The 54936-nt window shown below is 66.5% G+C and carries 57 protein-coding genes (1 of these 57 only partly in view); 18 read left to right on the top strand and 39 right to left on the bottom strand.

Features of this window, described 5'->3' with window-relative positions; all coding sequences use genetic code 11:
• From ACMX2H_RS13535 to pdhA, 4 genes are all read right to left on the bottom strand, one after another.
• Positions 1-33: the 5' end (the start) of a hypothetical protein gene (locus ACMX2H_RS13535; RefSeq protein WP_414961019.1), read on the bottom strand. It extends 183 nt beyond the left edge of the window; the window shows 33 of its 216 coding nt (coding positions 1-33); it begins with the start codon at positions 31-33; the stop codon falls past the left edge of the window.
• A 123-nt stretch (positions 34-156) separates the two neighbouring features.
• Complete coding sequence (locus ACMX2H_RS13530; RefSeq protein ID WP_414961017.1) at positions 157-1818, bottom strand: dihydrolipoamide acetyltransferase family protein; 1662 nt, start codon at positions 1816-1818, stop codon at positions 157-159.
• A gap of 2 nt (positions 1819-1820) precedes the next feature.
• Positions 1821-2870 (bottom strand): alpha-ketoacid dehydrogenase subunit beta, encoded by a 1050-nt coding sequence (locus tag ACMX2H_RS13525; protein ID WP_136785863.1) that lies wholly within the window; start codon positions 2868-2870, stop codon positions 1821-1823.
• A 24-nt stretch (positions 2871-2894) separates the two neighbouring features.
• Positions 2895-4055, bottom strand: coding sequence for a pyruvate dehydrogenase (acetyl-transferring) E1 component subunit alpha (gene pdhA / locus ACMX2H_RS13520; RefSeq protein WP_414961014.1), 1161 nt, complete (start codon positions 4053-4055; stop codon positions 2895-2897).
• 230 nt (positions 4056-4285) lie between these two features.
• On the opposite strand from pdhA, the gene ACMX2H_RS13515 reads away from it, so the two are divergent.
• Positions 4286-4747: an Lrp/AsnC family transcriptional regulator gene (locus ACMX2H_RS13515; protein ID WP_414961012.1), complete on the top strand. Its 462-nt coding sequence runs from the start codon at positions 4286-4288 to the stop codon at positions 4745-4747.
• 38 nt (positions 4748-4785) lie between these two features.
• Here ACMX2H_RS13515 and ACMX2H_RS13510 read toward each other — a convergent pair whose 3' ends face one another.
• The 8 genes from ACMX2H_RS13510 to paaA all read right to left on the bottom strand — a co-directional run bounded on the left by ACMX2H_RS13510 (position 4786) and on the right by paaA (position 11532).
• Positions 4786-5421, bottom strand: coding sequence for a dihydrofolate reductase family protein (locus ACMX2H_RS13510; RefSeq protein WP_414961010.1), 636 nt, complete (start codon positions 5419-5421; stop codon positions 4786-4788).
• 103 nt (positions 5422-5524) lie between these two features.
• Positions 5525-6505 (bottom strand): 2-hydroxyacid dehydrogenase, encoded by a 981-nt coding sequence (locus ACMX2H_RS13505; RefSeq protein ID WP_414961008.1) that lies wholly within the window; start codon positions 6503-6505, stop codon positions 5525-5527.
• A gap of 46 nt (positions 6506-6551) precedes the next feature.
• Positions 6552-7319, bottom strand: a complete 768-nt coding sequence (locus ACMX2H_RS13500; protein ID WP_414961042.1) for an enoyl-CoA hydratase/isomerase family protein — start codon at positions 7317-7319, stop codon at positions 6552-6554.
• Positions 7320-7615: 296 nt separating this feature from the next.
• Entirely contained in the window at positions 7616-8770 is a 1155-nt protein-coding gene (gene paaE / locus ACMX2H_RS13495) for a 1,2-phenylacetyl-CoA epoxidase subunit PaaE (protein WP_414961006.1), read from the bottom strand.
• Positions 8771-9307, bottom strand: a complete 537-nt coding sequence (paaD, locus tag ACMX2H_RS13490; RefSeq protein WP_414961004.1) for a 1,2-phenylacetyl-CoA epoxidase subunit PaaD — start codon at positions 9305-9307, stop codon at positions 8771-8773.
• A gap of 51 nt (positions 9308-9358) precedes the next feature.
• The gene (gene paaC / locus ACMX2H_RS13485; RefSeq protein ID WP_414961002.1) at positions 9359-10186 is read right to left on the bottom strand and encodes a 1,2-phenylacetyl-CoA epoxidase subunit PaaC; all 828 of its coding nucleotides are present in this window, start codon (positions 10184-10186) and stop codon (positions 9359-9361) included.
• Positions 10183-10515 carry a 1,2-phenylacetyl-CoA epoxidase subunit PaaB gene (gene paaB, locus ACMX2H_RS13480; RefSeq protein ID WP_136785856.1) on the bottom strand — a complete coding sequence of 111 codons (333 nt, stop codon included), beginning with the start codon at positions 10513-10515 and terminating at the stop codon, positions 10183-10185. Before paaB ends, paaC begins: the two co-directional genes overlap by 4 nt.
• Before the next feature lie 24 nt (positions 10516-10539).
• Positions 10540-11532, bottom strand: a complete 993-nt coding sequence (paaA, locus tag ACMX2H_RS13475; RefSeq protein WP_414961001.1) for a 1,2-phenylacetyl-CoA epoxidase subunit PaaA — start codon at positions 11530-11532, stop codon at positions 10540-10542.
• A 574-nt stretch (positions 11533-12106) separates the two neighbouring features.
• Between paaA and ACMX2H_RS13470 the strand changes: the two genes are divergently transcribed.
• The 8 genes from ACMX2H_RS13470 (at position 12107) to ACMX2H_RS13435 (ending at position 19778) form a co-directional block, all read left to right on the top strand.
• Entirely contained in the window at positions 12107-12451 is a 345-nt protein-coding gene (locus ACMX2H_RS13470) for a PadR family transcriptional regulator (RefSeq protein WP_414960999.1), read from the top strand.
• Positions 12448-13170 carry a hypothetical protein gene (locus ACMX2H_RS13465; RefSeq protein WP_414960998.1) on the top strand — a complete coding sequence of 241 codons (723 nt, stop codon included), beginning with the start codon at positions 12448-12450 and terminating at the stop codon, positions 13168-13170. The genes ACMX2H_RS13470 and ACMX2H_RS13465 overlap by 4 nt, the downstream gene beginning before the upstream one ends.
• A gap of 74 nt (positions 13171-13244) precedes the next feature.
• Entirely contained in the window at positions 13245-15437 is a 2193-nt protein-coding gene (locus ACMX2H_RS13460; protein WP_414960996.1) for a S9 family peptidase, read from the top strand.
• Positions 15438-15584: 147 nt separating this feature from the next.
• Entirely contained in the window at positions 15585-16088 is a 504-nt protein-coding gene (locus ACMX2H_RS13455; RefSeq protein ID WP_414960995.1) for a hotdog fold thioesterase, read from the top strand.
• A 61-nt stretch (positions 16089-16149) separates the two neighbouring features.
• Entirely contained in the window at positions 16150-17487 is a 1338-nt protein-coding gene (gene paaK / locus ACMX2H_RS13450) for a phenylacetate--CoA ligase PaaK (protein WP_414960993.1), read from the top strand.
• Positions 17488-17591: 104 nt separating this feature from the next.
• Positions 17592-18221 carry a TetR/AcrR family transcriptional regulator gene (locus tag ACMX2H_RS13445; protein WP_136785852.1) on the top strand — a complete coding sequence of 210 codons (630 nt, stop codon included), beginning with the start codon at positions 17592-17594 and terminating at the stop codon, positions 18219-18221.
• 136 nt (positions 18222-18357) lie between these two features.
• A complete protein-coding gene (locus ACMX2H_RS13440) occupies positions 18358-19023 on the top strand; it encodes a hypothetical protein (RefSeq protein ID WP_414960991.1) in 666 nt (221 codons plus the stop codon).
• A 23-nt stretch (positions 19024-19046) separates the two neighbouring features.
• On the top strand, positions 19047-19778 hold the full coding sequence (locus tag ACMX2H_RS13435) for a nicotinamide mononucleotide transporter (RefSeq protein WP_414960989.1): 732 nt from the start codon (positions 19047-19049) through the stop codon (positions 19776-19778).
• On the opposite strand, the gene paaZ is transcribed toward ACMX2H_RS13435, so the two are convergent.
• The 9 genes from paaZ to ACMX2H_RS13390 form a co-directional block, all read right to left on the bottom strand.
• On the bottom strand, positions 19759-21828 hold the full coding sequence (gene paaZ / locus ACMX2H_RS13430; protein ID WP_414960987.1) for a phenylacetic acid degradation bifunctional protein PaaZ: 2070 nt from the start codon (positions 21826-21828) through the stop codon (positions 19759-19761). The two genes, ACMX2H_RS13435 and paaZ, sit on opposite strands and share 20 nt — an antisense overlap.
• Positions 21829-22105: 277 nt before the next feature.
• Positions 22106-23221 (bottom strand): M14 family zinc carboxypeptidase, encoded by a 1116-nt coding sequence (locus tag ACMX2H_RS13425; protein WP_414960985.1) that lies wholly within the window; start codon positions 23219-23221, stop codon positions 22106-22108.
• A gap of 232 nt (positions 23222-23453) precedes the next feature.
• Positions 23454-24296, bottom strand: a complete 843-nt coding sequence (locus ACMX2H_RS13420; protein WP_414960984.1) for a tyrosine-protein phosphatase — start codon at positions 24294-24296, stop codon at positions 23454-23456.
• Entirely contained in the window at positions 24293-24892 is a 600-nt protein-coding gene (locus ACMX2H_RS13415; protein WP_414960982.1) for a GNAT family N-acetyltransferase, read from the bottom strand. The genes ACMX2H_RS13420 and ACMX2H_RS13415 overlap by 4 nt, the downstream gene beginning before the upstream one ends.
• A 152-nt stretch (positions 24893-25044) precedes the next feature.
• The gene (locus tag ACMX2H_RS13410) at positions 25045-25908 is read right to left on the bottom strand and encodes a 3-hydroxyacyl-CoA dehydrogenase family protein (RefSeq protein ID WP_414960980.1); all 864 of its coding nucleotides are present in this window, start codon (positions 25906-25908) and stop codon (positions 25045-25047) included.
• Positions 25909-25913: 5 nt separating this feature from the next.
• A complete protein-coding gene (locus ACMX2H_RS13405; RefSeq protein ID WP_414960978.1) occupies positions 25914-26723 on the bottom strand; it encodes an enoyl-CoA hydratase/isomerase family protein in 810 nt (269 codons plus the stop codon).
• Positions 26723-27934, bottom strand: a complete 1212-nt coding sequence (locus ACMX2H_RS13400; RefSeq protein ID WP_414960976.1) for a thiolase family protein — start codon at positions 27932-27934, stop codon at positions 26723-26725. Before ACMX2H_RS13400 ends, ACMX2H_RS13405 begins: the two co-directional genes overlap by 1 nt.
• Positions 27935-28140: 206 nt before the next feature.
• Positions 28141-28665 carry an SRPBCC domain-containing protein gene (locus ACMX2H_RS13395; protein ID WP_414961040.1) on the bottom strand — a complete coding sequence of 175 codons (525 nt, stop codon included), beginning with the start codon at positions 28663-28665 and terminating at the stop codon, positions 28141-28143.
• Complete coding sequence (locus ACMX2H_RS13390; RefSeq protein WP_414960974.1) at positions 28655-29128, bottom strand: SRPBCC family protein; 474 nt, start codon at positions 29126-29128, stop codon at positions 28655-28657. The genes ACMX2H_RS13395 and ACMX2H_RS13390 overlap by 11 nt, the downstream gene beginning before the upstream one ends.
• Before the next feature lie 161 nt (positions 29129-29289).
• On the opposite strand from ACMX2H_RS13390, the gene ACMX2H_RS13385 reads away from it, so the two are divergent.
• Positions 29290-29727 (top strand): VOC family protein, encoded by a 438-nt coding sequence (locus ACMX2H_RS13385; protein ID WP_414960973.1) that lies wholly within the window; start codon positions 29290-29292, stop codon positions 29725-29727.
• A 66-nt stretch (positions 29728-29793) separates the two neighbouring features.
• Here the strand turns inward: ACMX2H_RS13385 and ACMX2H_RS13380 are convergent, their stop codons facing one another.
• Positions 29794-30717: a DUF2382 domain-containing protein gene (locus ACMX2H_RS13380; RefSeq protein ID WP_414960971.1), complete on the bottom strand. Its 924-nt coding sequence runs from the start codon at positions 30715-30717 to the stop codon at positions 29794-29796.
• 632 nt (positions 30718-31349) lie between these two features.
• Between ACMX2H_RS13380 and ACMX2H_RS13375 the strand changes: the two genes are divergently transcribed.
• From ACMX2H_RS13375 to ACMX2H_RS13365, 3 genes are all read left to right on the top strand, one after another.
• Positions 31350-32243 (top strand): 1,4-dihydroxy-2-naphthoyl-CoA synthase, encoded by an 894-nt coding sequence (locus tag ACMX2H_RS13375; RefSeq protein ID WP_414961038.1) that lies wholly within the window; start codon positions 31350-31352, stop codon positions 32241-32243.
• A 10-nt stretch (positions 32244-32253) separates the two neighbouring features.
• Complete coding sequence (locus tag ACMX2H_RS13370; protein WP_414960969.1) at positions 32254-33411, top strand: AMP-binding protein; 1158 nt, start codon at positions 32254-32256, stop codon at positions 33409-33411.
• Positions 33412-33534: 123 nt separating this feature from the next.
• Positions 33535-34416, top strand: coding sequence for a 1,4-dihydroxy-2-naphthoate polyprenyltransferase (locus ACMX2H_RS13365; RefSeq protein ID WP_414960967.1), 882 nt, complete (start codon positions 33535-33537; stop codon positions 34414-34416).
• A 68-nt stretch (positions 34417-34484) separates the two neighbouring features.
• Here the strand turns inward: ACMX2H_RS13365 and ACMX2H_RS13360 are convergent, their stop codons facing one another.
• Entirely contained in the window at positions 34485-34859 is a 375-nt protein-coding gene (locus ACMX2H_RS13360; RefSeq protein ID WP_414960965.1) for a DUF4229 domain-containing protein, read from the bottom strand.
• A gap of 86 nt (positions 34860-34945) precedes the next feature.
• On the opposite strand from ACMX2H_RS13360, the gene ACMX2H_RS13355 reads away from it, so the two are divergent.
• Positions 34946-35383 (top strand): PLD nuclease N-terminal domain-containing protein, encoded by a 438-nt coding sequence (locus tag ACMX2H_RS13355; protein ID WP_414960963.1) that lies wholly within the window; start codon positions 34946-34948, stop codon positions 35381-35383.
• 263 nt (positions 35384-35646) lie between these two features.
• On the opposite strand, the gene ccsB is transcribed toward ACMX2H_RS13355, so the two are convergent.
• The 5 genes from ccsB to ACMX2H_RS13330 are packed head-to-tail and all read right to left on the bottom strand — an operon-like array spanning position 35647 to position 40569.
• Positions 35647-36699: a c-type cytochrome biogenesis protein CcsB gene (ccsB, locus tag ACMX2H_RS13350; protein WP_414960962.1), complete on the bottom strand. Its 1053-nt coding sequence runs from the start codon at positions 36697-36699 to the stop codon at positions 35647-35649.
• A gap of 14 nt (positions 36700-36713) precedes the next feature.
• On the bottom strand, positions 36714-38447 hold the full coding sequence (gene resB, locus ACMX2H_RS13345) for a cytochrome c biogenesis protein ResB (RefSeq protein WP_414960961.1): 1734 nt from the start codon (positions 38445-38447) through the stop codon (positions 36714-36716).
• Positions 38447-39208, bottom strand: a complete 762-nt coding sequence (locus ACMX2H_RS13340; RefSeq protein WP_414961037.1) for a cytochrome c biogenesis CcdA family protein — start codon at positions 39206-39208, stop codon at positions 38447-38449. The genes resB and ACMX2H_RS13340 overlap by 1 nt, the downstream gene beginning before the upstream one ends.
• A gap of 29 nt (positions 39209-39237) precedes the next feature.
• Positions 39238-39852, bottom strand: coding sequence for a TlpA family protein disulfide reductase (locus ACMX2H_RS13335; protein ID WP_414960960.1), 615 nt, complete (start codon positions 39850-39852; stop codon positions 39238-39240).
• A gap of 54 nt (positions 39853-39906) precedes the next feature.
• Positions 39907-40569: a histidine phosphatase family protein gene (locus tag ACMX2H_RS13330; protein ID WP_414960959.1), complete on the bottom strand. Its 663-nt coding sequence runs from the start codon at positions 40567-40569 to the stop codon at positions 39907-39909.
• Positions 40570-40778: 209 nt separating this feature from the next.
• Here ACMX2H_RS13330 and ACMX2H_RS13325 point away from each other — a divergent pair, with 209 nt between their 5' ends.
• Positions 40779-41603 carry a hypothetical protein gene (locus ACMX2H_RS13325; RefSeq protein ID WP_414960958.1) on the top strand — a complete coding sequence of 275 codons (825 nt, stop codon included), beginning with the start codon at positions 40779-40781 and terminating at the stop codon, positions 41601-41603.
• Between the two features lie 28 nt (positions 41604-41631).
• Here ACMX2H_RS13325 and ACMX2H_RS13320 read toward each other — a convergent pair whose 3' ends face one another.
• Positions 41632-42330, bottom strand: a complete 699-nt coding sequence (locus ACMX2H_RS13320) for a redox-sensing transcriptional repressor Rex (RefSeq protein WP_414960957.1) — start codon at positions 42328-42330, stop codon at positions 41632-41634.
• Between the two features lie 158 nt (positions 42331-42488).
• Positions 42489-42746: a glutaredoxin family protein gene (locus ACMX2H_RS13315; protein ID WP_414960956.1), complete on the bottom strand. Its 258-nt coding sequence runs from the start codon at positions 42744-42746 to the stop codon at positions 42489-42491.
• Positions 42747-42811: 65 nt separating this feature from the next.
• Between ACMX2H_RS13315 and ACMX2H_RS13310 the strand changes: the two genes are divergently transcribed.
• The gene (locus tag ACMX2H_RS13310) at positions 42812-43630 is read left to right on the top strand and encodes an HAD family hydrolase (protein WP_414960955.1); all 819 of its coding nucleotides are present in this window, start codon (positions 42812-42814) and stop codon (positions 43628-43630) included.
• 73 nt (positions 43631-43703) lie between these two features.
• Here the strand turns inward: ACMX2H_RS13310 and ACMX2H_RS13305 are convergent, their stop codons facing one another.
• The 7 genes from ACMX2H_RS13305 to ACMX2H_RS13275 all read right to left on the bottom strand — a co-directional run bounded on the left by ACMX2H_RS13305 (position 43704) and on the right by ACMX2H_RS13275 (position 50338).
• Positions 43704-43802 carry a 30S ribosomal protein bS22 gene (locus tag ACMX2H_RS13305; RefSeq protein WP_003792170.1) on the bottom strand — a complete coding sequence of 33 codons (99 nt, stop codon included), beginning with the start codon at positions 43800-43802 and terminating at the stop codon, positions 43704-43706.
• Between the two features lie 160 nt (positions 43803-43962).
• On the bottom strand, positions 43963-44175 hold the full coding sequence (locus ACMX2H_RS13300; protein WP_127512893.1) for a helix-turn-helix domain-containing protein: 213 nt from the start codon (positions 44173-44175) through the stop codon (positions 43963-43965).
• Positions 44176-44302: 127 nt separating this feature from the next.
• On the bottom strand, positions 44303-45496 hold the full coding sequence (locus ACMX2H_RS13295; protein WP_414960954.1) for a 3-deoxy-7-phosphoheptulonate synthase: 1194 nt from the start codon (positions 45494-45496) through the stop codon (positions 44303-44305).
• 292 nt (positions 45497-45788) lie between these two features.
• Positions 45789-46694 carry an N-acetylglucosamine kinase gene (locus tag ACMX2H_RS13290; RefSeq protein WP_414960953.1) on the bottom strand — a complete coding sequence of 302 codons (906 nt, stop codon included), beginning with the start codon at positions 46692-46694 and terminating at the stop codon, positions 45789-45791.
• Between the two features lie 98 nt (positions 46695-46792).
• On the bottom strand, positions 46793-48133 hold the full coding sequence (gene gdhA / locus ACMX2H_RS13285) for an NADP-specific glutamate dehydrogenase (protein ID WP_414960952.1): 1341 nt from the start codon (positions 48131-48133) through the stop codon (positions 46793-46795).
• A 407-nt stretch (positions 48134-48540) separates the two neighbouring features.
• Positions 48541-49014 (bottom strand): ArsR/SmtB family transcription factor, encoded by a 474-nt coding sequence (locus tag ACMX2H_RS13280; protein WP_136785824.1) that lies wholly within the window; start codon positions 49012-49014, stop codon positions 48541-48543.
• A 121-nt stretch (positions 49015-49135) separates the two neighbouring features.
• Positions 49136-50338: an acetoin utilization protein AcuC gene (locus tag ACMX2H_RS13275; RefSeq protein WP_414960951.1), complete on the bottom strand. Its 1203-nt coding sequence runs from the start codon at positions 50336-50338 to the stop codon at positions 49136-49138.
• 122 nt (positions 50339-50460) lie between these two features.
• Between ACMX2H_RS13275 and ACMX2H_RS13270 the strand changes: the two genes are divergently transcribed.
• Positions 50461-51873: a TrkH family potassium uptake protein gene (locus ACMX2H_RS13270; protein WP_414960950.1), complete on the top strand. Its 1413-nt coding sequence runs from the start codon at positions 50461-50463 to the stop codon at positions 51871-51873.
• A 40-nt stretch (positions 51874-51913) separates the two neighbouring features.
• A complete protein-coding gene (locus ACMX2H_RS13265; RefSeq protein WP_127512900.1) occupies positions 51914-52552 on the top strand; it encodes a potassium channel family protein in 639 nt (212 codons plus the stop codon).
• Between the two features lie 114 nt (positions 52553-52666).
• Here the strand turns inward: ACMX2H_RS13265 and proC are convergent, their stop codons facing one another.
• Positions 52667-53527 (bottom strand): pyrroline-5-carboxylate reductase, encoded by an 861-nt coding sequence (proC, locus tag ACMX2H_RS13260; RefSeq protein WP_414960949.1) that lies wholly within the window; start codon positions 53525-53527, stop codon positions 52667-52669.
• Positions 53528-53940: 413 nt separating this feature from the next.
• Positions 53941-54936: Ppx/GppA phosphatase family protein (locus tag ACMX2H_RS13255; RefSeq protein WP_414960948.1), on the bottom strand; the 996-nt coding region annotated here is incomplete at its 5' end.

The raw sequence follows: 54936 nt of genomic DNA, 5'->3' as shown, positions 1-54936 counted from the left end.
GTACTTTTGATACGCCTCTGGCAGAGTGATCATGCCTAAGCGTAGCGTCCTGCGGAATGGCCAGCTAGGGGCATTTCTGCGGCTCTCCCGCAGGCCGGTTCAGGCTCCGGCCTGCGGGGACAGCGGTTGCATGTGTCCGGCCTGCGGGGACAGCGGCTACAGGTCCGCCAGCACGCTGCCCGGGTTTTCGATGGCGTCCGCGACGTAGCGCAGGAAGCCGCCGGCCGTGCCGCCGTCGCACACTCGGTGGTCGAAGGCCAGCACCAGTTCGGTGACCTTCCGGACGGCCAGCTCGCCGTTGACCACCCAGGGCTTGTCGATGATCCGGCCGACGCCGAGGATCGCCACCTCGGGGTAGTTGATGATGGCGGCGCTGCCGTCCACGCCGAAGACCCCGTAGTTGTTCAGCGTGAAGGTACCGCTGGTCAGCTCGGCGGGCGTGGCCTTGCCGTCACGCGCGACGGCGGTGAGCCGCCTGATCTCGGTGTCCAGCTGGCGGGCGCTGAGCTTGTGGGCGTTGCGGACGCTCGGCACCATCAACCCGCGGTCGGTCTGGGCGGCGAAGCCAAGGTTGACGCCGTCGAAGCCGACAATCTCCTCGCCTTCCACCCGGGTGTTCAGCTCCGGGTACTTAGCCAGTCCGGCCAGCACGAACCGGGCGATGAAGGCCAGCAGCCCCGGGGTGTTCTCCGGGTCGCGCCGCTTGAGGTCGGCCCGCATCTGCAGCAGCGCGGTGGCATCCACGTCCACCCAGACGGTGGCTTCGGGGATTTCGGTGCGGCTGCGCGACATCGCCTGCGCCACGGTCTTGCGGACGCCCTTCATCGGCGTGCGGGCGGAGATGCCGAGACCGGTGCGGGCGTCGGCGCCGAAGGCCCCTTCGGTGGTCCGGGTCTCCACGCGGGTCTCCACGCGCTCGCTGGCGCTCGCTTGGTCGACCACCGGGGTACGGGCGCCGGCGAGCGCGGCTTCCACGTCCTTGCGCAGGATCATCCCGTCGTCGCCGGTACCGGAGATGTCGGCCAGACGGAGGCCGCCGTCCCGGGCCAGTTTGCGGACCAACGGCGAGATGACCAGTGGCGCCGAGCCGCGGGTCTCCACGCGGGTCTCCACGCGGGTCTCCACGCGCTCGCTGGCGCTCGCTTGGTCGACCACCGGGGCGCTCGCTTGGTCGACCACCGGGGCACTCGACAACGGGGCGCTGTCGGTGGTCGACGGAGGCGCGCCAGCGCCGAGCAGAGACCGGTCGACCACCGGGGCGCCGGTGGTCGACGGAGGCGCGCCAGCGCCGAGCAGAGACCCGGCGACACGGCCGGCCTTGGGCCTGCGGGTGCGCTTGGAGCCGGCCGATCCGCCGGGGGTTCCGTAGCCGATGAGCACGTTGCCGGAACCGGACTCTGCCGATTCGTGATGGGCCGGTTCTTGATGTGCGGGTTCCTTGATGCCGGCACGTTCCTCGTTCCGGTAGGCCTCGCCGTCGGGATGCCCGGCGGCAGGCGGCGCGGAGCTGCCAGAGGCCTCCCCCGCCTGCGGTGCGGATCCCGCGGAACCCGACGCACCGTCGTCGTGCACATAACCCGGCGCATCCACCGAGATCAGCGGTTTGCCCACATCCAGGGTGTCCCCGGCGGCACCGTGCAGCACGGCGACGGTCCCGGCGTAGGGGCTGGGCACCTCCACCATGGACTTGGCGGTCTCCACTTCGGCCACCGGTTGGTCCACGCGGATCTCGTCGCCCACCTTGACCAGCCAGTTGACCAGTTCGGCCTCGGTCAGGCCTTCACCCAGATCCGGCAGCTTGAATACTTGTCGCGTCATGGCTAAGCGTCCTCCCACTGCAGTTCGTCCACGGCGTCCAGGATGCGGTCCACGCTGGGCAGGTAGAAGTGCTCCAGCTTCGGTGCCGGGTACGGAATATCGAAACCGGTCACGCGCAGCACCGGGGCGGCGAGCGAGTGGAAGCAGCGTTCCTGCACGCGTGCCACGATCTCGGAGGCGACCGAGGCAAAACCGGGGGCTTCGGCGACCACGACGGCGCGGCCGGTCTTGCGCACGGAGGCCATTACGGTCTCGTCGTCGAAGGGAACGATGGAGCGGATGTCGATGACCTCCAGCGAGCGGCCTTCCTCGGCGGCGGCTGCCGCGGCCTTCATCACGGTGGGCACGGACGGACCGTAGGTGATCAGCGTGGCGTCGGTTCCGGCGCGGGCGACGACGGCGCGGCCGAATCCTCCTTCCGCAGGCGCTGCAGTGGGCTCAGGTCCGTCGGTCCGGTCCAGCGCCGGGGTACCCCAGCGCGACTGCAGGGCCTCAAGGTCCAGCTGCTCCTTGGAGAAATACAGCTTCTTGGGCTCCAGGAACACCACGGGGTCCGGGAAGCGGATGGCTTCGCGGAGCATGGTGTAGGCGTCTTCCACCGTGGCCGGCGCCACCACGGTCAGCCCGGGAGTGTGCGCGTAGTAGGACTCCGAGGAGTCGCAGTGGTGCTCCACGCCGCCGATGCCGCCGGCATACGGAATCCGGATGACCATCGGCAGCTTGACCTTGCCGCGGGTACGGTTCGGCATCTTGGCCACGTGCGAGACCACCTGCTCGAACGCCGGGTAGGCGAAGGCATCGAACTGCATCTCCACCACCGGGCGCAGGCCGTTCATCGCCATGCCGATGGCCATGCCCATGATGCCGGACTCGGCCAGCGGGGTGTCGAAGCAGCGTTCCTCGCCGAATCGTTTCGTCAGCCCGTCGGTGATGCGGAAAACCCCGCCCAGCGGGCCCACGTCTTCCCCGAAGACGACGACGGAGCCGTCGGCTTCCATTTCATCGGCCAGTGCCGTGTTCAGCGCCTTGGCGAACGTCATTGTTGTGCTCATGGTGTGTCCTTCGGTGGGCGGCGGTCAGGCCGACTCGCGCGAGAGTTCTTCGCGCAGCATGGCGGCCTGCTCGCGCAGCTGGCTGGTCTTTTCGGTGAAGACGAACCGGAACAGGTCCTCCGGGTCCACTTCGGTCTCGGCGTTGAGGCCGTCGCGCATCTGGGCGGCAACCGTCTCGGCCCGGCCGGCGATCTCCTCTTCCAGCTCTTCGGTCAGGACGTTCAGCTCCTTGAGGTAGGCCCGCAGGCGGACCAGCGGGTCCTTGGGCGTCCACTCGGCCACTTCGTCGTCGGTACGGTAGCGGGTGGCGTCGTCGGCGTTGGTGTGCGACTGCATCCGGTACGTGTGTGCCTCCACCAGGGCCGGGCCGCCGCCGTCCCGCGCGCGGTCCACTGCCTTGCCCAGCACGGCCAGCAGGGCGGCGGTATCGTTGCCGTCCACCCGCTCGCCCGGCATGCCGTAGCCGATGGCCTTGTGTGCCAGCGACGGCGCCACGGTCTGCTTGTTCAGCGGAACGGAGATGGCGTACTGGTTGTTCTGCACAAAGAAGACCACGGGCAGGTGGAACACCGCGGCGAAGTTCAGCGCCTCGTGGAAGTCGCCTTCGCTGGTGGCCCCGTCACCGCAGAGCGCGACGACGACGGTGTCCTCGCCTTTGAGTTTGGCCGCGTGGGCCACGCCCACCGCGTGCAGCAACTGGGTGGCCAGCGGCGTGGCCTGGATCGAGACCTTGTGCTCGTACGGGTCGTAGCCGCCGTGCCAGTCGCCCTGCAGCAGGGTGAGGGTCTGCACCGGGTCGACGCCTTTGGCAATCACGGCCACGGTGTCGCGGTAGGTCGGAAACATCCAGTCGTTCCCGCCGATGCAGAGCGCGGAGGCTACCTGGCAGGCTTCCTGCCCGTGCGAGGACGGGTAAACGGCCAGCCGGCCTTGGCGGACCAGAGCGTTGGCCTGGTCGTTGACGCGGCGGCCCACCACCAGCTCGCGGTAGGCCTTCAGCAGGGCGTCGCCGTCGGGCAGCGGGTACTTGTCGTTGTGCACGTGCCGGCCGTCCGGATCCACCAGCTGCACGGGCTCGCCGGAGGGCAGCATGTAGGCCTCGGCGGTGACCGGATCGTCCATGCCGGCGCGGCGGGACGGATCGGCCATCGATCCCTCGATCGGGTTACCGGTTGAGATAGTCATGGTGTCTCCCTCGAAATCCTTGGTCGGCCGCAGCGGTGTTGCCGCTTCAGCCAGGTCGTCCGGCCGTACCGCGGCCGCCTCTGCCTGAAGAAACTGTGTAGCTTTAGTATGAGATTGGGATACTTTTCGTATCCACTTCTCCGGGAAAGCGTGGAAAATTTGCGCAATCAGCCGTACGCTTGGAGACAAATTGTTACTGTGAGCTGGATAACCCCACGAGGTGTAGACGTATGGCAGAGAGCGCCGCGGTGAAAGTCCAGCAGCTGGACGAGATTGACCGTAGGATCCTGGCGGAGCTGACCAAGGACGGCCGGCTTTCGGTCACCGCGGTGGCGGAAAACGTTCACATCTCCCGGGCCCACGCCTATTCGCGGATCTCGCGACTGACCGAAGCCGGTGTCCTGACCAAGTTCACTGCCCTGGTGGACCCGATCAAGGCGGGCCTCAAGGCCTCGGCCTATGTGACGCTGAAGCTGCGGCAGCATTCTTGGCGCGAGTTGCGCGAGGCGCTTCGGGCCATCCCGGAGGTACATCACATCGCCTTGGTCGGCGGGAACTTCGACGTCATCCTGCTGGTCCGCGCGGTGGACAACGTGGATCTGCGCCGGGTCATCTTCGACCAGATCCAGTCGATGCCCGGCATTCTGGACACCCAGACATTCCTGGTCTTCGAAGACCTGGATACCCGCTGAGCCGTGCTCACGGCCTCGTCAGCGGTCGGTCGTTCGTGTTAGCCGCCGTCGTCGCTCCGGCCCGCCACAACCTCGTCCATGTTGCCCGTTTCGACTTCGCCCGCGCGCTCGTAGACCAGCGCCACCGCGCCCTTCTCGAAGGTGCGGGCCGGTCCCACCAGACGGAACGCCGCCGGAATCGTGCCGGAGCCGAAGAGACGTTTGCCGCTGCCCACGGTGAGCGGATAGAGCCACAGGTTCAGGCGATCCACCACGTCCTCGGTGAAGAGCGACTGCAACAGGTCGCCGCTGCCGAAGAGGTGCACCTCGTCATGCCGTTCGCGCAGGTGCGCGGCAGCCATCGCATGGGGCAAGACCGTGGTTCCCGCCCATGACGGCTCGGTGAGTTTGGTGGAGACGACGTACTTCGGCGCCGCGTTGAACTTCGCGGCGATCGGAGAGTCGTCGCCGACATTCGGCCAATACCCGGCGAAGATGTCGTACGTCTTCCGTCCGAGCAGCAGCGCGTCGATGCGGTCGATGACGGCGCCCATCGCCTCTCCGGATTCATCGTCGAAGAACGGCGTTTGCCAGCCGCCATAGCCGAAGCCGTTCTCCGGGTCCTCATCGGTCCCGCCCTTCGCCTGGTAGACACCGTCCAGGGTGAGGAACATGTTGGCCACGATGATGCCCATCGGTCACCCCTCCTCCGGCGCTGGGCGGCTGCCCCGACGCGCCGCCTCCATCGTGCTCGCGCCCCGCCGTGGTTGTCCAGCCCCCGGCCCACCACCGTGGAAGCTAGCTGGAACTATTGCGGAAACACCCCGGCTGCACCAGGTTCTGCGGTGTCTGGCCGGCTGCGACGGCTGCCAATTGATCCTGCAGGAGGCGGACGATCCGCGGTTCGAACGCTGTGGTGTCGCCGCCCAGGTGCGGAGTGATCAGCGCGTTGCCGGCCCGCCACAGCGGGTGGTCCGGTGGCAGGGGCTCGGGGTCGGTGACATCCAGCGCACAGCTCAGCCGGCCGGAGACAACTTCGGCGGTCAAGGCGTCCGTGTCCACCACCGGCCCGCGGGCAACATTGACCACCAGCGCGCCGTCCGGAAGAGCGGCCAGTATTGCGGCGTCGATCAGTCCGTGAGTGGCGTCGGTCAGCGGCGTAATGGCGACCAGGACATCGTGGGACGCGGCAAGCTGCTCCAACTCCCCGGTGCCGTGGATGTGGCCATCGCTGTCGTCCCGGGCATGGGTCCCTACCCGGGTCAACTGCACCTCGAAGGGCTCCAGACGGCGCGCGATTTCCATACCGATGCCGCCCACGCCTACCAGCAGGACCTTCCTATCGGCCAAGGAGAGCCGACGCTCATGGCGCCAGCGGCCCTCTGGCTGGTCTCGAGCGGCTACGTCGATTCCCCGCAGCGAGGCGAGCATCAGGCCGACGGCGAGTTCCGCGGTGGAGGCTGCATGCACGCCGGCGGCGCTGGCGATCGCGACATCCGGACCCACGACGTCGGCGATTCCGTCTACGCCGGTGGTCTGGGCCTGCACCAGCTTCAGGTTTTTCAGCTTGGCCAGGTGCGGGAGGGCGCCTGCCGCATCAGGATACGGCAGCACCACGACGTCGATCTGATCCACCTGCGCCCCGTCCGGTTCGCCGTCGAAATCCCACGGGACGGCCGTGATTCCGGCGGGAAGTGGCCCCAGCGCAGACAACAGTTCGCGGTCCGGGATGGCAACGGTCCAGTCAGCCGACGTTGCGGCGGTCGGTGTGGCGCTCATGGAGCCATCCTGCCAGAGCGGGCGAGCTCTGGCAGGAGCGGGAACCTCAGCCCTTGAAGACCGGCTTGCGCTTCTCCTGGAACGCCTTGAAGCCCTCGGCGTAGTCGTCGCTCTTGCAGAGCCGGCCCTGGGCCGCGTTCTCCTCTTCGGTGGCCAGCCACAGGCCCAGCCGCTGGTCGCGGATGTTGGCCACCAGTTCCTTGGAAGCACGGAATGCACCGGTGGCGCCCTGGGCGACCTTGCCGACGATTCCCCGCGTGGTTTCCAGCAGTTCGTCCGCGGGCATGGCGCGGCTGAACAGCCCTGCCCGGACCGCTTCTTCGCCGCTCATCAGTTCGGCGGTGTAGATCAGGTCCAGGGTGCGGTGCGCGCCGAGTCGCTCGGTGAACAGCCAGTGCCCGCCCGAGTCCAGCGTTGCGCCCAGGTTGGCGAACGGGGAACCGATCTTCGCCGAATCGGCAACGTACACCACGTCCGTGGCGATCAGCAGGCCAAGCCCGACGCCGAGCGCGGCCCCCTGCGCGGCGGCGAACGTGGGTGCGGGGAATTCCGCCATTTTCCGCAGCACCGGGGTGACCACACCGGAGAGGTAGCCGTAGGCATCGTCAGTGGCAGGATCCACCTGCGAGATGTCGCGGCCAGCGCAGAATCCGCGGCCCTCGCCGCGGAGCAACAGGGCACGGACGCCGGCGGCAGCGGCGTCGTCGTACGCCTTGCCCAGATCCACGACTGCCTGCTCGTCCAGGGCGTTCATCTTTCCCGGCGCATTCAGCACCACTTCGGCGACGTTGTCCTCGATGGACAGTTCGATCATGCTCATCCGTAGTTCCTCTCAGGGTGGCGCGGTTACCGGATCTCCGCGCGTTCGCTGGCGCTCACTTGGTCGATCACCGGGGTAGCTCGCAAGCTTGGTCGATCACCGGGGTAGCTCGCAAGCTTGGTCGATCACCGGAAGCCTACGCGCTCATGGTCTCCGCGCGCTCGCTGGCGCTCACTTGGTCGACCACCGATATCGTCAGCTGGCGCCGGTGGTCGACGGAGGCGCGCCAGCGCCGAGTAGAGACCGGTCGACCGCCGGTATCGTCAGCTCGCTTGGTCGATCACCGGTCGTTAGGCGTCGTAGTCGACGGTGATTTCTTTGCTGGTCGGGTGGGTCTGGCACGTGAGCACGTAGCCGCGCTCGATCTCGTCCGGTTCCAGCGCGTAGTTCTCCTCCATGGTGAACGTCCCGGAAACCACCTTGGCACGGCAGGTGCCGCAGACGCCTCCGGCGCACGCGAACGGCACATCGGGGCGTACCCGCAGCGCCGCGTTGAGCACCGACTCGCGGGCGTGCTTCGGCGAGGCGACCTTGCCGGTCAGCCCGTCGAGGGTGAAGGTGATGTCGTAGTTGTCCGCGCTGGGGTCCACCTGTACCGGGCGGCCGATGTTGCCCTGCGGCTTGGTCGGCTCGCCGGTGGAGAACAGTTCGTAGCGGATCTTGTCCGCCGGCACGCCGCGCTCGGCCAAGGTGTCGCGGCACAGCTGCACCAGTTCGTACGGGCCGCAGAGAAACCATTCGTCCACGTCGTCGGTCCGCAACACGCTGTCGAACAGGCTGGTGAGCTTTTCGGCATCGATCCGGCCGGAGAGCAGCGGCGAGATGCGCTGTTCGCGCGAGAGCACATGGTGCAGCGCGAAGCGGGTGGGGTACTTGTCCTTCAGATCCGCCAGCTCCTCCACGAACATCACGTCCATGGCGGCTTTGTTCGCGTACACCAGGTCGAACCTGACGTTTGTGTTGGCGGCAAGCACCGTCCGGGCGATCGAAATCACCGGGGTGATACCGGAGCCGGCGGCGAATGCCACGAAGGTGGCCTCGACGTCGGTATTGATCTGTTCCGGATGGTTGATTTCCGTCATCTGGTGCTTGGAAATGAATGCGCCGGCCGGGCTCATCACGTCCAGCACGTCGCCGGCTTTGAGGTTGTCGTTGGCCCAATTGGAAAACAGGCCGCCGATGTCCCGCTTGATAGCCACGCGGATCTCGCCCGGCTTCGGCTCGGCACAGATGGAGTAGCTGCGGCGGATTTCCTGCTCCTGGAGCGTGGTCCGCAGCGCCACGTACTGTCCCGGCACGTAGTCGAACTGCCCCTGCAGTTCCTCCGGCACGGCAAACGTGACCTCCACGGCCTCGTCGGTGAGCTTGCGGACCTCGGCGACGGACAGCGGGTGGAACGTGCCGCGGCGTTTGGCCGCCGGGGCCTCCGTGGTGGAAGTAGTCATCTAAAGCACCTTGAAGTAGTCGAAGGGTTCGTGGCAGTCATTGCACTGGTACAGCGCCTTGCAGGAGGTGGAGCCGTAGCGGGAGAGCTCGCGCGTGTTGAGCGAATTGCAGCGCGGGCACTTCACGCTCAGCCCCACCTTGACCGGTCCGGTGCGGATCGGTGCGGAGCCCGACGGCGGCGCGATGCCGTATTCGTTCAGCTTCGCTTTGCCTTCGGCAGTCATCCAGTCCGTGGTCCAGGCCGGGGCCAGCACCAGCTTCACGCGGACGTCGGCATACCCCTCGGCTGCCAAAGCGCTGGCGACGTCCTCGCTGATGGCGTCCATCGCAGGGCAGCCGGAGTAGGTCGGGGTGATGGTCACCTCGACAGCCGGCCGGCCGCCGTCGTCGGTTTCATCCAGCACCGACACGGACCGCAGAATTCCGAGGTCCTCGATGGTCAGCACCGGAATCTCGGGATCGCAAACGGTGGCCGCGACGTCCCAGACGCGGGTTTCCTCGGTTTCAGCTGGCCGCTGCGCGGTGTTTGTGGACATGAATTGCTCCGTTGTTCCGAAGAGGACCTGTTCCGAAAGGACCGGCACCTGTTACCAGGTGGCGCCGGGATGTTCGCGGGCCAGCACCTGCATTTCGGCCAGCAGGTAGCCCAAGTGTTCGCTGTGCTTGACGCGGGTCTTGTCCGTCATCGCGGGCTGGACGTCCGGGACCTCCAGGGTGGCCTCGGCAAAAACGGCCGCGATGTAGGCATCGAAGTTTGCCCGCAGTTCCGAGGGCCGCACGGCGATGCCGTCCAGGCGGTCGATCAGGTCGTCGTCCTCGAACAGCTGCTGCACATACGGCCAGACCGAGGTGAAGCCCGCGGCGATGCGGCGGTGCGACTCCTCCGTGCCGTCGCCCAGGCGCACAGTCCACTGCTCGGCGTGGTCGCGGTGGTAGTCCACTTCCTTGACCGCCTTGGCCGCGATGGCCGCCAAGGTTTCGTCCTGTGAATCGACCAGCCGCGAATACAGTTCGTGCTGGTAGGCGGCGATGACCAGCTGGCGGGCAATCGTCCTGCCAAAGTCGCCGTTGGGCTGCTCCACCAGGTAGCTGGAGCGGAACTCGCTCTCGCCGCGCCAGTAGGCCAGATCGTCTTCGGACTTGCCCCAGGCGGAGCCGGCGTAGGTCAGGAAGGACCGGGCGTGGCCGATCTGGTCCAGGGCAATGTTGCCCAGTGCCACATCTTCTTCCAGCTCCGGCGCGCGGGAGATCCACCAGCCCAGGCGCTGGGCCAGGATCAGCGCATCGTCGCCCAAACGCAGTGCGTATTCGGCGACGTCCTCGCTGGCCTTGTTGCCCTCGGTCACCTGCTGCGCGATGTCTTCCGGACGCAGGGCATTGCCCGGGGTGATCCGGGTAGCGCTTTCGCCGCTCACAGGTGCTTCACCCCTTCGCTCTTCGTGTAGTACGTGGCGTGGCGGTAATCCTTGCCCTTGGGCGATTCGAAGAATTCGCCCTTGGCGTCCGGATCGCTGGCCACAATGGCCGACGCCGGCACAACCCACAGCGAAACGCCCTCGTTGCGGCGGGTATACAGGTCCCGGGCATTGCGGACGGCCATCTCGGCGTCCGGAGCGTGCAGCGAACCTGCATGCACGTGGGAGAGCCCGCGCGAAGAGCGGACGAAAACTTCCCACAAAGGCCACGGCTGCTTGTCCGACAATGCCGAGGTCTCCTCGGGCGCCGGTTTGACGGGCTGCGCCATTGAGGTCTGGTCTCCTGTTGCCATTTAGGCCACCTGTGCTTTCTGTGCCTTCTTGGCCGCATAGGCGGCTGCTGCTTCGCGCACCCAGGCGCCGTTCTCATGTGCCTCGCGACGGCGTTCCATCCGCTGTGCATTGCAGGGGCCGCGGCCGGCAAGCACTTCGTAGAATTCATCCCAGTTGAGTTCGCCGTGCTCCCACATGCCGGTTTCCTCGTTGTAACGGATCTCGTCGTCCGGCAGGGTCAGGCCCAGGACCTTGACCTGCTCCTGGATCATGCCGACGAACCGCGAGCGCAGCTCGTCGTTGGAGAAGCGCTTGATGTTCCAGGCCATTGACTGCTGCGAGTTCGGCGAATCGGTGTCGGTCGGGCCGAACATCATCAGCGCCGGGGCATAGAAGCGGTTGACCGCGTCCTGGGCCATCTGCTTCTGGGCCGGGGTGCCGTTGGCCAGTTCCAGCAGGATCTCGAAACCCTGGCGCTGGTGGAAGGACTCTTCCTTGCAGATGCGGACCATCGCGCGGCCGTACGGACCGTAGGAGGCGCGGCAAAGCGGCACCTGGTTGGCGATAGCGGCGCCGTCGACCAGCCAGCCGATGGCGCCCATGTCCGCCCAGCTGTTCGCCGGGTAGTTGAAGATGGAGGAGTACTTGGCCTTGCCCGACATCAACTGCTCATTAAGCACGTGGCGCGGGGTACCCAGCGTCTCGGTGGCCGAGTAGAGGTAGAGCCCGTGGCCCGCCTCGTCCTGCACCTTGGCCATCAGGATGGCCTTGCGCTTCAGGCTGGGGGCGCGCGTGATCCAGTTGGCCTCCGGCTGCATGCCGATGATCTCGGAGTGCGCGTGCTGGGACATCTGCCGGGTCAGCGTCTTGCGGTACTTCTCCGGCATCCAGTCGGCGGGTTCGATCCGGGAATCCTCGGCGATGATCTTGTCAAAGTAGGCCTGTCCGGCCTCGTCCTCAGCGGACGGCACGGCGTGCAACTTCTGGTCGCCGGCGTCGGTCTGCGTTGCCACGATGGTCACCTCACTGTACGTAGTCCGGCCGCGAAATAATTACCGACCGTTCGTTCAGGATATAGGGGCCCCGCAGGAGCGTCAAGGCTGGGATGGAAGCGGCCATGGCACGCCCAGCAAATAGTTACTGTCCTTCGTGAGCACAATCCGCGCCGACACACGATGAAGCCTCCACCGACCTGCGGTGGAGGCTTCATCGTCAACTCGTGAAGAGATGGATCTAGATGGCCGAAGCGATCCAAATGATCAGGGCAATCGCTGCCAGGACGCCCACAATTGTCCAAATGAGGTTGCTTCCACGCATTTGCTTTCTCCCTTCTGTCCAGTTGTCCTCAATACACACGAGAAATGCTCGCGGGGCAAGAGGCAAAACTGCCTGACGACTCCGTGTACCGCCCTGTCCGACCGGCCCCGTCCCTTGCAACTGCGCGGAAAACGGACCGCGCCGGCTGACGAATCGTCCGTTGAAATTGCTCGGTGGCATCCCCCGTGTCAAGACCCACGGGAGGCGATGTGCGCCCTCACCGCCGGATCCCCACTAGACAGACAGACTAGTTAGTGCAACTATCTAGTCATGCAGCAGAAGTCATGGCCCGCCGAATGGATGCGGGGCGTCTTGGGCCTGTGCGTCCTGAAGTCACTGGAGCCAGGTCCCACCTACGGCTACGCCATTGCCACTGCCCTGGAAGCGGCCGGACTTGGCGCGGTGAAGGGCGGCACGCTTTATCCGCTCCTCACCCGGCTGGAATCTGCCGGCTTGGTGACCACCGAGTGGCGGGCGGGCGAAGGCGGGCCGGGCCGCAAGTACTTCCGGCTGACCACCGAAGGCCTGGCCGAACTGGAACGGCAGCAGTCCCAGTGGCGGCTTTTCACCGGCATCGTCCACGCACACCTGAAGAACGAGGAGCAGCAGCCATGACGCAGACACACACCGAACAAGAGTGGCTGGACAAGATGGTCCTGGAACTGCGGCTGCTGAATGTCAGCGGGGTACGGATCGGTGATGCCGCGGCCACCGCCAGCGAGCATCTGGCGGACAGCGGTGAAAGCCCGGAGGAAGCCTTCGGGGATCCGACGGAATATGCCCGCAGCCTGGGATTGGAGCAGCCTGAGCCCACGGGCCTCTTCACCGTCGTCGCGGTCAACCTCGTAGGACTTTTCGGTTTCATGGCGCTGATCACTGCCGCGGGGCCGGCCAGCGAAGGCCAGTCCTTCGAGATCAGCGGATTCCACCTCCTGGTGGCCGCTGCCTTCCTGCTGGTACTGCCGCTGGTTGCCTTCAACCTCCGGACAGTCGTGCGGCTGAAGGCGTGGCAGGCCGCGGCCTTGGGCGCCGCCGTCTGTGCCCTGCTCGTGGTCGCGGGATTGCTGCTCGGCGACGCGGTGGTTGCCGAACTTCCGGCGTTGCCGGTCGCGATCGGCGGCGGTTTGCTGACCCTCGCGACCACGCTCTGGGGACAGTTCTCCCGCCACCTTGACCCCGATCCTGTGCTGGATCCGCGCGCAGCCACAGGCCCAGACCGGGCAGAGTCCGGCCGGAGCGCTGCCTGGATTTCATTCCTGGGCAATTGGTGCCTGGTGATCGGCGCCGTGATCATGGTTCCCGTGGCCGTCTGGCTCCACCGCCTCTCCGGCTGACGCCCGGCGGCTGCGCTCTTCCACCCTCAGCCAAACCAGCCCAGCCGGGCCGGCCCGCTCTATATATTGGTGGCATGACGCACTCCCCCGCCGAAACAGCCAACGTCTCCTCCCCCGCCCGGCTGCCCGAACCGCCGGTGGCCCGCAAGGTTCCCATCGAGCGCTCCCACCACGGCGACACCTTCGTGGACAACTACGAGTGGCTGCGGGACAAGGAGGATCCGGACGTCGTAGCCCACCTGCAGGCGGAAAACGCCTACACGGAAGCCGTGACGGCGCATCAGCAGCCGCTGCGTGAGGCGATCTTCCACGAGATCAAGACCCGTACGCAGGAAACGGACTTGTCCGTCCCGGTACGGAAGGACGGCTGGTGGTACTACGGCCGCATGGAAGAGGGCAAACAGTATGGGATCCAGTGCCGGGTCCGGGCCTCGGACACCGGCGATCGCGCAGCAGACTGGACTCCCCCGCAGGTTGAACCCGGCCAGCCGGTACCCGGCGAGCAGATCCTGCTGGACGGCAATGCGGAAGCGGACGGCAAGCCGTTCTTCTCGCTGGGCGGCTCGGCCGTCACCAAGGACGGCAGGTTGTACGCCTACGCCGCGGATTTCGCCGGCGACGAGCGCTTCACCCTGCGGATCAAGGACCTGGACACCGGCGTACTGCTGGACGACGTCGTGGAGAACGTCTTCTACTCCCTCGCCTTCGACCCCGACGGCAGCCGCGTGTTCTACACCGTGGTGGATGAGTCGTGGCGCCCGTACCAAATCAAGGCGCATACCATCGGCACCTCGGTGGACTCCGACGTCGTGATTTACCAGGAAGACGATCCGGCCATGTGGTTGGGCTTTGAGCTCTCCTCCGACCGCCGTCACTTGGTGATCGGAATCGGATGCTCCGAATACTCCGAAACCCGGCTGCTGGACTTCGCCGAGCCGGATTCCGGACTGCAAACACTGATCCCGCGCAGCGAGCGGGTGCTCTACGATGCCGAGCCGTTCCTGCTGGACGGCGTGCAGAAAGTGCTGCTCACGCACAATAAAGACGCCGTGAACTCGATGGTCTCGCTGGCCGACCTGACTGAATTCTCCCAGCCGCTGGGCGCGCAACACTGGGACACCGTGCTGGAACACGATGACCGGGTGCGGGTCAACGGCGCAGGCGTCACCTCCACGCACGTGGTGCTGTCGATCCGCAAGGACACCATCGAACGTGTCCAGGTACTGCCCCTGGCCGGTCTGGGAACCGACAGCCAGGCAGCCCCGGCGGAACCGAGCTTCGACGAGGAACTGTTTACAGCCGGCGTGGGCGGCTCCGACTACGAGGCACCGGTGATCCGGCTGGCCTACACCTCCTTCCTGACCCCACCCCGGATTTACGACTATGAGCTGGCCACCGGCACGCTGCATCTGCGCAAGGAAACGCCCGTGTTGGGCGGCTACGACCCGGCCGACTACATTGCCGAACGCGAGTGGGCCACGGCGGCCGACGGTACCAACATCCCGCTCTCGGTGATCCGCAGGGCCTCGGTGCAGCGCGACGGCAGCAACCCGGCCCTGGTTTACGCCTACGGCAGCTATGAAGTCAGCATGGATCCGGCCTTCAACACCGCACGGCTCTCGCTGCTGGACCGCGGCGTGGTCTACGTGGTGGCCCACGTGCGCGGCGGCGGCGAGATGGGCCGGCACTGGTACGACGACGGCAAGAAACTGCGCAAGAAAAACACCTTCACCGACTTCGTGGACGCCACCGACTGGCTGGCCGCCTCCGGTTGGGCGGCCCCGGCCCGGATCGCAGCGATGGGCGGTTCGGCCGGCGGCCTGCTCATGGGCGCAATTGCCAACCTGGCGCCGGAGAAGTACGCGGCGATCGTGGCTCAGGTGCCGTTCGTGGACGCCCTGACGTCCATCCTGGATCCAGACCTTCCGCTCTCGGCATTGGAGTGGGAGGAGTGGGGCAACCCGATCACCGATCCGGAGGTATATGCCTACATGAAGTCCTACTCCCCGTACGAGAACGTGCGGGCGGCGGCCTACCCGAAGATCGCTGCAGTAACCAGCTTCAACGACACACGGGTGCTCTACGTCGAGCCGGCCAAATGGGTGGCGGCCCTACGGGAGACCGGAACCGGGTCTGATCCGATTGTGCTCAAGACCGAAATGGAGGCAGGCCACGGCGGCGCCTCCGGACGGTATGAGGCCTGGAAGGACCGGGCGTGGGATTACGCTTACGCCCTCGATGCGATCGGTGCCACCGAACTGGTCTAGCGCCAGCGCGGCGGCGTCTCACGTGTCAGCGGGCGACGCCGGCCCATGCCGTTGGTTTACGCTGCCCGAGCCCTCGGGCCCGTCTTGACTTGAGTCACATTTCAGGATTACCTAATGAACATTCGGTATTAAAAGCAAGGGGCCTCCATGACGGACATCGACGTCGATACTTCCCTCGACAATCCGGCTGACAGTAACGTTCTGCGACCCGGAGAGCGACCCATGCATCCGGCCTTCGTCGACGACCAGGCCGCTCAGTGGATGGGCGTGGAAGTCCTGAAGGCGGAGTTTGGCGACGTCGTCATCCAGATGCGCCTCCGCAAGGAAATGCTCAACGGCTTCGGCATGGCCCAGGGCGGCATGGTGTTCGCCTTCGCCGACGTGGCCTTCGCGCTGGCGTGCAACGACCCGGACGGCGACGGCAGCACCATCACGGTAGCCTCCGGCGTCGACGTGAATTTCCTCAACCCCGGATTCGCCGGCCGACTGCTGACCGCCAACGCCCGGCTGGTCAACCAGACCGGCCGCAGCGGCCTGTATGACATCACCGTCACGCAGGAGAATCCGCACGGCGGCGCTGACGTGCTCCTCGAGTTCCGCGGCCGCTCCCGCACCGTGCCCAACCCTGCACGCAAGCCCTCCACGCCCTGACCCCGCCGCCCACCGCCACCCGCCGAGCACTACAGCCCGACCCGCATCGAAGGACCGTTCCATGACCGCCACCACCGGCACCAAAGCCCGCAAGACCACTCCCGCCGCCGAGGACACCCTCGACCCCGAGGAGCTGATGAGCCGGGACGAACTGGAAGCCCTGCAGCTGCAGCGCCTGCAGCACACCGTCGCCTACGCCTACGAGCGGGTGCCGATGTACAAGAAGAAGTTCGACGACGCCGGCGTGCGGCCCGAAGACCTCAAGGAACTGTCTGACCTGGCCAAGTTCCCGTACACGGACAAGGAAGACCTGCGCCAGGCCTACCCGTTTGGCATGTTCGCCGTGCCGCAGCAGGAAGTGGCGCGCATCCACGCGTCGTCCGGCACCACCGGCCGCGCCACCGTCGTCGGTTACACCCGCAAGGACATCCAGAACTGGGAGACGCTGTTCGCCCGCTCCATCCGCGCCTCCGGCGTGAAGAAGGGCTGGAAGGTCCACAACGCCTACGGCTACGGCCTGTTCACCGGCGGACTCGGCGCCCACTACGGTGCGGAGAAGCTCGGCTGCACGGTGATCCCCATGTCGGGCGGCCAGACAGAGAAGCAGATCCAGCTGATCCAGGACTTCGAACCGGACGCCATCCTCTGCACCCCCACCTACCTGCTGACCATCGTGGACGCGATGGAGCGCGCCGGACTCGACCCGGCCAAGACGTCCCTGAAAGTCGCCGTGCTCGGCGCCGAACCGTGGACCGACGAGATGCGCCACGAGCTGGAGAACAAGCTGGACATCGACGCCTGCGACATCTACGGGCTGTCCGAGGTCATGGGCCCCGGCGTGGCCGGTGAATGCGTGGACTACAAGGACGGCTCCACCATCTGGGAGGACCACTTCCGCCCGGAGATCATCGACCCGCTGACCGACGCGGTGCTGGACGATGGCCAGGCCGGCGAGCTGGTGTTCACCTCGCTGACCAAGGAAGCCATGCCGGTGATCCGCTACCGCACGCACGACCTCACCCGGCTGCTGCCCGGCACCGGCCGCCCGAACATGCGCCGGATCGGCCGGATCACCGGCCGTTCGGATGACATGATCATCCTGCGCGGAGTGAACCTCTTCCCCACCCAGATCGAAGAGATCGCCCTGCGCATCCCCGGCCTGAGCCCGCACTTCCAGCTGGAGATCACCCGGCCCAACCGGATGGACGAGCTGACCGTCAAGATTGAGCGCCGCGAGGACTGCACCGCTGCGATGGCCGTCGAAGCGTCCCGCGAGCTGCAACGGCAAATCAAAATCCACGTGGGCTCCAGCTGCAAGATCGTGGTCGCCGACCCCGGCACCCTGGCCCGTTCCAGCGGAAAGCTGCGCCGGGTCTACGACCTGCGCGACAACGACTGACCGGTCCCGGCAACCTCTTAACCGACGCGCGACGGCGGGTGCCCGGCTTGGCCGGGCACCTGCCGCACGCATTACCGACCTAACGGTCGTGGGAGAATAGAACAATGGTGAAGACAAAGGCCCAGGAGACAGTTCGCCGCGGCCGCCCGGGCTACGACCAGCAGTCGGTGCTGAACGTCGCCGTCGGCGTCTTCAACAAGCACGGCTACGAGGCCACGTCGATGGGCATCCTCGCCGAGAACCTGGGGATCTCCAAGAGCGCCATCTATCACCACGTTCCGTCCAAGGGCGACCTCCTGCGGTTGGCCCTGGAAGAAGCGTTGGGCAGCTTGGAAGCCGTGCTGGAAAACCCGTCGGCTTCCACCGGCCGGGCCGATGCCCGCTTGGAGTACGTGCTGCGCGGCACCGTTCAGGTCCTCTGCGACAAACTCCCCTATGTGACCCTTCTGCTGCGCCTGCGCGGCAACACCGAGATCGAACGTGACGCGTTGGAGCGCCGACGCACGTTCGACCATACCGTCGCCGAATTGGTGGACGCGGCCCGAACGGAAGGGTCGCTCCGCGGAGACATCGACCCGCGGATCACTGCGCGGCTGCTCTTCGGCACCATCAACTCCATCGTCGAATGGTACAAACCGGGCGGTCCGCTGTCGCCGCAGAAGCTCGCCGACGACCTGATCGCCATGGTGTTCGATGGCCTCCATCTGCCCGCCGCGGCCCGCGTGATCGCCTGACCCACGCCCCTCCGTCCCCTCGTGACGACTGGTCCGGCCGGACCGTTTAGGACCCGTTTAATCGGACCAGAAATGCCTGCTGAATTCCCGCTCCGCGCCTGCTAGGCTGGCGTCAACCAGTCGGCGTTATGGGGACGTGATCGATATGGATGGGGTGTCCTGGTGGGTGCCGGCACTGAACATGGCGCTCACAATTGCGGCCATTGTCTTGTTCTCCTACCGGGTGTTCTGGGCGTGGCTGCTGCCGGTGGCCACCACCGCCGTCCTCTTGGCGACGGGCATCCCCAACGGACGCTTGAACACCAGCACGATCTTCGTGATGGCTGCCGCCCTCTACGGCCTCTGGAAATGGACCCAGTACCGGCGCGAAGGCGTCCATGTGCCGCTCCGGACGGCGCACGGCCGTGAGTGGGGAGTCGGCGCCGGCCTCTTGCTGCTGTTGTATCTCCTGAACGCGTTCGCCGGCGTGACGCCGGTGGCGGAGATCGGCCCGCTGTATCTGTTCAATGCACTGCTGGCCGCCCTTCCGGCGGTGATGTACCTGGGCTTCGCACACGGGATCATTCAGTCCTGGTGGCTGGGCGTGTCGCTCTCGCTGGCCACCATGTTCCTCTCCACCCTCCAGAACGCACCGGTCTGGTTCCCGGTGTATAGCGCGGTCGCTGCAGCACTCCAGGTCTTCGGTTACCTGACCTGGCAGCACGCGATGCGGCGGCCGGTGCGGAGCAAACATCGGCAGGCGCCAGCACACCCCCGCCGTCCCGCCACACCCGGCACCGGCGCCCCGGGCCGGACCGCGTAAGCCGCCACGCGGAGGCCGGCAGCATGGACTGGATCATGGCGCTGAAGGTCCCGGACGGTTCTGCCGGCGCGCTGGTCTCCGTGGGCCATCTGCAGGCATTGGTCGGACTGCTCGCCGTCTTCCTGTTCGGGCTCCGCACGCGCTGGGCCTGGCCGGTGCTGCTGGTCCAGCAAGCGATGGTCTTCCTGCTGCTGGTCATCCCGAATTTCGACGGCGGAGCCGCGTTCTTCATCAACGCCTCCGTCGTCGTGGCGCTGTTGCTGCCCTGCTACGGTGCCTGGCGCTGGCGCACCGCGGCAGTGGCCCTCTCCCCCGACGGCGCCGCATTGCCCGCGGTGCAGGTCCGCCGGGCGACCGGCCGCGATTGGGGCGTGGCCCTGCTGGCCTTCGCCGCTGCCACCTTGTTGTTCATGGCCAGCGACGTCCAGGCGGGATTTCCACTGGAAGGCGGCTTGCTGACCGTACTGGTGCTGCAGGCGTTCTACGGGGCAGTGGTCACGGTGGTGTACTTGGGCTTGGCCCACCGCATCTATGAGGCGTGGTGGCTGTGGCTGGCTTTCGCCGTGGTGCAGCTGGCCACGTCGCTGGTGTTTCCCAGTCCGCCGACTTCCCAGTTGCTGAACGGGGCGACGGTGCTGCTGGTGCTGATCGCCTTTTGGCGCTGGCACACGGCGGTCTACTACCCGCCGGTCCCCGGGGCCGAAGCCGCCGGGGACGCGGCAGGTGGGGCTCCGGCTACTTCTCCACCAGCGTGAGCACGTCGTAGGTCGCGACGATCTCGTCGTTCTGGTTGGTCAGCACCGCGTCCCAGGCGACTTCGCCGTACTCGTCCGTTTCACGCGGCGTGATCCGCTTGGCGGTGAGCGTCACGCGGATCGAATCTCCGGCGGCCACCGGGGTGATGAAGCGCAGGTTCTCCAGGCCGTAGTTCGCCAGCACCGGGCCCGGCGCGGGCTCCACGAACAGACCGGCGCCCCAGGCGAGCAGCAGGTAGCCATGCGCCACGATGCCGGGGAAGAACGGATTGGCGGCCGCGGCTTCCTGGTTGGTGTGCGCGTAGAACGTGTCGCCGGTTTCGTTGGCGAACGCCGTGATGTCCTCCAACGTGACCTGGCGCAGTTCAGAGCGCAAGGCATCGCCGATCTTCAGCTCGGCCAGGTTCTTCCGGAACGGGTGGACGTCGTCGAAGTTCTGGTCGGCGCCGGTATGCCACACCCCGGTGACCGCCGTGAGCATGTTCGGCGATCCTTGGATGGCGGTGCGCTGCATGTGGTGCAGTACGGAGCGGATGCCGCCCAGCTCCTCGCCTCCGCCGGCGCGGCCCGGGCCGCCGTGAATCAGGTGCGGGACCGGTGACCCGTGTCCGGTGGACGTTTTGGCGTCCTCGCGGTTGAGCACCAGCACGCGGCCGTGATGCGCGGCGATTCCGGCCACCAGCACGCGCGCGGCTTCCGGGTCGTTCGTCGCCACGGTTGCCACCAGCGATCCCGCGCCCTTGGCGGCCAGCCGCACGGCGTCGTCGAGATCCTGATAACCGATTACGGAAGAGACCGGCCCGAAGGCTTCGAGCGAGTGCACGGCCTCCGCTTCCGCGTCCGCCCACGTCAACAGCACCGGAGCCATGAAGGCCCCTTCCGAGTCCCCCACGGTCCCGTCGGCGCGGGTAACCTGCGGCGCGTCGAGCGTCCCGTAGGCCAGTTCGCCGCCGGCGTCGACCATGGCCTGGACCGCGGCGCGGACGTCGTTGAGCTGCTCCAGCGAGGCCAGCGCGCCCATGGTCACGCCCTCGGCCCGCGGGTCTCCGACGACCACACGCTGCTCGATCCGGGCCCGGACGGCCTCGGCGACGTCCTGGACGCGGTCATGGGGAACGATGGCGCGGCGGATGGAGGTGCATTTCTGGCCGGCCTTGGCGGTCATTTCGGTGACCAGCGACTTGATGTACGCGTCGAACTCCGGTGTTCCCGGCACCGCATCCGGGCCGAGGATCGCCGCGTTGAGCGAATCCGCTTCGGCGGTGAAGCGGATGCCACCCTGGGCCACGTTCGGGTGGGACTTCAGCAGGTTTGCGGTGGAGGCGGACCCGGTGAAAGCCACCGCATCGCGGTAGTCCAGGTGATCCAGCAGGTCGCGCGCAGAACCGGAAATCAGTTGGAGCGAGCCGGCCGGCAGGATGTTCGATTCGATGATCAATTTCACCGCGGCGGCGGCGACGTAGCCAGTGGGCGTGGCCGGCTTGACGATCGTCGGGACACCCGCGATGAAGGCCGGGGCGAACTTCTCCAGCATGCCCCACACCGGGAAGTTGAAGGCGTTGATCTGCACGGCCACACCCGGAATGCGGGTGTAGATGTGCTGGCCCATGAAGGAGCCGTCCTTGGCCAGGACCTCGGCCGGTCCATCCACCACGATCTGCGAGTTCGGCAGTTCACGGCGGCCCTTGGAACCGAAGGTGAACAGCACGCCGATCCCGCCATCGATGTCGATCATGTTGTCGATCTTGGTGGCACCGGTGCGGTGCGAGACCTCATACAGCACCTCACGCCGGGCGTTCAGGTACTGTGCCAACTCCTTGAGCTTGAGCGCGCGCTGGTGGAACGTGAGCTTCCCCAGCGAGGCCTGGCCGACGCTGCGGCCGTGTTCGACGGCGGCGGCCAGGTCCAGTCCGTCGGTGCTGACCCGCGCCAGCACATCGCCGGTGCTGGCATCGCGGACCTCGGTTCCGGAAACATTGCCCGCAGGCGTCCACCATGCATCTTGGATATAGCTGGGAACAATCTCGACATCAACGGCGGTAGAGGTCATCGTTGACAGCCCTTTCTCTTCCCTCGGCCGGACGCTGGTCGCGGATGTCCGACGGGAACTTAAAATACTGAACGGTCGGTCGGTAACGTACCTAGACTACATGACCGTGCTGCCGCGCACAGCCCCTCTCCGGTGCAGCTCGCAGGCCGCGGCACCATCGCCCGCCGCCGCGCAGGACCAAAACGGCGTACCCCGCCGGGCAGGATGAGCTACCGGGCGGGGTACGTAGCGAATGGTCCATTAGCCCGCCGACAATACGGACCGGGCTGGGACGGTGCTATTCGTGCGGGTTCCCGATCGGTTCGCCCCGCTCGCGCAGGTTTTCGACGGGTTCCAGGCTGGCGGTTTCCCATGATCCATCGGCAACCGCCTTGAGGACCGCTTTGCCGGCTACCTCGGCTGTCTTGGCGATGTACCCGTTGGACTTGGCGTCAATCCCTCCGCGCATTTCGAACAGCACCGAGGCAGAACCCAGCAGACCGTAGGCGTTGCGGGCGATGCCGGGTGTGCTGGTGCTCGGATAACGGGTGATGTTGGCGTAGCCGTACTGGTCCAGCTCGCTGAGCATCACCGAAACGGCCCGCTGGGACTTTTCGATCGTTGCAGCGAACTCGTCCGCGATGCCGAGAGCTTCCGCCTCTTCCACTGCATTCGGCCACATCGTCGATCCGGTGATCATCCGCCCGTCGTCGTCCACGTACGTTCCCTGGTGGTGGAAGTCCAGCACCAGATCGGGCCGGCGTTCGTCCCAGAGCAACCGCATGGCGATCGCTTCGGGAACCGGGTTCAGGTTGTCATCGCCGGCAAGGTAGGGGTGGTCGTAGGCGTTGTCGCTGTAGGAGTGATAGCGGTTCATGTCATAGCCGCGGCCCACCTGATAGAACGGGTCGCACGGCGCCTCGGTGCAGCTCGGGTCGTAGTTCTGCCGCCACGGGGTGGTGTTTCCGGCCTGGTCCGTGACGTCGGCGTCGAACCCGTCCACATTGACGCGGGGCACAATGGTCACGGTGAGTGCCTCACGGATGGCGCGGGCCTCTGCGTTGTTGCCGGAAATACTCCTGATCAGACTGATCATCGCCTCGGAAACCACGTATTCGTCGCCATGCTGGTTGGCGATGTACATGACGTCTGTGGGTCCGTCGCCAATCGTGACCACCGGGATTTCCCGACCGGTATTGCTCGTCAGCGGCGCCGCTGACAGGTCGAACGTGCCCTTGGCCCGGCCCTCGATGCTCTCCAGCGTGGACCACAACTGCTCGTAGCTATGAATGGCGGCCAGACTGGACGGGTTCTCGCCCGGCCAAGGCCCGTTAGGTTTGCTCTGCGGTTCGGCCACCGCACTCGCTGCGAACCCCAGGGGCAGCACTGCGCCCAGGGCGACTGTAGCAATCACACGTTTTAGCCTCACATCAACCTCCGGATAACCGTTTAAGACTTGCTTGGCTCCCTGAGTGTCGGACAGCTGGTTCGGCAAGGCAAGAGGTCACGGCCCCCGGCGCGACCGGAACGCTGAATAAGCCCTGACAGCCGCGCCTCAGCCCCTGCGCCGACGGTCTGGCGCGGAGCTGCCGGCGCGGAGGCTCTGGCGCGAAGGTTCCGGCGCGAAGGTTCCGGGAACGTTGCTGTCAACCGGCCATTCGGGCGCGGAGGGCCTCGATGTCGCTTCGGGCCAGGCCATGGCGCAACAGGAACGGTTCCACGTCCAGTTGGGACAGCACCTGCAGCAATGATCCGCGCATGTCGGCCACGCGCGCTTCCAGTTCGTCGCCGCTGATGTAACTCTCCACGGGATGCCGGTAGGGGCTGATTCGATGCCAGTCGTTGATACCGCGGATGCCCAGCTCATGTGCGTCGGCGATCTGTCCGGCGGGCACTCCGGCGAGTTGCAGCAGCATCATGGAGACCAGCCCGGTACGGTCACGCCCGGCGGAGCAATGGACGACGACGGCACCTTCCGCCTGTGCCAGCGTGCGGAAAACTTCGGCGATCAGTTGCGGGAAGATCCTCACGTTGTCCAAGTAGAAGCGCGGATGGTTCATATACGGCGCATTGGCTGCCAGTTCCGGATGCCCGGGCTCCTCCGTGGGCCGGTTCAGCACCGTGAACCTTTCCAGAGCCGCCGGCGGAACCACTGGATCCGTCGGACGGCGCGATCGTTCACCCGGGTTCCGCAGATCCACAATGGTGCGTACCCCGTCGTCGTACGCCTGCTGCCAGCCGGCGGCCGTCAGCCACTCCGCACGGCCCATCCGGAAGATATCCCCTGCCACGCGGCGGGCATTGACCGCGCCTTCCCAGCCGACGGCACCGGCAAGGATGCTGCTTGGCTTCCGTGCGACGGCGGGGTCGCCGGCCGCCGCGGCACCGGAGCCGGACACCGGTGCGCCGGTGCCAACCGGGGGCGCGAAGGAACCTGGCGCAGGTGCGCCGGAACCGGCCGGTCTGTGGCCCTGGGTCCGGCCGCTCACGGCGTACGCTCCTTGTCTACCCGTTTCCGCAACCGTGCTTTGACGTCCGGCCACTCGGAGTCCAGCACGGAGTAGACCACCGTGTCGCGGATCCGGCCGTCGGGCATCTTGGTATGCCTGCGCAGCACGCCGTCCTGCCGGGCTCCCAGGCGCTCGATGGCGTCGCGGGACTGGCGGTTCATCCGGTCGGTGCGGAACTCCACCGCGCAGCAGCCGAGGGTTTCGAAGGCATGGCCCATCAGCAGCAGCTTGCTGTCGGGGTTGGTTCCGCTCCCCTGCGCACTGGCCCGGTTCCAGGTGTAGCCGATCTCCACCCGCGGCGCGGCTTCGTCGATATTGCAGAACGTGGTCATGCCCAGCACGGTGTCGTCGGACAGGCGGCGCACGGTAAACGGGATCATCCGGCCCTGGTCCTGGAGTTCCAGCCGCCGCCGGATTTCCAATTCCATGGTGTGCGGCGACGGGATCCGCGTGTACCAGAGGTTCCACAGTTCGCCATCGCGCACCGCTTCCTCGAGCTCAGGCAGGTGCCGGACGCGCAAAGGCTGCAGCTTCACCAGGCTGCCGGTCAGTGTCAGCGGTTCGAACAGCGCCATCCCAGCAGCCTACAACCGTGGCGCGCCACGAAGGAGTGGGCCGGTTATGGCGTCGGCGCTGGCCAGTTCAAAGTCGGCGTTGGCGAGTTTAAACGCGGGCAGCCCGGCCGGCGGCCAGGCTGCACCCGTATGATCCCTGTCCGGGGGTCCGGTCACTTCTCCCAGTCGAAGAAACCCTTGCCGGACTTGCGGCCGAGTTCCCCCTTGGCCACCTTGTCCCGCAGGATCTGCGGCGGAGCAAACCGCTCCCCCAGCGTGGAGTGCAGGTATTCGGCGATGCCCAAGCGCACGTCCAGGCCCACAATGTCGGTGGTCTTGAGCGGCCCCACCGGATGCTTGTAGCCCAGCACCATGGCGGCGTCGATGTCCTCCGCCGAGGCCACGCCTTCTTCCACCATCCGCATGGCTTCCAACGCAATGGCCACGCCCAGTCGCGAGGAGGCGAAGCCCGGCGCGTCATGGACGACGACGGCGGTCTTCTTCAGTGCCTCGACCCAGCTCCGGGAGGCGGCGGCGAGCTCTTCCGAAGTCTCCGGAGCCAGCACCACTTCCACCAACTGCGACGCCGGCACCGGATTGAAGAAGTGCAGGCCGCAGAAGTTGGCCGGGCGCTGCAGTTGATCGGCCAGCTTGGTAATGGACAGCGAGGACGTGTTCGTCGCCAGCCAGGCGGTCGGGGAAAGCTGGGCTTCCACGGCCTTCAGCGCGGTGGACTTGAGGTCGAAGTCCTCCGGCACCGCCTCCACCACCAGACCGCAGGCTGCGAACGATGCGTAGTCAACAGACACCGACAGCCGTGACGTCAGCGTATCCAGCGACTCCTCGGTGGTGCCGCGCTCCACGCTCTTGGCCAAGGCACCCGCCACCCTCTCGTGCGCAGCCTGGGCCGCTGCGTCGTCTCGCTCCACCACGACGACGTCGACTCCCGCGGTCAGGAACGCATGGGCGATGCCGGCGCCCATGCGGCCGCCGCCGAGGACACCTACGTTATTGGGAATGGTCTGCACGGGATTCATCTCGCTTACTTGGATTCGTTCTGCTGGGCGGCGCTCTTGGCAGCGCTCTTGGCGGCGCTCCGATCCAAGAACGACTGCATCCGGTCGAATTTGGCCTGGGATTCGAACAGAATGCCTTGGGCGACGGTGTCGATGACCGGGTGCGCCTCGCGCGGGGTGTGGAACACGGTCTTGGTGAGCCGGACAGCCAGCGGGTCCTGCTTGCCGATCCGGTCCGCCAGCGCATGCGCGGCGTCAATGAGTTTGGCGGGCTCGTGGATTTCGGTGACCAACCGCGCGGCCAGCGCTTCCTCGGCGTCCAGGATGCGGCCGGCCAGCAGGATTTCCTTGGCCAGCGGCTCCCCCACCAGTTCTTTCAGGCGCCAGGTGGCTCCGGCTGCGGCCATGATGCCCAGCCCGGTTTCCGGCTGGCCGATCTTGACCGACGGCGTGGCGATCCGGAAGTCGGCGGCGTAGGCCAGTTCCGCTCCCCCGCCGAGGGCGAAGCCGTCGAGCGCGGCGATGACCGGCATGGGGAGCCGGGCAATGCGGTGGAAAACGGTGGAGTTGATGCCCGCCAGCGCGTCGTCGCGGCGCCGTTCACGCAGTTGGGAGATGTCGGCACCGGAGGCGAAGATGCCCTTGCCATTGGATTCGGTACCGGACAGGATCAGGATCCGCGGCTGGTGCTCCAGCACGGCGCACACGGAATGCAGTTCGTCCACCATGGCCTGGTCGATGGCGTTACGGACTTCCGGCCTGTTCAACGTCACGTGGACGCGGTCTTCCCGCTCGTCCACACGCAGCGTACTGAAGGAGTAGTCGGCGAAGAGCATCAGACCCGCTCGACGATCATCGATGTGCCCTGCCCGACGCCCACGCACATGGTGGCCAGGCCGCGCTGGGCGCCCTCGCGTTCCATCCGGCCCAGCAGGGTCACCACCAGACGGGAGCCGCTGGAACCGAGCGGGTGGCCCAAAGCGATGGCACCGCCGTCGTTGTTCACAATGCCCTGATCCAGCTTCAGGTCACGCAGTACCGCGAGCGACTGAGTGGCGAACGCCTCGTTGAGCTCCACCGCGCCCAGGTCATCGATGCTCCAGCCCGCGCGGTCCAGCACCTTGCGGGTGGCGGGAACCGGGCCGATGCCCATGATTTCCGGCGCGACGCCGGCTGATGCGCCGTCGACAATGCGGGCGCGGGGTGTGAGACCGAGCTTGTTCACAGCGGCCTCGGAGGCAATCACGATCGCCGAGGCGCCGTCGTTGAGCGAACTGGAGTTGCCCGCGGTGACCACGCCGTCGGGCTTGATGATGGGCCGGAGCCCGGCAAGAACTTCCATGGTGGTCCCGGGGCGGGGTCCCTCATCGGTGTCGACGACGGTGTCGCCCTTCCGTCCCTTGACCGTCACCGGGACGATTTCTTCCTTGAGCCTGCCCGCCTCGATGGCTGCGATGGCACGCTCGTGGGACTGGACGGCGAAGGCGTCCGCATCCTCGCGGGAAATGCCGTACACGTCGGCCACTTCCTCTGCGGTCTCCGGCATGGAGTAAGTCATCTTGCCGCCGCGGCTGAGGTCGCCCTTGGCGAAACGCTGGTTAACGAAGCGCCAGCCGATGGAGGTGTCGAAGATTTCGCCGGGCTTGGCGAAGGCTTTGGCCGGCTTCTCCTGCACCCACGGCGCCCGACTCATCGATTCCACGCCGCCGGCGATGACGATGTCTGCTGCACCGGCCTTGATCATGTGGGAGGCCTGGATGATGGCGCTCAGGCCGGAGGCACACAAGCGGTTGACGGTAATGCCGGGAACGTGGTCGGCGAAGCCGGCCAGCAACCAGGCCATCCGGGCCACGTTGCGGTTTTCCTCGCCGGCGCCGTTGGCGTTGCCGAGGATGACCTCTTCAACCGCATCCGGATCGATGCCTGCCCGGGCTACGGCTTCCTTGACGACCAGCGCCGCCAGGTCGTCCGGACGGACTGCGGACAGTGCGCCTCCATAGCGGCCAACCGGGGTCCGCGCCCCGCCAATCAGGAATGCCTCAGCCATAGAATTAATCCCTCGCGCTTGATCGATCACGTGACGATGAGCGGCCGCTCGCTGTCAGGGACAGCAGAGATTACCGACCGACCGTTCTATAAAGAATCCCACGCGGCTCTGGGCCGGTCAACTGATGTGACGGCAGCGGTGAAGAGGAGGCAGCCGAGTCGGTGCCGTACGGTTCAGCGCCAGGAGGCAGGGGCAGGTGGAGCGGCCTAGAGCAGGCGGCTGTACTTTTCCACCAGCTCGTCGATCGGCCGGCTGGGCTCTTGACCTGCCGGCTGGCCGTCCAGCAACGCCCCCAGATGTTCAATGCATTGATGCCAGCCTGCTGCCACTCTCGCTGCCCACGCGGGGTCTTGGAGTGAATTGGCCAGCGCCAGCGTGCTGCGGCCCGGGCCCGCCGGCTCCAGCGTCCATCGCAGGACTTCCTGGTCCCAGCTGAACGCCAGGACCTGTTTCGGCAGCACCTCCAGCACTTGGCCGGCGTCCGGTTCTTCCCCGGGAAACAGAAAGTGGATGGTGCCGCCGGTCCTCAGGTCCAGTTTGACCCGGCAGGGGAACCACAAAGACAGTTCGTCGTCGTCAGTGAGGGCGCGCCACAGCCGGTCGGCACTGTGGCTGAATCCTGGCGGATTAGCAGCACCGGCTGTCCCGGCCCGGTGCGGTCGAGTGCGACGTGGGGGTCGATCGTGCCGGACATACGCTTCTGCCGTTCCTGTTCCGGCGTCACGCGGCAGCCGGGTCCCGGCCCTCGGCCTTGGCGGCGATTTCTGCCAGGTCCCTGGCCATTTGCTTGCGCGTGATGCTCAGCCCCAGTTTCCCGAACAGCGCGAGCATCAATTTGGCGAAAGTTCCAGGATTGTCCATCTCGGCACCAAAGAACATGGTCAGCCGGGTGCCGCCGTCTGCCGGCGCGAGCGTGAACCGGGTGGTGTAGTCGGCTCCGCCGGAGTGTGCCTTGACCGTGGTGGAGGTCGGCGCGTCGACGTCCGCAACCCATATCTCCTCGGTGGCTTCCTTGCCCATCATCTTCCGGGTCTCGCGCCACCGGTAGCCCTCGGCGTAGTCGCCGGGCGTCATGATCTCCACACGGGTGATGGAGCTCAGGGTCCGGGCAGAACCAGGAATGTCGGTCAGGACGCGCCAGACCGCCTCGACCGGCGCGTTGATGTGCTGGACTAGTTCAAGGTGATGGCCCACGTTGGCTCTTTCGGCAGGAGTCGTTGGTCTGCCAACAGCCTAGTGGAGAGCGGGTGTGACTTCGAGAAGCCGTGCGGCCCGACGTCAGCAGTTTCCATTGAGGTCTGATGCTGTCCGTGTTCCCCTACCGCAGACAGACTGGAACCTTTACGCTCAACGCCATGACGTATGACATTCAAATGGCAGTTGACTGCAAGGACGCACACGCCCAGGCCGACTGGTGGGCGGAAACGCTGGGCTGGGAGGTGGAACCTACGGACCAGGACTTCATCACCAGCATGATCGAGCAAGGCTTCGCCACCGACGCGGACACCATCGTGCACAATAACGTCCGGGTATGGAAGGACGGCGCGGCGATCTGCCCACCGGAACAAGCGGAGAGCAAAGCCAGGCAGCGGATCCTGTTCCAGCCGGTTCCGGAGTCCAAATCGGTCAAGAACCGGGTCCACTGGGACGTCCGTCTGGCCGGGGAAGACAAGGACGAGGTCCGGGCGCGGCTGGAAGCACGTGGCGCCACCTTCTTGTACTCGGAGACGCAGGGCCCACACGGCTGGCACACGATGGCCGACCCGGAGGGCAACGAGTTCTGCATTTCCTAGCGCGGCTGCCGGACAGCACGGGGTCCCAGAGGCAAATCCCCTGGGACCCCGACCAACTTCCGGCGGTTAGCGGTCCTTGCGGCCCCTCACCTCGTCGTCGGCCTCTACTTCTTCTTTGCGCACGTCCGCGGAAACGGTTTCCTGGTCCGTCACAGTTTCTTTATCCAGCCTGACGCGTTCAACCGGGACGGTTTCCTTGTCCACCACCGGCTTTTCCGCATGCAGGGTCACTTCGTGCTCCGCCTCGCTGATGTCGGGCCCGGAGAGCGCCTCACCCCTGTTGGCGCCGGTAATCGGTTCACGCTCAAGGCGCACCTCTTCACGCTGGACTGGGACGGTGCGGGTGACGTTTTCGGTGACAACATACTTGCGCAGCCTGGCCTTTCCGACTTCCTGCGCTTCGGTGCCCACCCGCAACCGTTCCTCAGAACGGGTCATGGCATCGTCCGTGCCGCCTGCACGAGAGGCGTCGTAGTCTGTGTCGCGCCTGCCAGCGGTCCCGGTGGTGCCCACGGTGTCCCGGTCCGTCAGGCCGGCAGTCCCGGCAGTCCCGGCAGTGCCCGCGGTACCCCTGTCCGTCAGGCCCGCCGTCCCGGCAGTGCCCGCGGCACCCCTGTCCGCCAGGCCGGTGGTCCCGGCGGTGCCCGCGGTGCGCCCAGTGCCGGCGGTACCTGCGGTCAAGCCGTAGTGGCGGTAGAGACGATCCTCCTCCGCCGGTTCCAGATGCCCCTCCGGGTCCACCCGCGGAGCGTCCTTGATTTGATCCTTGGTGTAGGGCACGCGGAGGTCCCCGCCCTCGGCGGTGGCGTCGTCAAGCGGGACGAAGCTCTCGGACATGCCGAACAATCCGGTTTTCACCGTGGCCCAGCTCGGCTCGTCGGTCCGATCGTCGAGGTAGAGTTCCCCGAGCGAACCGATCTTGCTTCCTTCGGAATCGATCACATTGGCGCTGCTGCCGACCAGACGGTCGATTTTATCCTTGGCGATCATTTCTCATCTCCTTATTGATCCCACCTGCCCCGGCTTAGCCGCGGCGAGAACGCTCCGGAGGCACGGGTGTGTACCGGGCGCAATGATGGTTTTGATGGTTCTGCCGCACCGCGAGGCGGTCGGGCCAGCAAGGCTGCCAGCCGTGGTTCCCAATCCTCAGCGGGCTGCGGCCCCAATCTGATGGGAGGCCGTGAAGGGTTCACCGTGGCTTTGGTGACCTCTTCGGGAAGGTTGCTTACGTTGTAAGCAAAGCATGCTTAGCATTCACCTGCAACCCCCATCGCCGAAAAAATTTTGTCGCAGCCAGCACGCGCCTGCGGCCTCCGCGGAGCTGCCTGCCACGCAGCGCGGAATGCCGCGGGAACCTGCCTTGGGGAGCGGCAGTCCCGGGCCTGCACCGCCACAGTGGAGGCACCGGTCTCAGCCCAGGACCGGATTTACGGGCCGGTTCCCGGCACAGTAGACCTGGCAAAAGTCTCGGCAGAAGGTCCACACAGCCGCAACGATAAACTCGAAGAGTGACTTCCGAGACCCCTGCCCCAGCCAACACCAACTCCGAGAGCACTGGCCGCGAGGTACAGTCCAAGCAGCCGGAGAAGGTTTCCGACCTCTTCGACCCGCAGCGCTGGCGTGTGGTGGAGGGCTTCGAATTCCAGGACATGACCTACCACCGCCAGGTGGAACGCGACGCCGACGGGAACGTGATCCGTGATCTGCCCGCGGTGCGCATCGCTTTCAACCGGCCGGAGGTGCGCAACGCTTTCCGGCCCGGAACGGTCGACGAGCTCTACCGGGCGATGGACCATGCGCGGATGACGCCGGATGTCGCCACGGTGCTGCTGACCGGCAACGGCCCCTCCGCCAAGGACGGCGGCCACTCGTTCTGCTCGGGCGGAGACCAGCGCATCCGCGGCCGTGACGGTTACCGTTATGCAGACGGAGAGACCAAGGAGACCATCGATCCTGCCCGTGCCGGCCGGCTGCACATTCTGGAAGTCCAGCGGTTGATGCGCACGATGCCCAAAGTGGTCATCGCCGTCGTCAACGGCTGGGCTGCCGGCGGCGGGCATTCGCTGCACGTGGTCTCGGACCTGACCATCGCCTCCCGCCAGCACGGCAAATTCAAGCAGACTGATGCCACTGTTGGCAGCTTCGACGCAGGCTACGGCTCGGCGTTGCTGGCCCGGCAGATTGGCCAAAAGGCGGCGCGCGAGATTTTCTTCCTGGCCCGCGAATACTCCGCCGAGGACATGGTCCGCATGGGCGCGGTCAACGAGGCGGTCGACCACGAGCGCCTCGAAGAGGTGGCGCTGGAGTACGCCGCGGACATCGCCCGGCAGTCCCCCCAGGCCATCCGGATGCTCAAGTTCGCCTTCAATCTGGCCGATGACGGACTGGCCGGCCAGCAGGTCTTCGCCGGTGAAGCCACCCGGCTGGCCTACATGACGGACGAAGCCGTTGAAGGCAAGGAAGCGTTCCTGGCCAAGCGCGACCCCGACTGGTCTGCGTTCCCCTACTACTTCTAAGGCGGCAGGGATGGACATCCAGCCGGCCCTGACCGCGCTGACGGCAGCGCTGGGCGGCGAGGGTCCCGCCGTCGAAATCGCCGCCGATGGGACCCCGCTGCCGGTGACGTCGCCCGGACTGGCTCCGGAGACCGCCGCCATTGTCCGGACCTCGGGTTCCACCGGCACGCCCAAGGCCACCATGCTGGGCATCGACGCGCTGGCTGCGTCGTCGATGGGCACCGCGCTGCGGCTGGGCGGCGAGGGCCAGTGGCTGCTGACGCTGGCACCGAATTACGTCGCCGGCCTGCAGGTGCTGGTCCGCTCGCTCTACGCCGGCACCCGGCCCGGGGCCATGGACCTGTCCCACGGCTTCACCGCCCAGGCGTTCACCGACGCCGCCTCCGCGCTGACCGACCGGTTCCGGATCACCTCCCTGGTGCCCACCCAACTTCACCGGCTGCTCTCCTCCCCGGCGCCGGAAACAATCAGCGCGTTGCGCCGCTTTGACGCGATCCTGCTGGGCGGGGCGCGGATGCCGGCGGCGCTGCGCGCCGAGGCGGTGAAGCATTCGCTGAAGATAGTGCGCACCTACGGCATGAGCGAGACCTGCGGCGGCTGCGTGTACGACGGCGTGCCGCTGCAGGGCGTCAGCTTGCAGCTCGAAGAGGGCCGGGTCCTGATCGGCGGCGACGTGGTGGCCGGCGGCTACCTGGAGAACCCCGAGCTGACCGCGGCACATTTCAGCGAGTCCGGCGGCACCCGGTGGTTCCGCACCGAGGACCTGGGTGAGATCGACGACGCCGGTGCGCTCACCGTGAGCGGGCGTGCGGACGATGTGCTGATCACCGGCGGCGTCAAGGTCTCGGCGGCCGCCGTCGCCGAGTCGATTGAACGGCTCCCGGAGGTACGGGCGGCTTTGGTGGCGGGAATCCCGGACCCGGAGTGGGGCACCATGGTGTGCGCCGCCGTCGTCGGAACCGCCACCGCGGACCAGATCCAGTCGGGCGTCCGCGCGGCACTGGGAAGTCCGGCCGTCCCGCGGCACATTGTGCATCTGGATGCGCTGCCGCTGTTGTCCAACGGGAAACCGGACCGTCTGGCTGTGGCGGAGATCCTGCGCCGGTCGGCGGCGGGAGCCGCGCTGCCCGGCGAAGAGCAGCTTGGGGCGGAACCGCCGCGATCGTGACATCCGGCACTCCCGCTCCGCCTGCTGCACGGTCCAGCGCTGCCCATGGGCGAGAATAGAACCTTGCTGCGGACGCCCGCAGCCGATGATGTACCAGTCCCCCACAGGTAAGGATCTTCCACAGTGGCTACAGCCGGGCAATGGCTCGAAGGGGCACGGCCCCGCACCCTTCCGATGTCGATCGCGCCGGTGATCGTCGGCAGCGCGGCCGCCTATGAGCTGGGGTCTTTCCGGCCACTGCTGGCCGTGCTGGCTGCGCTGGTGGCCATTCTGTTCCAAGTGGGGGTGAACTACGCGAACGACTATTCGGACGGCGTCCGCGGCACCGACGACGTGCGCGTCGGACCGCTGCGGCTGACCGGCTCCGGGCTGGCCACGCCGCAAGCGGTGAAGGCCGCCGCCTTCGGCAGCTTCGGGCTGGCCCTGGTCGCCGGACTCGCACTGATCATCCTGTCCCAAACCTGGCCGCTGTTGCTGGTGGGCGTGGGCTGCGTAATTGCGGCCTGGGGCTACACCGGCGGCAACAACCCGTACGGCTACCGCGGGCTGGGCGAGGTCTATGTGTTCCTGTTCTTCGGCATTGTCGCCACCATGGGAACCACCTACACCCAGGCGCTGCAGGTCAGCTGGCCGTCCTTCATCGGCGCCGTCGGGACCGGCTTGATCGCCACTGCCCTCCTGATGGCCAACAACGTCCGCGACATCCCCACCGACCGCGAAGTCGGGAAAATGACGCTGGCAGTCCGCATGGGCGACGAGGCCGCGCGCATCAGCTACGTCATGATGCTGGCGGTGGCTCTCCTGCTGCCGCTGATTCTGGTCTACGAATTCCCCTGGATCCTGCTGGTCCTGCTGCTGGTGCCGGCGTGCCTCACGCCCTGCTGGCTGATGCTCAAGGGTAAGAAGCGCGAGAGCCTGATACCGGTACTGAAGCAGACCGGCCTGATCAATCTGGGCTTCGCCGTCGCCTTCGGCCTGGGCTTGGTGCTCAGCACGATCATGTAGGGCGGTGCTGTGGGCTCCCGCCTGCAGTCAACGCAGGGTGCCGTGGCCGAACTAGCCGCGGGATCCGGCTAGCTCTGGTCCGTGGACCTGGGTTCGTCCGGCTTCTGCTGGGCTGGCTGCTGGTGCGCCGGCTGCTGTGCAGGCTTGGGCTTGCGGTCCGAATCCACCCGCAGCTCTCCATGCTGCTCGACGGCGGAGTCCTCGGCCAGCGCGTCGGAGATCTCCGTGGAGGTCCGCGGTGCCGCCACACCTTTGGAGAAGCGGCTGGCGAGTGCCCTCCCGGCTTCGTCCCTCATCTGGCGGAAGAACAGGTAGGTGATGCACCAGCCCATGACCGCGGCCGCTAGGGCGGAGTAGATGACGCCCAGCCTCAGGAACAGGCAGATAACAAAGATGACGGCCATGATGCCAAGCCGCAGGGCGCTGAATTTCCAAAATGCCACCCCTCAAGTTTACGCTGCCCGCGAGATCACACGGACGGCCTACGGTTTCCGCAGTCCCCAGCGCAGTGCTCACCTACAATTAATGCATGGTCCGTCTCTTTATCCTGCTCGCGGTACTGGCTCTCGCAGTGGTGATCTATGCCCTGATCGAGTGCATTCGGTCCCGGCCCCACGAGGTGCGCAGTATCTCAAAACCGGGATGGATCCTGGCCATCATCTTGGTCCCGCTGATCGGCGCCCTGATGTGGTTTATGTGGGGGCGTCCCCGCGCGGGCGGCCGGCAACCCCAGCAAGCGCCCCGCCCGACTGCTCCGGACGATGACATTGCGTTCCTCCGCACTCTTGATGCCCAGCGCCGCGCCAAACAGCGCGAAGAGGAACAGAAAAAGCGTGAGCAGGAGCCGAAGAAGCGCGACCCGGAACCGAAGAAACGCGAGGACCGGCCGCACGGCAACGAGGACAAGCCTGCCACCCATGACGGCCGGCAACTGAGCGAAGACGATCCGGATAACGGTCCGCGCTAATCAGCCCTGAGACCCGGGTTTCGACAAAGGCCCGCAGCTCTGCGTGAATCCAGAGCTGCGGGCCTTCTTAATTTATGGAGACTGGCGGTGTGGACACCTGCCGGCACGGCGCTTGACACCGCAGGCCGAAGAGGCGGGCGGGATTCCCCGGCGCACCCGTTGGATCAGACGGCTTTCTCGCCCGTCAGGGAGGCGGGGCTGCTTCCCCGCCTGCCCGCCCGCTAGGTGGGCGGGCATACCCGTCTGTCCGGGCCGGTAAGGAGCTAGACCCCGGCGTAGCTGTGCAGGCCGGCGAAGAAGACGTTGACGATCGTGAAGTTGAAGACCACGCAGAGGTAGCCGACGATGGACAGCCATGCGGCGCGGGTTCCGGTCCAGCCGCGGGTGGCGCGGGCGTGCAGGTAGCCTGCGTAGACCACCCAGATCACGAACGTCCAGACTTCCTTGGTGTCCCAGCCCCAGTAGCGGCCCCAGGCCTCTTCGGCCCAGATAGCGCCGAGCACCAGGGTGAAAGTCCAGAACACGAAGGACACCGCGTTGATCCGGTAGGCGGCGTTCTCCAGCGTCAGCGCGGAGGGCACCAAGCGCATGAAAGCCAGGTTGTCCGCTTTGCCCGCGCGGCCGCGGGCCTCACGGTTGCCCTGGATCAGCTGCAGCACGGACATGGCGAAGGTCAGCGTGAACAGCGCGGACGCCAGCACCGCCACCGAGACGTGGATGATGATCCAGTAGCTCTGCAGGGCGGGGATCAGGTGGGCCACCGGCGTCGGGAATCCGATGGTGGCAGCGATCAGCATGACCACCACGAGCCCGATCACGAACGAGCCGAGGAAACGCAGGTCCTTGCGGGTCAGGGCAATCAGGTAGACAACCGCCACCATCAGCGCGCCGGTGGTGCAGAATTCGTACATGTTGCCCCACGGCACCCGGTGCGCTGCCAACCCGCGGGTCACCACACCGGCGGCCAGGATGACGGTCGCCAGCACGGTGAGGGCCACGCCGATGCGCGCTGCGGCCCGGCGTTCCTTGCCGTAGTTCATCGAGTCGGAGGCCATTTCGACGGTGTGCGCCTGCCCTGCGCTGCCGCCGGCGGCCCGGCCCGCAGCGGATCCGGCGGTGGCTCCGGCCGCGCCGACCAGCACTGCCGAGTCCGCCGTGGCATGCTCGGCGGCCAGCCGGTCCTCGACGGCCTTGATGGTCTTGCTGGACTTCGCCAGGTCCCAGCAGAAGGCGATGAAGGCGACGGTGAACGCCATCGCACCGAGCAGCATGAACAGCTCGCTGTACTGGGCCAGTGTTTGGTCAATCGTGGGCATGGGAAGAGGTGTCCTTAGGAGTTGTCAACGCCGGCGGCGCTCTTGCTATTGTGCGCCTGTGGGCCGGCATCCGTCAGCCATTGGTCGCGGAGAAGTTTGCTGATGGTCGCTGCTTCAAGGGCCAGACGGTGGTCCTCGCCGCGGGCCAGCAAGCCCCACTCCACCATCGTGCGTCCGTCGTCGTGGGTGCCGGCACGGACCCAGACGCGGCGCCGCCCGATGAACAAGGAGGCGCCCAGCCCGGCCATTGCCAGCGAGGAGAAGACGAGGGCCCCGAGCTTGCCCGGATCATGGTGGATGTCCAGCGCGGCATAGCGCACCAGTCCGTCGAAGGTGATGCTGCCCATTCCGTTGGGCAGTTCCTTCGTCTCGTAGGCGGCGAGCTCGATGCCGCCGCTGTCCTGGTTGCGGTCATTGAGCACGGTGAGGTTGCTGGTGTCCAGCACAAAGACGTTCTTCGGATCGCCGTTGTCCAGGCCCAGGTCGCCATAGTAGGAGTTCAGGTAGAGCCGCGGGTTCATCGGGTCCGGGTCGCTGCCGTAGGCCACCCCGTCCTCGCCTTCCATCGCCGTGGGCAGGAAGAAGCCCACGAAGCCCAGCTGTTCGGGCTTCGCGTCCGGCACCTTGATCACCATCGTGGAGGTGTAGGCGCCGTCGTTGGGGATGGCGACGACGGGGCCCTGGTGGGCGATGTTGCCCTCGCCGTCCCGGATGGTCACCACCGGGGCATAGCCGTTGCCCATCAGGTAGACGTTGCTGCCGCCGATGGTCAGCGGATGGTTGACCTTCAGGACCTGCTGCTCTGCGGGTTCCCCCGGCTCGCGCACGGACATGGTGGCGGTGAAGTCCAGCGGCTGCCCGTAATGGGTGGTCGATTCGCGGTCGAATACCACCTCGAACTTGTCCAGCGACAGGGAGAACGGGTCCAACCGGTCCTCGGTGAAGCCGGTCCCCGGGTTGAAACTGTCATAGCCGATCAGCGAATTCACGAACGTTTCGCCCTCGACCAGAACCCGCTGGCCGGTGTAGCCGAACTGGCCACCGATCGCCACCGAGACCAGTACGCCGATCAGCGAGGTATGGAAGACCAGGTTTCCGATTTCCTTGGCGAAGCCGCGTTCGGCGCCGACGGAGGGCCGGTCGGTGTCCGCGTCGCGCACGTCCACCCGGTAGCCGCGGCGCTTCAGCAGTCGGGCGGCCTCTTCGACCGCGGAACGTGCCGAGAGGCCGGTTTCGGCGGGGACCGCCATGGAACCGTACTCGGGAAGCCGGGACAGCCGGCGCGGCGTCCGGGGTGGCTGGGACCGCATGGCCTTGTAGTGCTGGATGGCCCGCGGGATGACGCAGCCAATCAGCGATAGGAACAGCAGCAGGTAGATGGCGGAGAACCACACCGAGGAGTACACGTCGAAGAGCTGGAAGCGGTCCAGCCACGGCCCGACCTCCGGGTTGTCGGTCAGGTACTGCGTCACCACGGCGGGGTTGGCCGGGCGCTGCGGGAACAGCGACCCCGGGACCGCTGCCACCGCCAGCAGCAGCAACAGGAACAGCGCGGTGCGCATGCTGGTCAGCTGGGTCCAGGCCCAGCGCAGCATGCCGAGGAAGCCCAGCGCGGGAACGGCGACGTCGTCCCGTTTCCGGTTGCGGTCGGTCACCGCACGGCCTTTGCCGCCACCGGTGCCCGGTCCGTCCGGGGCGGGTGCACCGGCGTCGTCATGGCGCTGAGCGCCGTCGGGGGTCTGACTCATCAGATCGGGAGCCTCACTTCATTTGCAAACCAGTCCTGCAATTGCGTCACCCAGTCCCCCCAGAGCCCGGTGGCCATCAGCAGGCCCAAAACTACCAACATGGCCCCGCCCGACCGCTGCAGGAACAGCCGGTGCTTGCGGAAGAACGCCATGGCGCCCATCCCCCGCCGCACACCGAGCGCGATCAGCAGGAACGGGATGCCCAGGCCGAGGCAGTACACGAAGGCCAGGAACGCGCCCTTCGCCGCATCCGCGCCGCCGGAGTACGCCAGCGCCTGGACCGCGGAAAAGGTGGGGCCAATGCACGGCGCCCAGCCCAGCCCGAACGTCATGCCGAGCACCGGGGCACCCCATAGCCCCGCAGGCGGACGGGAGTGGATCTTACGGTCCCGTTGGAAGAAGGACAGTCCGCCCATAAAAATGATGCCCATGAGCACGACGACGATGCCCAGCAGTTGGGTGATCCAGCCGGCGTCGCTGCCCTTCAGCCAGGCACCCAGCTGGCCGAAGACCGCCCCGATGAAGACGAAGACGATGGAAAAGCCGAGCACAAACAGGCCGATGCCGGCGAACATCCGGCCGCGGCGCTGCCGTTCCAGGTCCACGCCGGTCAGGCCGGTGACATAGCCCATGTAGCCGGGAACCAGCGGCAACACACACGGAGACAGGAAGGAGACCAGGCCGGCCAGCATGGCCACGGGGATGGCCAGCAGCACGGAGCCGTTCAGCACCGTGTCGCCGAAGGCGCCCCCCAAGGTCATCGGCAGCGAGGCCGTCGCCCACCCCACGGCTACGCGGCCACTGCGTCTTTGATCAGGGCTTTGAGCGTGCCCTTGTCCGCCACGCCCAGGATCCGGGCGGCGACCCGGCTTTCCTTGTCCAGCACCAGCGTGGTGGGCACGGCCTGGGGCGGCACATAGGATGTCATGGCCAGCAGGATGCCGCCGTCCTTGTCCATGAAACTGGGGTACGTGATCCCGAAGTTGCGCTCGAAGGCCTCGGCGGTGGGCCGCTCGTCACGGATGTTGACGCCGTAGAACTGGGCGCCGTCGGCGAACTCTTCGCTGAGGGCCTGCAGGTCCGGGGCTTCCAGCCGGCACGGTGCACAGGAGGCGTACCAGAAGTTCAGCACGGTGACTTTGCCGGCCCAGTCGGCTGCATCGACGGGGGTGCCGTCAAAGAGCTTGGCGGTCAGCTGCACCGGTTCGCCCCGGGAACCGGGCGCATATTCGGTCACCGATCCGTCGCCGGCGATGTAGTTCTTGTTGTCTCCGGCGTTGGCCTGCTGCGCCAACGGGTCCTCCACGGAACAGGCCGCCAGCGACAAGGCACCAAGCAGCCCCGCACCGGCCTTGAACACGGTACGGCGGTCGAACAATCGGGGGTTATCGGCAGTCACAGTCACACTCTTCTTCGTGGGGTTGAGGGCATCCCACTTCTACAACGCGTAGTAATTCTATTATGCTCCCGGCAGGTTCGCCGCACCGGGCAGCAAATCGGAGCAGGGCTCTTCATAGCGCACCGCGGCGAGCCGCCCGCCGTCGAACTCCAGGGAGGTCACTGACGCCAGCGTGCACTGCCGGCGACGGGGATCGTGCCAGAGCGGCTTGCCCTCGCTGGCCAGTCGGGTGACCCAGATGGGCAGCTGGTGGCTGACCAGGATCGCCTCGGCTCCGGGGCCGCCGAACTCAACGGCATGACGCCGGGCGTCGTCGATGGCTTCGCGCATTCGGGCCACCTGCGCCGCGTACGGCTCCCCCCAGGACGGCCGGAAGGGATTGTAAAGGCGCCGCCAGTACCGGGGCTCGCGCAGGTGTGAGCGGATGTCGGCCAAGCCCTCGAAGTGGTTCTCGGCTTCGATGATCCGCTCATCGGTAACAATCTCGAGGCCCAGAGCCTTCGCGGTGGGCTCGGCGGTCTCTTGCGCCCGGGTTAGCGGCGAGGCCACCAGATAACTGATGGTGGCGCCCTCTTTCCGGCGCTCCGAAAAGTAGTCACCAGCGCGGCGGGCCATCTCCTGCCCCAGCTCAGACAGGCGGAAGCTCGGCAGCCTGCCATAAAGCACACGGTCGGGGTTGTGGACCTCGCCGTGGCGGAGCAGATGGACAGTGGCTTCGGGCATGCTTACCAGTGTCTCAAACCGGGCCGGTATGCCCAAAAGACCGGCCGCCGGCCCATGCCGCGAATCCCCTTCCGGCGGCCCCAAAATCATCCTTCAGGGCGACCGACACGGCGCTGGACTGCATTGTAGTGTTGCAGTAACAGCCTCCACGCGCCCCGGCGGCCGGGCTCGCAGGCCCCGGCCGCGGATGAGATGAAAAGGATCCGGCCATGAGCACCCCACAGAACGAACCGAACAAGCCCGGTGACGGGGAAGGCCGGCCCGACGGCCAGGAACAGCCCCAGTACGGGCAGAACTTGCCTCAGTACGGCCAAAATTTGCCGCAGTACGGGCAGAACGCCCCGCAGCAGCCGGGCTCCGATCAGCCGCAGTATGGGCAGAACGCCCCGCAATACGGCCAGCAGTATGGGCAGAACGCTCCGCAGTACGGTCAGCAGCCCTACGGCCAGGGACAGCAGGGCCAGTCTCCCTATGGCCAGCAGTACGGGCAGCAGCCGTATGGCTACCAGAACGCCGTGCCGGGTCAGTACGGTTACCCGAGCGGCCAGCCGCAGGTCGGCGCCAAACCTACGCGTCCGCGCGAAGTGGTCATCGCGTTCTGGCTGATCATTGCGGCGGCGGCATTGACCGCCATCGAGATGCTGACCGAGCTGTCCAACCTGGATGGGACCATGGCGGCGGTGCTCCAGGATCCGTCAGTCCGCGAAGCCCTCGGCGAGCAGGGTGGTCAGTTCTCCGACGCCGAACTGTCGCAGATGATGAGTGGCACGGCCGGAGTGATCATTGTCGTCACCGCGGTGATCGCCGTCGGCCTGTACCTGCTGGTGGCCTTCGGCGTAAAGGCCGGCAAGAACTGGGCCCGGATCACCGGCACCGTGTTTGCCGCGCTGTCGCTCTTTGGGCTCTTCAACATCTGGTTCGGCACGCTGTCCGTGCTGCTGGGCATCGCGGCGATCGTTCTGCTGTTCCTGCCGGCATCGAACCAGTTCTTCCAGGCCACCAAGGCGCACAAGTACGGCATCTACGGCCGCTAAGCCAACCGGCCGGGCTGTTCCACGCCGGCTAGCGACGGGCGCTGGACTCGGAGTTGTCCTCCGTCTCCTGCGCCCGTTGTGCGTGGTAGGCCAGAATCTGCAATTCGGTGGCCATGTCCACCTTGCGCAGTTGCACGGTCGGCGGCACCTGGAGCACCACTGGTGCGAAGCTGAGGATGCTCATCACTCCGGCAGCCACCAGCCGGTCACAGAGTCCCTGGGCCACGCCGGCAGGCACCGCCAGGACCGCCATGTTGGCCGCGGTCTGGCGCAGGACGGCTTCCAGTTCGGAGATGGGACTGACGCGCAGCCCTGCCACTTCGGACCCGACCACGGCCGGGTCCGCGTCGAAGAGCGCCACCACACCGAACCCCTTGGTGGAGAAACCGGAGTAACCGGCCAGCGCCCTGCCCAGGTTGCCGACGCCGACGATCGCGACTTTCCACTCATGCAGGAGGCCCAAAGCGGCGGAAATCTCCTGGCTGACCAGGCGCACGTCGTAGCCCACGCCGCGGGTGCCGAAGGACCCCAGGTAGGACAGGTCCTTGCGCAGGGTGGGCGGGCTGACCCCGGCGGATTCAGCCAGCTGCTCCGACGATATGCGTTCCGTGCCACCGGCCATCAGCGAATTCAGCACCCGGAGGTAGATGGTCAGGCGTGCCAGCGCAGCCGGCGGGATCTCCTGACCGGAAGGCTTGGCCGCCTCGATGTCCGGGAGGTGGGTCACTGTTCTCGCTCCGATGCCTGCTGCGGGCTCCGGGCAGGCTGTTTGGCGCCGTTCCGGTTCCTGGCTGCCCCGGCGGTTGTCCTGCCAAGGCTGGTGTTCCCTTAGATTAAGCTCCGCCGCGCCGGTCTCCAACTCCGATGACAACGGGGCGGTAGAAGCTACTGCGTGAGCAGGCGCCGCAGGCGCTCCGCATCTATGTGCCAGAAATCCCGCTGCACGCCGTCGATCATGACCACCGGGATCTCTTCCACAAAGCGGCGCTCCAGCTCCGGGTCTTCCAGGATGTTTTTTTCCGCCCAGGGCACACCGAGCTCCCCCGCGACGGTGCCCACCGTCTCGCGTGCCGCCTGGCACAGATGGCAGCCGGGTTTAGTCAGCAGCACCAATTCGTGGTTGCGGCGCTCGGATCCGTTCATAACTTCCACGGTAGCCGTCGGCGGTGGTGAACGGGGAATCCCCGGCGCCTCGTTAGACTCGAAGTATGTCCAAGTCCGCCGCCGGCCATGCACAGCGAGCCTCGGTCTCCGCCGATCCGGGGACGGAGGCCGCATTTTTCGACGTCGACAACACGCTGATGCGCGGCGCGAGCCTGTTCCACGTGGCCCGCAAGATGTATCAGCGGGGCGCCTTCCGGATGCGGGACGCTGCCAGCTTCGGTTTCAAGCAGGCGCGGTTCCTGATGCGCGGCGAAAGTCTGAAGGACATCCAGTCCATCCGGGAGACGGCCTTGGCCCTGGCCACCGGCCTGTTGAGCGACGACGTCAAGCAGTTGGGCGACGAGGTCTATGACGAAGTCATCGCGTCCAAGATTTGGCCCGGCACCCGGGCATTGGCAGACCAGCACCTGCGCGTGGGCCGGAGGGTCTGGCTGGTCACGGCTACCCCGGTGGAAGTGGCCGCCGTGATTGCGGACCGGCTGGGCCTGACCGGAGCGCTGGGCACGGTCGGCGAACTCGAGAACGGGGCGTACACCGGACGGCTGGTCGGGGACATCCTGCACGGGCCGGCCAAAGCCGTTGCGGTCGAAGAACTGGCAACCCGGCAGGGCCTCGACCTGGCACGCTGCTGGGCCTACAGCGACTCCTACAACGATGTTCCGCTGCTGACCCTGGTGGGCAATCCGGTGGCCATCAATCCGGATACCCGGCTGCGCCGGCACGCCCGGGAGAACAACTGGCCGGTCTATGACTTCCGCAGCGGTCGCCGCGCGGCCACGCTGGGGCTCAAGGCCGCCACCGGCGCGGGCGCAGTCTACGGGCTGTGGCGCGGCGTAAACCGGTTCCGCCGGCACGCGGCTTAAACAAGTGACTTAAACGCACACGGTCCGCCAGTTTCCTGACGGACCGTGGAAGCTTGTAAACCGGTAAACGGTCCTACTTCTTGTTGCGGCGCTGGTGGCGGGTCTTGCGAAGCAGCTTGCGGTGCTTCTTCTTGGCCATACGCTTGCGGCGCTTCTTAATAACTGAACCCACGAGTCCCTCATTCACTGATAGTTTCCGCGCTGCCGGTGCCCGGCGGGGGCACACGCCAACTTACGGTTTTCCGACGATGACGTAAAACGTTCCTTAACAGGGTACAGCTTCCGCGCACCCGTCATTGACCGCCGAAGGCCGCGGAGCCGCTGTCCGGATGTCAGGCGGTGCCGGTTTCCCGGTCGATCACCGCACCGCGCAAGTACTCCTCCACGGCCGATTCGGGCACCCGGTAGGAACGTCCAAAGCGAACGGCAGGCATCTCACCCGAATGCACCAGCCGGTAAACGGTCATCTTGGACACGCGCATGACTGCGGCCACTTCCGACACCGTCAAGAAGCGCACATTCGAGAAGTTGTTCTCGTCAGCCATTTCGCACTGTTCCTTTACTGTAAGCAACGACGACGGCGTGCCGCCTTGCCCTGCCCCAAACCTTCTTCCTAGATACTTTAGAGGCTGTTGTGGCGAAAGTGAAAGCGGCCACTGTAGCGTAAGTGATTTATTGCTGCACGGCCTGCGTCCGCGGGGCGGCGCTTGCTCCCCGATGTCGGGCCGTGGCTGCCAGCTGCGCCAGCACGTCGGCGGTCACATCCCACTCCATGCAGGCGTCCGTCACGCTCTGCCCGTAGACCAGGCCGGCCCCGTCAGCGTTTTCAGCGACATCCATTTTCTGCGCTCCGCCTACCAGGAAGCTCTCCATCATGATGCCGGCGATTGCGCTGCCGCCTGCCTCGAGTTGCGCCGCGATCTCCAGCGCCACCTCGGCCTGGCGGTGGTGGCTCTTGCCGCTGTTGGCGTGGCTGGCATCCACGATCAGCCGCGGATTCAGTCCCGCCTCCGCCAGCGCTGCGGAGGCGGCTGCAACATGCTCGGCGCTGTAGTTCGGGCCGGTCTTGCCGCCGCGCAGGATCAAGTGGGTGTCCGGGTTGCCGTCGGTGGCCACCAGAGCGGCACGACCGTCGCCGTCGATCCCCAGGAAAGTCTGCGCCGCGGACGCGGCCTGGCAGGCATCGAGTGCCACCTGCAGTCCGCCGTCCGTGCCGTTCTTGAATCCCACCGGCATGGATAGGCCGGACACCAGTTGGCGGTGGATCTGGCTCTCCGTGGTCCGCGCACCGATCGCGCCCCAGCTGACCAGGTCCGCCAAGTACTGGGGGCTGATCGGTTCCAGGAATTCGGTGGCCACCGGCAGGCCCAGCTCGGCCACCTCCAGCAGGAAGGTCCGCGCCAGCCGCAGCCCGGCGGCTATGTCGTGGGATCCGTCCAGGCGGGGATCATTGACCAGGCCCTTCCAGCCGACGGTGGTACGCGGTTTCTCGAAGTAGGTGCGCATCACGATCAGCAATTCTTCGCGGTGTTCCCGCGCAACCTGGGCCAGCCGGCGCGCATAGTCCAGGCCGGCCTCGGTGTCGTGGATGGAGCATGGACCGACGATCACCAGCAGCCGGTCGTCCACGCCGTCCATGACCGCGCGGATTTCCTCCCGGCCACGGGCCACGACGGCGGCCGCCCCAGCCGTCAGCGGCTGCTCGGCCATGAGTTCCGCTGGCGACGGCAGCGGCTTGAAGCTGCTCACCCGCAGGTTATTGGTGCCGCGCGGCGTAGGTGTTTCGCCGACTCCGTCGCCTGCGCGGAGCGCTGTCGCTTCGGGCTGCGCGGACGCTTCCAGGAGGCGGCTGGCTGGTGCATTCATGTTCGGTGTCCCGTCTGTTGGCGGCGGGACCACAGAACCCGCCGGAGAAATGGCGAAGGGCAGAGAATCATCTCTGCCCTGTTGGCTCTGAAGGTTGATATGCGTACGCGCTAAGCGGTTACGTCAGGCCCCTCCAGAGCCAACGCAAAATACGCATACCAACGAGTCGTCATACCGGCACTCTACGCCGCATGCTCCGGGGCCGGAAAACCGGCACCCGCGACATGACCGAATGTGACGCCGGTGGATCGGGCCTCCCCGGCGGGTTCCGCCGGTCGCCGCTGCGGTGCACTCACTGGTGCCTGGCCGCGTCCGGCGAGGCCAGCCCGGCCAGGATATCGATGCCGAAGACCGGTTCCCGGTCCAGCGGACGGATCTCGGTGATGCCGTGCGGTTCCAGCGCTGCAGCGACAGACCGCTGGAAGCGCTGGACGTTGGCTCCCAGTCCGCCGCCAAGGACCACCGGGCCGGCCAAGCCGAGCCGGGCCGCCACCAATCGGATCTGGCCGGCGAGGTCGGCCGCTGCGCGGTCAATAATCCCTGCAGCCGGCTCTTCGCCCTCCTCGGCGGCGGCCACCACCACCCGGGACTTGTCCGCCCAGAACCGCCGGTCGGTCTGCGGCGAGTGAAACATGGCGATCAAGTCCACGGGTTTCCGCAGTCCGCAGTCCGCTAACAGCAGCGCCGTCAGCCGATCCGGCTGCAGGCCGGCATCCAGCCGGGAGAGCGCATGCCGGACAGCCTCCCGGCCCAGCCAGTAGCCGCTGCCTTCGTCGCCGAGCAGGTGCCCCCAACCGCCGGCACGGGCTTCCTCGCCGGCGTCGTTGACGCCCCACACAGACGATCCGGTACCGGCCACCACGCCGATTCCGGTCCTCCGGTGGCCGGCGGCCAGCACCAGCCGGGTGTCGTGGACCACATGGATGGCCGCTCCGGGGGCCAGCGGGGCAAGCAGCGCGCGCAGCGCCGCGGCGTCGCCGTCGGTGTCGATGCCGCCGGCTCCGGCGTAGACCGCAGCGATCCGGGCCGCGCCAAGCCGGCCGAACACCTCGGACAAGGCAGCGGCGGCCTGGGCCGGGCTGGCGTTCTGCACGTTCGCGCTGCCCGCCGTCGCTTCGGCGACCACCCGGCCGTCGTCCAGCCGGATACCGTGCGTCTTGCTGCCGCCGATATCCAGCCCGATCAGTGTCTGAACCATGGACCGAGCTTACAGTTCCGCACCGAGACCAAAACGACGGTGCCCGCCTCAGGGCGGGCACCGTCGTCGTGCAGTGGGTTTTTGCCGGGTCAGCGGGACTAGATGAGCCCCTGTGCCAGCATCGCGTCTGCAACCTTCTTGAAGCCGGAGATGTTGGCGCCGGCCACGTAGTTGCCGGGCATGCCGTACTTGTCGGCGGTCTCGGCACAGCGGTCGTGGATGCCCACCATGATGTCCGTCAGCCGCTGTTCGGTGTACTCGAAGCTCCACGCGTCGCGGCTGGCGTTCTGCTGCATTTCCAGCGCGGAGGTGGCCACGCCGCCGGCATTGGCTGCCTTGCCGGGGCCGAAGAGCACATTCGCTTCCTGGAAGATGGCGGCGGCTTCGCTGGTGCAGGGCATATTGGCGCCTTCGGCGACCGCAACCAAACCGGCTTCCACCAGGCGGCGGGCGGACTTGTCGTCCAACTCGTTCTGCGTCGCGCTGGGCAGGGCCACGGTGCAGTCGACGTCCCAGACATTGCCCTCGGCCACGTAGTGGACGCCGGCGCCGCGGCGCTCGGCGTAGTCGGAGATGCGGCCGCGCTCAACTTCCTTGATCTGGCGCAGCAGTTCGACGTCGATGCCGGCTTCGTCCACCACGTAACCGCCGGAGTCGGAGGCGGTGACCACCTTGGCACCGAGCGCCTGGGCCTTTTCGATGGCGTTGATCGCCACGTTGCCGGAACCGGAGATCACCACGCGCTGACCGTCGAAGCTCTGGCCCCGGGTCTTGAGCATCTCCTGGGCGAACAGCACGGCGCCGTAGCCGGTGGCTTCGGGCCGGACCAGCGAACCGCCCCAGCCGGTGCCCTTGCCGGTGAGCACGCCGGACTCGTAGCGGTTAGTGATGCGCTTGTACTGGCCGAACAGGTAGCCGATCTCGCGGGTACCCACGCCCATGTCTCCGGCGGGAACGTCGGTGTATTCGCCAATGTGGCGGTACAGCTCGGTCATGAAGGACTGGCAGAAACGCATCACTTCGTTGTCGGAACGGCCGCGCGGGTCAAAGTCCGAGCCGCCCTTGCCGCCGCCGATGGGCATGCCGGTCAGGGCATTCTTGAAGATCTGCTCGAAGCCCAGGAATTTGACAATGCCCAGGTACACCGACGGGTGGAACCGCAGGCCGCCCTTGTACGGGCCGAGTGCGGAGTTGAATTCGACGCGGAAGCCACGGTTGATCTGGACGTTGCCGGCGTCGTCCATCCACGGGACCCGGAAGATGATCTGGCGTTCGGGTTCGCAGATACGCTGCAGAATGGCGGCATCGGTGTATTCGGGGTGCCGGGCGGAGAGCGGCTCCAGGGTTTCAAAGACTTCGTTGACGGCCTGGTGGAATTCCGTTTCGCCTGGATTGCGGCGGAAGACTTCGTCGCGGACTTCAAGCAGATGGGCATCCATGGGTGCGTCCCTTCCCTAGCTGACGTATTGGGGCACTCAACTTGCTTCAGGCCCTCACAAAGAAAACCACACCGAGGCGGGAACCAAGAAACACATCTGACATATCGCTGAAGTGCCCCGTAACGCGGCCGCGCCGCGGTGATACCGGCTGTTGTACCGCGCCCGGCCCTATAATTCCGGCCCCGCGCAGCGTTGGCGTGCGCGAAATGTGCGGGCGGACACCCGCATCGGGAACAAGCATGCGGAGACAGAATGTGTGAGTCATCACCGCCCGGCCTCCGGTGCCGGCCATCCCCGGCGAGCGTTCAGCCGCGGCTCTGGCGCGGCAGCTCGTCGCGCTTACCCGCGGCGCCGGCGCGGCAGCTCGTCGCACTTACGCGCGGCGCCGTCGCGGCAGCTCGTCACGCTTACCCGCGGCGCCGGCGCGGCAGTTTGGGCAGATGCGCAAAGAGGTCGGCAGCCTTGGTGGTCGCTTTGTTCGCGGCCTGCCCCAGCGACCGGCTGAGGTTGGCCGGCACCGGAACTTCCAGGCTTCGTCCGGAGACCGCATGTCCCGGCTCTTGGGGAGCAACGACGGCGGCCGCCACCACCGGTGCCACCGGCTCGGCCGCGGGCAGCACTTCGACACCGAAGCCGACAATCCATTCGGCCACATCCTGCAGTGGCCCGGTCCGCAGCGAGTAGTACCGCTTCTGCCCCTGGGCGCGCATGGACACCAAGCCGGCCTCGCGCAGCACCTTCAAATGCTTGGAGACGGTCGGCTGGCTGACTTCGAGTTCTTCGACCAGCTCGCCGACCGCCTTATCTCCGTCGCGAAGCGAACCGAGTATGTCCCGGCGCGTACCTTCGGCAATCACTGCAAAGACGTCATCGATGGCCATTCCATTACCCTAATCGCATATATGCCCGCCGGGCACCCCCGGCGGCTGTTCGGAAACCGCAGACAGCGAAATCGTTACACCATGCGCGCCGGAACACCAACAGTGGACAAGAGAGGAGAGCTCAGTCGAACCACGGATCCAGGCCGTGGTACGGGAAGATTTCCTTGCGGGTAGCCATCACGGTGCGGTCCACGCTGTCGTTCGGGTCATAACCGACTTCCCAGGAACGCCACCAGAGGTCGGCGTCGTCGCCCATGTACAGCGGAGCCTGCTGACCGTACCGCACCTCCACGTACTCGTGCCAGGACTGCGGCACCTCGCTGTGCAACGGGATGGGCCGGCCGGAAACAATGGCCAGCATGTGGGTCCAGGACCGCGGGACCACGTTGAAGACGTCGTAGCCGCCGCCGCCGGTGGCGATCCACCGGTCGTCCGCGACCTCGCGGGCCAGATCGGCCATGTCAAGCATCATCTGCCGTTGCGCGTCAATGCTCAGGCGCAGGCTGCTCAGCATGTCGCGGGCGTGGTTGTCACAGCCATGCTGGCTAACGATTACTTCGGGCGCAAAGGCCCTGACCAGCTGCGGGACCACCGCGTGGAAGGCGCGCAGGAAGGCGGCATCACCGCTCCGGGGTGGAAGGGCTACGTTGACCGAACTGCCCAGCGCCTCTGCGCCGCCGCTTTCGTTGGCGAAACCCGTTCCGGGAAACAGGTGGGTACCGGTCTCATGCAAGGAGATGGTCAGCACCCGCGGGTCGTTGTAGAAAATCGACTGCACGCCATCGCCATGGTGGGCATCAACGTCCACATAGGCAACCCGTTGCACGCCGCCGTCCAGCAGGCGTTGGATGGCCAGTGCGCAGTCGTTGTAGATGCAGAACCCGCTCGCCTTGCCTCGCGCCGCGTGGTGCATGCCGCCGGCAAAGTTGACCGCATGCAGCGCCGACCCGTCCAGAATGGCGGACGCCAACTGGAGCGAGGCGCCTGCAATCCGGGCGCTGGCGGCATGCATGCCGGCGAACACCGGATCGTCTTCGGTGCCGAGTCCGCGCGCTTCATCCACCGCCGACGGGTCTTCACTGACCGCCTTTACCGCTGCGACGTAGGCCGGATCGTGGACCGTTTCCAACTCGGCGTCCCCGGCGCTCTCCGCCGCGGCCAAAGTGACATTCGGCCGGTGGAAGATGGCGTATTCGTCGGCCAACCGCGCAGTCAGCTCCAACCGGATCGGGGACATGGGGTGGTGAGCGCCGAAATTGTAGGCCAAGAGGGAGTCGCTCCACACCGCCAAAGTGGGAACCGGGGGAACTGGGGTAGCTGACATCACAGACAGGCTACGCGAAACCGCTCTCCGGCACGCATTCGTCCGGCGCCCGCACGGGTAATTGATGATTTACTACTGCAAGGAACAAATCAGCGATTCGGAGCCGGACAGAAGCGATCGGGATGACCAGACAGCAGCCGTCGTGGCTGGCCGAGCAGGAGCACGGACGATTCTGGCTCCTGCGCACGCTCCGCGACTTCGTGGACAGCGTCGCCAACAGCTCGCCTGCGCGGCTGGCCCTGATCGTCTACGTGGCGGTGATCCTGGTGTTCACCGGGCTGCTGTCCTTGCCAGCGGCCGCCAGGGACGGGCAAATCACCCCGCTATATGATGCTTTCTTCACCGCGGTCTCCGCGGTCTGCGTCACGGGCCTGACCGTGGTTTCCACCGCCGTCCATTGGACGTTCCTGGGCCAAGCCGTCATCCTGCTGGCCATTTTCATCGGCGGCTTGGGCACGCTGACCTTGGCCTCGCTGCTGGCGCTCATGGTGAGCAAGCGGCTGGGTGTCCGCGGCAAGCTGATCGCCCAATCAGCCATGAGCAACGCCGGGCGTCTCGGCGAAGTCGGTACCCTGCTGCGGATCGTGATCACCACCTCGGTCATTATTGAAGTGATCCTGGCCCTGGTGCTTTTCCCCCGCTTCCTGATGCTTGGCGAATCCTTTCCCCAGGCCGCCTGGCACGGCATCTTCTACTCCATTTCGTCCTTCAACAATGCCGGTTTCACCCCGCACACGGACGGGCTGGTTCCCTACGAAACCGACGAGTGGATCCTGATTCCGCTGATGGTCGGAGGCTTCTTGGGCAGCCTCGGCTTCCCGGTGGTGATGGTGTTGCTGGAGCGTGGCTGGCGCTTCAACAAATGGAACCTGCACACCAAGATCACCGTCGAAGTGTCCCTGATCCTGCTGGTGGTCGGCGCCTTGGTGTGGGGGGCCCTGGAGTGGAACAACCCGGCGACGCTGGACGGCATGACCGTCTGGGACAAGGTCCTGCACTCCGCCTTCGCCTCCGTCATGACCCGATCGCTCGGCTTCAATCTGGTGGACATGAACAACCTGGAGCCGACCACCATGCTGTTCACCGACGCCCTGATGTTCGCCGGCGGCGGGTCCGCGTCGACTGCCGGCGGCATCAAGGTCACGACCATCGCCATTGTGTTCCTGGCCATCGTCGCCGAGGCCCGCGGCGACCGGGACGTGAAGATCCACGGCCGGACCATTCCGGAGGGCGCCATGCGGGTGGCCATCTCGGTGATCGTCATGGGCGCCACCTTTGTAGCCGTCGCGTCCGGGATACTGCTGGCCCTCACCGGCGCAACCCTGGACCGGGTGCTGTTCGAAGTCATCTCCGCGTTCGCCACCTGCGGCCTGAGCACAGGCCTGAGCGCCGAGCTGCCCCCGGAGGGCAAATACGTGCTCTGCGCGCTGATGTTCGCGGGCCGCGTCGGGACCATCACCCTGGCCGCCGCGTTGGCGCTGCGCGAACGGCGCCAGTTGTTCCACTACCCAGAAGAGAGGCCGATCATTGGCTGACAAGTCCGCATCGAACAAACGCCCCGCCCACAATGCGCCCGTGCTGGTCGTCGGATTGGGCCGGTTTGGCGCCTCCACCGCTGAACAGCTGGTCCGGCAGGGCCGCGAGGTACTGGCGATCGAACGGGATCCGGCCCTGGTGCAGAAGTGGTCGGGCCAACTGACCCATGTGGTGGAGGCGGACGCCACCAACATCGACGCGCTGCGCCAGCTCGGTGCCCAAGAGTTCAGCGCGGCAGTTGTCGGGGTCGGCACGTCGATCGAATCCTCGGTGTTGATCACCGTGAATCTGGTGGACCTGGGCATCGAACACCTCTGGGTCAAGGCCATCACGCCCTCGCACGGCAAGATCCTCTCCCGCATCGGCGCCAACCACGTGATCTACCCCGAGGCAGACGCCGGCCGGCGCGCGGCCCACCTGGTGGGCGGCCGCATGCTGGACTTCATCGAGTTCGACGATGGATTCGCCATAGTGAAGATGTACCCGCCGAAGGAAACGCAGGGCTTCACCCTGGGCGAGTCACAGGTGCGCTCCAAGTACGGCGTCACCGTGGTGGGGGTGAAATCCCCCGGCGAAGACTTCACCTACGCGCGTCCTGAAACCAAGGTATCCAGCCGGGACATGCTGATTGTCTCCGGCCACGTGGACTTGCTGGAACGCTTCGCCGCGCGGCCCTGAGAGAGCCCTGACACGGCCTTGATCCGGGCTTGGCCCTGGCGCGGCCCTGACTCATCCCCCGAGCCGGGCGCGGGGACCGGTCGCGCAGCTGCTGCCGCCCGCTGGACGGCCGGCTCAGGCCAGCTCGCGGGACAGTTCGGCCGCCCGTTCCGCGGCGGCCGCTGCGCCGCGCGCAATGATCTTTGGCAGGCCGGCCTCATCGAAAGCGGCGATGGCCCGCTCCGTGGTGCCATTGGGGCTGGTGACGTTGCGGCGCAGCACGGCCGGGTCAGCGTCCTGCTCGGAAAGCATGATGCCAGCCCCGGCCACCGTTTCACGGGCCAGCGTCATGGACAGCTCCGGGTCCAGCCCCAGCTCCACCCCGGCAGCAGCCATCGCTTCGGCCAGATAGAACGCGTAGGCGGGACCCGAACCGCTGACCGCGGACACCGCGTCCAGTTGCTCCTCCGGAACGACGACGACGGTGCCAGCTCCGGCGAACACCTCACGGGCGGCGTTCAGCTGGGAATCGGTCACATGGCTGCCCGCCGAGATGCCGACGGCCCCGCGGCGGACCTTGAGCGGCGTATTGGGCATGCTGCGCACCAGCGGCTGGCCTTCCGGCAGCGCCGCTTCCATCGTGTCGATAGTGACTGCCGCCGCCACAGAGACCACCACCGTGGTCGGATCCAGCGCCGAGGCGATGCTGCGGCACATGTCGGCAATGCCCACCGGCTTGACCCCCAGCACTACAACGTCGGCGCCCTGCACGGCGGCGGCGTTGGCACCGGCGTCGTCATTCTCGGCCAGCACCGTCAGGCCCGGGTAACGATGACGCAGCTCCTCGGCGCGCTCGCCGCGGCGCACCGTTGCCGTCACGTGGCCCGCTGGCGTTCCGGCGGACAGCAGGCCCACAAGGATGGCCTCACTCATGGAGCCGCAGCCCAGGAAGACGGTGCGGCGGGTGGATGACGTTCCAGTGGCTTCAGCAGTCATGTCTGCCATTGAATCACGTGGGGCTGCCCCGGCGCTTACCGCGCACAGGCCGCTGAACGGGCCGCTGAACGGGCCGCTGAACGTGGGCGCCGGAGGACAGCGAAAAACAACTCACAGCTGCTTTTCAGGTTCTTAAGGGGGTTATCCCAACTTCGCCCTCTAGTGTCTATAAGACCTCATCAAGGTGCGAGTGATGATGGACCGGATCTGCTGGTCCGGTCCGGGCGCCGGCGAACAGCGGTTGACTCCCCCAACCGACCGCAATGTTCGCCGGCGCCGCCTTTTAAGCTCCGTAATTGTGGAGCGCTGAGCTCCAGCACGAGCAGCATTGTTCTCAACCCGCCGCCCTATTTCGACCCGTGAAGGCAGCGCCGTCGGCCGTCACAGCACATGTCCACGAACTGCGGAGCCAGTCAATTGCCGCGCTGCGAGCTTCCCACTATTTCGACGGCGGGGGCCGGCTCCACCGCCTTCTGCACCAGCATGGTGCCCACCGGGCTAACCGGCGCGTCGCTGTCATAGAGCAGGTGGTCGAAGCGTTTGAGGATCAGGCCTTCGCGCAGCGCCCACGGGCAGATCTGCAGTGTCTCGATCCGGAACATTTCCATCGCTGCCTCGGCAACCATCGCGCCCGCCAGCAGCTGCGGCGCCCGCACCACCGAAACCCCCGGCAGATTCACGCGGTCGCTGACCGGCATGGCCGCCAGTCGTCGGGCCCACAGGGACAAGTCGGTCCGGTGCAATTCGCGCCGCACGTAGGGGCCCGCCGCCGAGGGAGCGGCTCCGGCAATCCGGGCCAGCGAGCGGAAGGTCTTGGACGTTCCCACCACCATGTCCGGCCGGCCCAAGGCGGCGAACTCCGCCACGGCGGGAGCCATGGTCTCACGGATGTAGCTGTGCAGTTCCTTGATGCTCTTCACGCTCGGCGGGTCCTCGGGCAGCCATTGCCGGGTCAGCCGGCCGGCGCCCAGCGGCACCGAAACAGCCAGGTCCGGCTGTTCGTCATGCCCCATCGCCATTTCGAATGAGCCGCCGCCGATGTCCAGGTCCAGAACGGTGCCCGATCCCCAGCCGTACCAGCGACGGACTGCCACCAGGGTCATGCCGGCCTCTTCCGGGCCAGTCAGCTCCTGCAGCGTGACGTTGGCCTCCGCCTTGACCCGGTCCAGCACGGCCCTGCCATTGCCGGCCTCGCGGATGGCGGATGTGCAGAAGGCCAGCATGTCTTCGGCGCGGTGCTGCCCGGCGAAGCGCCAGGCCTCGCGAACGAAACCGATGAGTTCCTGCTGGCCTTCCTCGGTGATGTTGCCATCGGCGTCCAGGTAGGCCACCAGCGACAACGGCCGCTTGTGCGACGCGAACGGCACCGGACGGGCACCGGGGTGGGCATCCACCAACAGCAAATGAAC

It is taken from the genome of Arthrobacter sulfonylureivorans, from assembly GCF_047607445.1.
GTDB classification, from domain to species: domain Bacteria; phylum Actinomycetota; class Actinomycetes; order Actinomycetales; family Micrococcaceae; genus Crystallibacter; species Crystallibacter sulfonylureivorans_A.
The sequence above is the reverse complement of the archived record's forward strand: the minus strand, read 5'-3'. Positions and strand labels throughout refer to the sequence as shown.

What these genes read in the sequence shown, in the direction of transcription:
- ACMX2H_RS13530 (WP_414961017.1), bottom strand. Translation starts at nt 1,818, where the DNA reads ATGACGCGACAAGTATTCAAGCTGCCGGATCTGGGTGAAGGCCTGACC.
- ACMX2H_RS13465 (WP_414960998.1), top strand. Translation starts at nt 12,448, where the DNA reads ATGACGCAGACACACACCGAACAAGAGTGGCTGGACAAGATGGTCCTG.
- ACMX2H_RS13340 (WP_414961037.1), bottom strand. Translation starts at nt 39,208, where the DNA reads ATGACCTTGGGGGGCGCCTTCGGCGACACGGTGCTGAACGGCTCCGTG.
- ACMX2H_RS13325 (WP_414960958.1), top strand. Translation starts at nt 40,779, where the DNA reads ATGAGCACCCCACAGAACGAACCGAACAAGCCCGGTGACGGGGAAGGC.
- ACMX2H_RS13460 (WP_414960996.1), top strand. Translation starts at nt 13,245, where the DNA reads ATGACGCACTCCCCCGCCGAAACAGCCAACGTCTCCTCCCCCGCCCGG.
- proC (WP_414960949.1), bottom strand. Translation starts at nt 53,527, where the DNA reads ATGACTGCTGAAGCCACTGGAACGTCATCCACCCGCCGCACCGTCTTC.
- ACMX2H_RS13410 (WP_414960980.1), bottom strand. Translation starts at nt 25,908, where the DNA reads ATGAATCCCGTGCAGACCATTCCCAATAACGTAGGTGTCCTCGGCGGC.
- ACMX2H_RS13435 (WP_414960989.1), top strand. Translation starts at nt 19,047, where the DNA reads ATGGACTGGATCATGGCGCTGAAGGTCCCGGACGGTTCTGCCGGCGCG.
- ACMX2H_RS13385 (WP_414960973.1), top strand. Translation starts at nt 29,290, where the DNA reads ATGACGTATGACATTCAAATGGCAGTTGACTGCAAGGACGCACACGCC.
- ACMX2H_RS13500 (WP_414961042.1), bottom strand. Translation starts at nt 7,319, where the DNA reads ATGATCGAACTGTCCATCGAGGACAACGTCGCCGAAGTGGTGCTGAAT.
- gdhA (WP_414960952.1), bottom strand. Translation starts at nt 48,133, where the DNA reads ATGGATGCCCATCTGCTTGAAGTCCGCGACGAAGTCTTCCGCCGCAAT.
- ACMX2H_RS13310 (WP_414960955.1), top strand. Translation starts at nt 42,812, where the DNA reads ATGTCCAAGTCCGCCGCCGGCCATGCACAGCGAGCCTCGGTCTCCGCC.
- paaD (WP_414961004.1), bottom strand. Translation starts at nt 9,307, where the DNA reads ATGTCCACAAACACCGCGCAGCGGCCAGCTGAAACCGAGGAAACCCGC.
- paaZ (WP_414960987.1), bottom strand. Translation starts at nt 21,828, where the DNA reads ATGACCTCTACCGCCGTTGATGTCGAGATTGTTCCCAGCTATATCCAA.
- ACMX2H_RS13505 (WP_414961008.1), bottom strand. Translation starts at nt 6,505, where the DNA reads ATGAGCGCCACACCGACCGCCGCAACGTCGGCTGACTGGACCGTTGCC.
- ACMX2H_RS13470 (WP_414960999.1), top strand. Translation starts at nt 12,107, where the DNA reads ATGCAGCAGAAGTCATGGCCCGCCGAATGGATGCGGGGCGTCTTGGGC.
- ACMX2H_RS13525 (WP_136785863.1), bottom strand. Translation starts at nt 2,870, where the DNA reads ATGAGCACAACAATGACGTTCGCCAAGGCGCTGAACACGGCACTGGCC.
- resB (WP_414960961.1), bottom strand. Translation starts at nt 38,447, where the DNA reads ATGAGTCAGACCCCCGACGGCGCTCAGCGCCATGACGACGCCGGTGCA.
- ccsB (WP_414960962.1), bottom strand. Translation starts at nt 36,699, where the DNA reads ATGCCCACGATTGACCAAACACTGGCCCAGTACAGCGAGCTGTTCATG.
- ACMX2H_RS13415 (WP_414960982.1), bottom strand. Translation starts at nt 24,892, where the DNA reads ATGGCGCTGTTCGAACCGCTGACACTGACCGGCAGCCTGGTGAAGCTG.
- paaE (WP_414961006.1), bottom strand. Translation starts at nt 8,770, where the DNA reads ATGACTACTTCCACCACGGAGGCCCCGGCGGCCAAACGCCGCGGCACG.
- ACMX2H_RS13315 (WP_414960956.1), bottom strand. Translation starts at nt 42,746, where the DNA reads ATGAACGGATCCGAGCGCCGCAACCACGAATTGGTGCTGCTGACTAAA.
- ACMX2H_RS13330 (WP_414960959.1), bottom strand. Translation starts at nt 40,569, where the DNA reads ATGCCCGAAGCCACTGTCCATCTGCTCCGCCACGGCGAGGTCCACAAC.
- ACMX2H_RS13400 (WP_414960976.1), bottom strand. Translation starts at nt 27,934, where the DNA reads ATGGCTGAGGCATTCCTGATTGGCGGGGCGCGGACCCCGGTTGGCCGC.
- ACMX2H_RS13370 (WP_414960969.1), top strand. Translation starts at nt 32,254, where the DNA reads ATGGACATCCAGCCGGCCCTGACCGCGCTGACGGCAGCGCTGGGCGGC.
- ACMX2H_RS13270 (WP_414960950.1), top strand. Translation starts at nt 50,461, where the DNA reads ATGACCAGACAGCAGCCGTCGTGGCTGGCCGAGCAGGAGCACGGACGA.
- ACMX2H_RS13300 (WP_127512893.1), bottom strand. Translation starts at nt 44,175, where the DNA reads ATGGCTGACGAGAACAACTTCTCGAATGTGCGCTTCTTGACGGTGTCG.
- ACMX2H_RS13455 (WP_414960995.1), top strand. Translation starts at nt 15,585, where the DNA reads ATGACGGACATCGACGTCGATACTTCCCTCGACAATCCGGCTGACAGT.
- paaK (WP_414960993.1), top strand. Translation starts at nt 16,150, where the DNA reads ATGACCGCCACCACCGGCACCAAAGCCCGCAAGACCACTCCCGCCGCC.
- ACMX2H_RS13510 (WP_414961010.1), bottom strand. Translation starts at nt 5,421, where the DNA reads ATGGGCATCATCGTGGCCAACATGTTCCTCACCCTGGACGGTGTCTAC.
- ACMX2H_RS13515 (WP_414961012.1), top strand. Translation starts at nt 4,286, where the DNA reads ATGGCAGAGAGCGCCGCGGTGAAAGTCCAGCAGCTGGACGAGATTGAC.
- paaB (WP_136785856.1), bottom strand. Translation starts at nt 10,515, where the DNA reads ATGGCGCAGCCCGTCAAACCGGCGCCCGAGGAGACCTCGGCATTGTCG.
- ACMX2H_RS13405 (WP_414960978.1), bottom strand. Translation starts at nt 26,723, where the DNA reads ATGCTCTTCGCCGACTACTCCTTCAGTACGCTGCGTGTGGACGAGCGG.
- ACMX2H_RS13445 (WP_136785852.1), top strand. Translation starts at nt 17,592, where the DNA reads ATGGTGAAGACAAAGGCCCAGGAGACAGTTCGCCGCGGCCGCCCGGGC.
- pdhA (WP_414961014.1), bottom strand. Translation starts at nt 4,055, where the DNA reads ATGACTATCTCAACCGGTAACCCGATCGAGGGATCGATGGCCGATCCG.
- ACMX2H_RS13290 (WP_414960953.1), bottom strand. Translation starts at nt 46,694, where the DNA reads ATGGTTCAGACACTGATCGGGCTGGATATCGGCGGCAGCAAGACGCAC.
- ACMX2H_RS13280 (WP_136785824.1), bottom strand. Translation starts at nt 49,014, where the DNA reads ATGGCCATCGATGACGTCTTTGCAGTGATTGCCGAAGGTACGCGCCGG.
- ACMX2H_RS13380 (WP_414960971.1), bottom strand. Translation starts at nt 30,717, where the DNA reads ATGATCGCCAAGGATAAAATCGACCGTCTGGTCGGCAGCAGCGCCAAT.
- ACMX2H_RS13275 (WP_414960951.1), bottom strand. Translation starts at nt 50,338, where the DNA reads ATGTCAGCTACCCCAGTTCCCCCGGTTCCCACTTTGGCGGTGTGGAGC.
- ACMX2H_RS13295 (WP_414960954.1), bottom strand. Translation starts at nt 45,496, where the DNA reads ATGAATGCACCAGCCAGCCGCCTCCTGGAAGCGTCCGCGCAGCCCGAA.
- ACMX2H_RS13355 (WP_414960963.1), top strand. Translation starts at nt 34,946, where the DNA reads ATGGTCCGTCTCTTTATCCTGCTCGCGGTACTGGCTCTCGCAGTGGTG.